The 57,671-nt window shown below is 62.9% G+C and carries 48 protein-coding genes (2 of these 48 running past the window's edge); 34 read left to right on the top strand and 14 right to left on the bottom strand.

Features of this window, described 5'->3' with window-relative positions; all coding sequences use genetic code 11:
- Positions 1-301, top strand: partial view of a hypothetical protein gene (locus MGMSRV2_RS21905; RefSeq protein ID WP_162472132.1) — the 3' portion only. 41 nt of this gene lie to the left of the window's left edge; 301 of the gene's 342 nt are visible here — the last part of the coding sequence; its start codon lies off the left edge, out of view; its stop codon occupies positions 299-301.
- Positions 302-581: 280 nt separating this feature from the next.
- Here the strand turns inward: MGMSRV2_RS21905 and MGMSRV2_RS11385 are convergent, their stop codons facing one another.
- From MGMSRV2_RS11385 to MGMSRV2_RS11375, 3 genes are all read right to left on the bottom strand, one after another.
- Complete coding sequence (locus MGMSRV2_RS11385) at positions 582-890, bottom strand: hypothetical protein (protein ID WP_024080512.1); 309 nt, start codon at positions 888-890, stop codon at positions 582-584.
- Complete coding sequence (locus MGMSRV2_RS22305) at positions 805-1,065, bottom strand: helix-turn-helix transcriptional regulator (protein WP_339325554.1); 261 nt, start codon at positions 1,063-1,065, stop codon at positions 805-807. Before MGMSRV2_RS22305 ends, MGMSRV2_RS11385 begins: the two co-directional genes overlap by 86 nt.
- 221 nt (positions 1,066-1,286) lie before the next feature.
- Positions 1,287-1,976, bottom strand: coding sequence for a hypothetical protein (locus MGMSRV2_RS11375; protein WP_041633579.1), 690 nt, complete (start codon positions 1,974-1,976; stop codon positions 1,287-1,289).
- Positions 1,977-2,081: 105 nt separating this feature from the next.
- Between MGMSRV2_RS11375 and MGMSRV2_RS11370 the strand changes: the two genes are divergently transcribed.
- From MGMSRV2_RS11370 to MGMSRV2_RS11360, 3 genes are all read left to right on the top strand, one after another.
- Entirely contained in the window at positions 2,082-2,750 is a 669-nt protein-coding gene (locus tag MGMSRV2_RS11370; protein WP_024080510.1) for an XRE family transcriptional regulator, read from the top strand.
- Between the two features lie 15 nt (positions 2,751-2,765).
- Positions 2,766-3,107, top strand: a complete 342-nt coding sequence (locus MGMSRV2_RS11365; protein ID WP_234016303.1) for an MbcA/ParS/Xre antitoxin family protein — start codon at positions 2,766-2,768, stop codon at positions 3,105-3,107.
- 219 nt (positions 3,108-3,326) lie between these two features.
- Positions 3,327-4,499, top strand: a complete 1,173-nt coding sequence (locus MGMSRV2_RS11360; protein ID WP_024080508.1) for an ATP-binding protein — start codon at positions 3,327-3,329, stop codon at positions 4,497-4,499.
- A 99-nt stretch (positions 4,500-4,598) separates the two neighbouring features.
- Here the strand turns inward: MGMSRV2_RS11360 and MGMSRV2_RS11355 are convergent.
- Positions 4,599-5,560 (bottom strand): IS630 family transposase gene (locus MGMSRV2_RS11355; protein ID WP_144084247.1). Its coding sequence is split into 2 segments (ribosomal slippage): positions 4,599-5,212 and positions 5,212-5,560, totalling 963 coding nucleotides; the frame shifts between segments, so codons are not numbered across the junction.
- Positions 5,561-5,663: 103 nt separating this feature from the next.
- Here MGMSRV2_RS11355 and MGMSRV2_RS11350 point away from each other — a divergent pair.
- The 5 genes from MGMSRV2_RS11350 to MGMSRV2_RS11330 all read left to right on the top strand — a co-directional run bounded on the left by MGMSRV2_RS11350 (position 5,664) and on the right by MGMSRV2_RS11330 (position 23,483).
- Entirely contained in the window at positions 5,664-6,551 is an 888-nt protein-coding gene (locus MGMSRV2_RS11350) for a methyl-accepting chemotaxis protein (protein ID WP_024080507.1), read from the top strand.
- A 689-nt stretch (positions 6,552-7,240) separates the two neighbouring features.
- Positions 7,241-8,893 (top strand): peptidase domain-containing ABC transporter, encoded by a 1,653-nt coding sequence (locus MGMSRV2_RS11345; protein WP_024080505.1) that lies wholly within the window; start codon positions 7,241-7,243, stop codon positions 8,891-8,893.
- Positions 8,890-11,085, top strand: coding sequence for a peptidase domain-containing ABC transporter (locus MGMSRV2_RS11340; protein ID WP_024080504.1), 2,196 nt, complete (start codon positions 8,890-8,892; stop codon positions 11,083-11,085). Before MGMSRV2_RS11345 ends, MGMSRV2_RS11340 begins: the two co-directional genes overlap by 4 nt.
- A gap of 21 nt (positions 11,086-11,106) precedes the next feature.
- Positions 11,107-12,480: an HlyD family type I secretion periplasmic adaptor subunit gene (locus MGMSRV2_RS11335; protein ID WP_024080503.1), complete on the top strand. Its 1,374-nt coding sequence runs from the start codon at positions 11,107-11,109 to the stop codon at positions 12,478-12,480.
- A 50-nt stretch (positions 12,481-12,530) separates the two neighbouring features.
- On the top strand, positions 12,531-23,483 hold the full coding sequence (locus MGMSRV2_RS11330) for an ICP22 family protein (RefSeq protein ID WP_024080502.1): 10,953 nt from the start codon (positions 12,531-12,533) through the stop codon (positions 23,481-23,483).
- Positions 23,484-23,535: 52 nt separating this feature from the next.
- Here the strand turns inward: MGMSRV2_RS11330 and MGMSRV2_RS11325 are convergent, their stop codons facing one another.
- Positions 23,536-23,733 carry a hypothetical protein gene (locus MGMSRV2_RS11325; protein WP_024080501.1) on the bottom strand — a complete coding sequence of 66 codons (198 nt, stop codon included), beginning with the start codon at positions 23,731-23,733 and terminating at the stop codon, positions 23,536-23,538.
- A 54-nt stretch (positions 23,734-23,787) separates the two neighbouring features.
- Here MGMSRV2_RS11325 and MGMSRV2_RS11320 point away from each other — a divergent pair, with 54 nt between their 5' ends.
- Complete coding sequence (locus MGMSRV2_RS11320; protein WP_024080500.1) at positions 23,788-25,374, top strand: peptide chain release factor 3; 1,587 nt, start codon at positions 23,788-23,790, stop codon at positions 25,372-25,374.
- Between the two features lie 58 nt (positions 25,375-25,432).
- On the opposite strand, the gene MGMSRV2_RS11315 is transcribed toward MGMSRV2_RS11320, so the two are convergent.
- Together MGMSRV2_RS11315 and mutY are read right to left on the bottom strand one after the other, a co-directional pair.
- The gene (locus MGMSRV2_RS11315) at positions 25,433-26,005 is read right to left on the bottom strand and encodes a hypothetical protein (RefSeq protein ID WP_024080499.1); all 573 of its coding nucleotides are present in this window, start codon (positions 26,003-26,005) and stop codon (positions 25,433-25,435) included.
- A gap of 20 nt (positions 26,006-26,025) precedes the next feature.
- Positions 26,026-27,090, bottom strand: coding sequence for an A/G-specific adenine glycosylase (mutY, locus tag MGMSRV2_RS11310; protein WP_024080498.1), 1,065 nt, complete (start codon positions 27,088-27,090; stop codon positions 26,026-26,028).
- A gap of 34 nt (positions 27,091-27,124) precedes the next feature.
- Here mutY and MGMSRV2_RS11305 point away from each other — a divergent pair, with 34 nt between their 5' ends.
- From MGMSRV2_RS11305 to MGMSRV2_RS11265, 9 genes are all read left to right on the top strand, one after another.
- The gene (locus tag MGMSRV2_RS11305; protein WP_024080497.1) at positions 27,125-27,607 is read left to right on the top strand and encodes a DUF721 domain-containing protein; all 483 of its coding nucleotides are present in this window, start codon (positions 27,125-27,127) and stop codon (positions 27,605-27,607) included.
- Between the two features lie 52 nt (positions 27,608-27,659).
- Positions 27,660-28,262 (top strand): DsbA family protein, encoded by a 603-nt coding sequence (locus MGMSRV2_RS11300; protein WP_024080496.1) that lies wholly within the window; start codon positions 27,660-27,662, stop codon positions 28,260-28,262.
- 27 nt (positions 28,263-28,289) lie between these two features.
- Complete coding sequence (gene smc / locus MGMSRV2_RS11295) at positions 28,290-31,757, top strand: chromosome segregation protein SMC (protein WP_024080495.1); 3,468 nt, start codon at positions 28,290-28,292, stop codon at positions 31,755-31,757.
- Between the two features lie 219 nt (positions 31,758-31,976).
- Positions 31,977-32,333 carry an AtpZ/AtpI family protein gene (locus tag MGMSRV2_RS11290; protein ID WP_024080494.1) on the top strand — a complete coding sequence of 119 codons (357 nt, stop codon included), beginning with the start codon at positions 31,977-31,979 and terminating at the stop codon, positions 32,331-32,333.
- Between the two features lie 9 nt (positions 32,334-32,342).
- Positions 32,343-33,077: a F0F1 ATP synthase subunit A gene (locus tag MGMSRV2_RS11285; protein WP_024080493.1), complete on the top strand. Its 735-nt coding sequence runs from the start codon at positions 32,343-32,345 to the stop codon at positions 33,075-33,077.
- 75 nt (positions 33,078-33,152) lie between these two features.
- The gene (locus MGMSRV2_RS11280) at positions 33,153-33,377 is read left to right on the top strand and encodes a F0F1 ATP synthase subunit C (protein ID WP_024080492.1); all 225 of its coding nucleotides are present in this window, start codon (positions 33,153-33,155) and stop codon (positions 33,375-33,377) included.
- A gap of 115 nt (positions 33,378-33,492) precedes the next feature.
- Positions 33,493-33,987, top strand: a complete 495-nt coding sequence (locus tag MGMSRV2_RS11275; RefSeq protein ID WP_024080491.1) for a F0F1 ATP synthase subunit B family protein — start codon at positions 33,493-33,495, stop codon at positions 33,985-33,987.
- The gene (locus MGMSRV2_RS11270) at positions 33,984-34,514 is read left to right on the top strand and encodes a F0F1 ATP synthase subunit B family protein (RefSeq protein WP_024080490.1); all 531 of its coding nucleotides are present in this window, start codon (positions 33,984-33,986) and stop codon (positions 34,512-34,514) included. The genes MGMSRV2_RS11275 and MGMSRV2_RS11270 overlap by 4 nt, the downstream gene beginning before the upstream one ends.
- A gap of 71 nt (positions 34,515-34,585) precedes the next feature.
- A complete protein-coding gene (locus MGMSRV2_RS11265) occupies positions 34,586-34,924 on the top strand; it encodes a hypothetical protein (RefSeq protein ID WP_024080489.1) in 339 nt (112 codons plus the stop codon).
- Positions 34,925-34,934: 10 nt separating this feature from the next.
- On the opposite strand, the gene MGMSRV2_RS11260 is transcribed toward MGMSRV2_RS11265, so the two are convergent.
- Entirely contained in the window at positions 34,935-36,818 is a 1,884-nt protein-coding gene (locus MGMSRV2_RS11260) for a potassium transporter Kup (protein ID WP_024080488.1), read from the bottom strand.
- A gap of 56 nt (positions 36,819-36,874) precedes the next feature.
- On the bottom strand, positions 36,875-37,654 hold the full coding sequence (cobB, locus tag MGMSRV2_RS11255) for a Sir2 family NAD+-dependent deacetylase (RefSeq protein ID WP_084028056.1): 780 nt from the start codon (positions 37,652-37,654) through the stop codon (positions 36,875-36,877).
- 3 nt (positions 37,655-37,657) lie between these two features.
- Here cobB and MGMSRV2_RS11250 point away from each other — a divergent pair, with 3 nt between their 5' ends.
- Together MGMSRV2_RS11250 and MGMSRV2_RS11245 are read left to right on the top strand one after the other, a co-directional pair.
- Positions 37,658-38,131: a low molecular weight protein-tyrosine-phosphatase gene (locus tag MGMSRV2_RS11250; RefSeq protein WP_024080486.1), complete on the top strand. Its 474-nt coding sequence runs from the start codon at positions 37,658-37,660 to the stop codon at positions 38,129-38,131.
- Positions 38,128-38,970, top strand: a complete 843-nt coding sequence (locus MGMSRV2_RS11245) for a fructosamine kinase family protein (protein WP_024080485.1) — start codon at positions 38,128-38,130, stop codon at positions 38,968-38,970. Before MGMSRV2_RS11250 ends, MGMSRV2_RS11245 begins: the two co-directional genes overlap by 4 nt.
- A gap of 39 nt (positions 38,971-39,009) precedes the next feature.
- Here the strand turns inward: MGMSRV2_RS11245 and MGMSRV2_RS11240 are convergent, their stop codons facing one another.
- A complete protein-coding gene (locus MGMSRV2_RS11240) occupies positions 39,010-40,668 on the bottom strand; it encodes a cation acetate symporter (protein ID WP_024080484.1) in 1,659 nt (552 codons plus the stop codon).
- Positions 40,665-40,976 carry a DUF485 domain-containing protein gene (locus MGMSRV2_RS11235; protein WP_024080483.1) on the bottom strand — a complete coding sequence of 104 codons (312 nt, stop codon included), beginning with the start codon at positions 40,974-40,976 and terminating at the stop codon, positions 40,665-40,667. Before MGMSRV2_RS11235 ends, MGMSRV2_RS11240 begins: the two co-directional genes overlap by 4 nt.
- Before the next feature lie 446 nt (positions 40,977-41,422).
- Here MGMSRV2_RS11235 and MGMSRV2_RS11230 point away from each other — a divergent pair, with 446 nt between their 5' ends.
- Positions 41,423-41,878, top strand: a complete 456-nt coding sequence (locus tag MGMSRV2_RS11230) for a hypothetical protein (RefSeq protein WP_024080482.1) — start codon at positions 41,423-41,425, stop codon at positions 41,876-41,878.
- Positions 41,879-41,884: 6 nt separating this feature from the next.
- Here the strand turns inward: MGMSRV2_RS11230 and MGMSRV2_RS11225 are convergent, their stop codons facing one another.
- On the bottom strand, positions 41,885-43,369 hold the full coding sequence (locus tag MGMSRV2_RS11225) for a diguanylate cyclase (RefSeq protein ID WP_024080481.1): 1,485 nt from the start codon (positions 43,367-43,369) through the stop codon (positions 41,885-41,887).
- A 158-nt stretch (positions 43,370-43,527) separates the two neighbouring features.
- Between MGMSRV2_RS11225 and MGMSRV2_RS11220 the strand changes: the two genes are divergently transcribed.
- Positions 43,528-43,914 carry a CBS domain-containing protein gene (locus MGMSRV2_RS11220; RefSeq protein ID WP_024080480.1) on the top strand — a complete coding sequence of 129 codons (387 nt, stop codon included), beginning with the start codon at positions 43,528-43,530 and terminating at the stop codon, positions 43,912-43,914.
- A 22-nt stretch (positions 43,915-43,936) separates the two neighbouring features.
- Here the strand turns inward: MGMSRV2_RS11220 and MGMSRV2_RS21435 are convergent, their stop codons facing one another.
- Positions 43,937-44,173, bottom strand: coding sequence for a DUF2934 domain-containing protein (locus MGMSRV2_RS21435; protein WP_024080479.1), 237 nt, complete (start codon positions 44,171-44,173; stop codon positions 43,937-43,939).
- Positions 44,174-44,420: 247 nt separating this feature from the next.
- Positions 44,421-45,116: a methyl-accepting chemotaxis domain-containing protein gene (locus tag MGMSRV2_RS11210; protein ID WP_024080478.1), complete on the bottom strand. Its 696-nt coding sequence runs from the start codon at positions 45,114-45,116 to the stop codon at positions 44,421-44,423.
- A gap of 347 nt (positions 45,117-45,463) precedes the next feature.
- Between MGMSRV2_RS11210 and MGMSRV2_RS11205 the strand changes: the two genes are divergently transcribed.
- The 11 genes from MGMSRV2_RS11205 to terL all read left to right on the top strand — a co-directional run.
- Positions 45,464-46,282 (top strand): phage capsid protein, encoded by an 819-nt coding sequence (locus MGMSRV2_RS11205; RefSeq protein WP_024080477.1) that lies wholly within the window; start codon positions 45,464-45,466, stop codon positions 46,280-46,282.
- Between the two features lie 13 nt (positions 46,283-46,295).
- Positions 46,296-46,565, top strand: coding sequence for a hypothetical protein (locus tag MGMSRV2_RS11200; RefSeq protein ID WP_024080476.1), 270 nt, complete (start codon positions 46,296-46,298; stop codon positions 46,563-46,565).
- 69 nt (positions 46,566-46,634) lie between these two features.
- Positions 46,635-47,204 carry a phage connector family protein gene (locus tag MGMSRV2_RS11195; RefSeq protein ID WP_024080475.1) on the top strand — a complete coding sequence of 190 codons (570 nt, stop codon included), beginning with the start codon at positions 46,635-46,637 and terminating at the stop codon, positions 47,202-47,204.
- Complete coding sequence (locus tag MGMSRV2_RS11190; RefSeq protein ID WP_024080474.1) at positions 47,201-49,108, top strand: phage tail protein; 1,908 nt, start codon at positions 47,201-47,203, stop codon at positions 49,106-49,108. The genes MGMSRV2_RS11195 and MGMSRV2_RS11190 overlap by 4 nt, the downstream gene beginning before the upstream one ends.
- 54 nt (positions 49,109-49,162) lie before the next feature.
- Positions 49,163-50,569: a hypothetical protein gene (locus MGMSRV2_RS11185; protein WP_024080473.1), complete on the top strand. Its 1,407-nt coding sequence runs from the start codon at positions 49,163-49,165 to the stop codon at positions 50,567-50,569.
- Positions 50,570-50,581: 12 nt separating this feature from the next.
- Positions 50,582-50,890, top strand: a complete 309-nt coding sequence (locus tag MGMSRV2_RS11180) for a hypothetical protein (protein ID WP_024080472.1) — start codon at positions 50,582-50,584, stop codon at positions 50,888-50,890.
- Positions 50,891-50,947: 57 nt separating this feature from the next.
- On the top strand, positions 50,948-52,279 hold the full coding sequence (locus MGMSRV2_RS11175) for a phage tail protein (RefSeq protein ID WP_242410669.1): 1,332 nt from the start codon (positions 50,948-50,950) through the stop codon (positions 52,277-52,279).
- A 148-nt stretch (positions 52,280-52,427) separates the two neighbouring features.
- Positions 52,428-53,528: a hypothetical protein gene (locus MGMSRV2_RS11170; RefSeq protein ID WP_144084297.1), complete on the top strand. Its 1,101-nt coding sequence runs from the start codon at positions 52,428-52,430 to the stop codon at positions 53,526-53,528.
- Between the two features lie 81 nt (positions 53,529-53,609).
- On the top strand, positions 53,610-56,816 hold the full coding sequence (locus tag MGMSRV2_RS11165) for a DUF7483 domain-containing protein (protein ID WP_158497755.1): 3,207 nt from the start codon (positions 53,610-53,612) through the stop codon (positions 56,814-56,816).
- Between the two features lie 84 nt (positions 56,817-56,900).
- Complete coding sequence (locus tag MGMSRV2_RS11160) at positions 56,901-57,200, top strand: hypothetical protein (RefSeq protein WP_024080468.1); 300 nt, start codon at positions 56,901-56,903, stop codon at positions 57,198-57,200.
- A protein-coding gene (terL, locus tag MGMSRV2_RS11155) for a phage terminase large subunit (protein ID WP_024080467.1) crosses the window boundary here: on the top strand, positions 57,197-57,671 show its 5' portion. The gene runs 1,013 nt beyond the window's last position; 475 of the gene's 1,488 nt are visible here — the first part of the coding sequence; it begins with the start codon at positions 57,197-57,199; its stop codon lies beyond the right edge, outside the window. Before MGMSRV2_RS11160 ends, terL begins: the two co-directional genes overlap by 4 nt.

Here is a 57,671-nt window from a genome sequence, read left to right as displayed (position 1 = left end):
CGGCTTCGCTGGCGCCGGTCGCGCTAGCGAGGCATTGGCCGCCGATGCCGAGGCTGCCGCATCGATCGCTGCCTGCGTGGTGACGGCTTTCGCCGCCACCGTGGCTGTCCGGGCCTGTTCCGCCTGGGCGGCAGCGTTTTCCGAGGCTTGCCGGGATGCCTGCGCCGCGACCGCGCTGGCATTGGCCGCAGCGGCATTGCCGGACGGGGCTGAAGCACTGGCGGCGGCATGGGTTTCCGACGATCTGGCTGCCTGGGCATTTGCCGCGATACGCTCCACCAGGGCTGCAAGACGGGACTGATCCCACTCCACCCGCTTCGGCAGATCGGCGACGATGGTGACCGGTCCGTCGGCGAAGCGGACGGTGCCAGTGTCCTTGCCGGCGACGGCGCGGTCCTGATCGGCCAGGGAGCCGTATTTCAGCGCCAGCGTACCATCCAGCCAATCCTTGACAGTCTTGGCGGCACGCAGGGCTTCGTCGGCTTCCTCCTGGAGCAGCGCCAGGGTTTCGGCGGGCAGAGCGGTCACCGCGCCGACCGGCATGGTGACGAGATCGGCCAGACGGGGACGATTGGGGATGGTCATTGCCGGCCTCCCTTCACCGTCCGCCGGGTGGCCATGATGGCGAAATAGGCCACCCGGTCCTCGGCGACGCGGCCCTGGGCCAGCAGCAGGTGGCCGTTATCGGCCAGGGTCATGGCCAGACCGGCGACCCGGTCCAACTCGCACCGCGCCGGTTCCGCGAACGGCGAAATCCGGGGGGCACGGTCACAGACGAGATGGCCTTCGTGATAGGCGACGCGCTCACCGGGCGCGGCCCGGTCGATCCAGGCGAGGAAGCCCCGCTCGTCCAGCACCAGCGTGCGGATCGGAGTCTCGGCGGCGATCATCGCGCACCGTCGTGCTGTCGCGCGACCGCTCCACCTCGAACGCTTCGATATCTTCCAGCCGGTACACCACCCGGCCGCCCATCTTGAGGAATTTCGGGCCTTCGCCCGTCCACCGCCACCTCTCAAGGGTGCGGTGCGAAATGTTCCAGCGAGCGGCAAGCTCGATCTGGTTCATATGCCTGACTGCCATCTAGTTCTCCTTCGGTTTCATTCGAAAACCGAGGAGAAGGATGACGTCCGATCAGAAATCCGTCGTCGGGACCGCCGATGGACCATCAGGGGACGAATTAGGATGAATCAGGGGAGCTTAAGGGGATGATCTGGGGGATGGCTGGGGGACGAAGACCGTTCCAGACATGCAAAAAGCCCGGCAAGCCGGGCTTTCGCAGGGGGGACCTAGGAAAACTTGATGTTAATGCGGTATTTGCCGCGCTGGTCCGATTGAATCAACTTGCGCCATTCCGGCTGTGTCTTGAACAGATCCGCCATCCGCGTACAGGACGAGCCAGCCTCCGCCAAGACCAACTTTCCATAACGCCAGGGGGATGCGGTGGTGGCGGCGTCATGGAGGATCCGCACCACCTTTGCCTGGATAGTACAGAGGGTGTAGGTCCGATCCCCCAGGGTCACCTCGCTGAAGTCATTGCGATGGGAAAACACACTCTCGGTCGACCGTGGCGTTCCTCCAAGACCATGCTTCGATTCGGCTCGATCCCTCTCTTCCCTGCGAATTACAAGTTCTTCCTTCTTGATCACAATGCCGTCTTCTGGATGGAGAACGTCGCAATACTGCTCGGGCGGCGCATCGAAGTGCTGCACATGAACTTCACCTTCATGGAACAGTTTGTAGACATCGTGCGGGCGTAAATCCCGCAGCCCCTGAAACCATACATACTCTTCAGGAATGCTAAAGCACTGACCATCATCAGTGTGTTCGTATGATCCCAGTTCGACCCGAACGCCGTAGAGCCGAACAGAGACCTTCAACAAGCCATTTTCAGCCAGATAGGCGAGATCGCGCTGGGGCACAGCCCAGCGTTCTTCGACCTCCTCCAAGGCATAATAGTCTTTTTCGATCCCGACCATCGGCGACCACCCACGCAAGCCAACGTTCCTCCTTTACTTTATTCTCTTGACCGCGACAAATCAATCCTTTTTAATCCACGCTATCCACAGGCATGGGATAACTTTATGCGATACACCATGGCCGATAGGCTTAGAGCGCGATCCCGGCAACTCGGCATGACAGCCGGCCGCGTCGCCGAACTTGCGGGTGTCAACAGGTCGTTCGTCTACGACATCATGCGCGGAAGATCGGAAAACCCGAGTCTGGAGAAACTCGACCTGATCTCCGAGGCGCTCAATGTCGAACGGAACTGGCTGCTCCATGGCATTGGTGGTGTCGATGGCGAGTCCCCCATCATGGAAGACCCCATGGGGGTGTTCGTCAGCATTTCTTCCGTCCAAGTCAGTGCATCGATGGGCGGCGGGAATCTCGTTTCTGACGAGGTCGAGAATGGAGAACCCTACCACTTTCAGCGATCCTGGATTCTCCACGACCTGAAAGCCGACCCTAACAACCTTCGGATCATGCACGTCGAGGGCGACAGCATGATGCCGACACTGCATTCCGGTGACGTGGTGCTGGTAGATCTATCGAAGCGCTTGCCAACCCCTCCAGGAATCTTTGTATTGTTTGATGGAATAGGACTAGTTGCCAAGCGGCTGGAACACATCCCAAACCACGACCCTCCGAAGGTTCGCGTGATATCGGACAACACCTTCTACACACCCTACGAACGGACGGCGGATGAAGTGAACATCATTGGGCGGATTCGCTGGTTTGCTCGAGAGATCTGATGGGCGATGATGGTCATGGCGGATAGCGAAGCCGACCGAGAAGCGAAACTTGCGGAGATCGTTGCCAAGATCCGCTACATCCTTGTAGGAGATGCGCCACAGGAATTCGTCAAGGCTGTAGCGCCCGAGCCACCACAACAGGTATTGACCGGAATCGGTGTCGGTCGAGCCCATCGCTTAACCTTATTGGCAAACCATGTATTCGGCGATGAAGAGAAGGCCTGCATTTGGCTGACGGAGCCGCAAGAAGAATTTGGGGGCAAATCCGTCATGCAATTAGCCGTGAATCCTGCCGTTGCTGATCATATCGAAGAGGCGTTACGGCGGATCCATGAGGAACGGATTTTCAGAGATTAGGCAGCGGAAATCACAAAGAACAGTTGCTGGAAAAGGGGGCTATCAGCCATGAAATGCACCCTCCCTCATGACTTGAAAATTTTTGCTATCACTCTGGCGTAATCCACAGATCAATGCCATCCGGCGCATCCCAATCGTCCACGTCGCTCATCTCCTTGGCTGGCACCAAGGTCTCGCTTTATCCTTGCAAATCTGACATCAGATATCATAATTGCAAGGATGATTGAGCGCCGTCACCGTCCCGCCATCGAGAACCTGCTCCAGCGCCATCCGGCGGTAGCATTGCTCGGACCTCGCCAGAGTGGCAAGACAACGCTTGCGCTGGAAATCGGCGAGAGCCGCCAATCCATCTATCTCGATCTCGAGTCACCTTCCGATCTGGCCAAGCTGGCGGAACCCGAACTGTACCTGGCCGCCCACGAAGACAAGCTGGTCATTCTCGACGAAGTCCAGCGCGCGCCTGATTTGTTCAAAGTCCTGCGCGGATTGATCGACGCCGGTCGGCGGCGAGGCCGTCGGTCTGACCGCTTCCTCTTGCTCGGATCTGCCTCGATCGAACTCCTGAAGCAATCATCGGAGACGCTGGCCGGGCGCATCGCCATGTTCGAGTTGACCCCGTTCGACGCCCAGGAAGTGGTAAAGGGCATCGGCGATATGGATCGCCACTGGCTGCGCGGCGGCTTCCCGGACAGCTTCCTGGCACCTGATGACCGCGACAGCGCCGAGTGGCGGCAGGCCTTCATCCGCACCTATCTGGAACGCGACATCCCTCAGTTGGGGCCACGGGTGCCGGCGGAAACCCTTCGCCGATTCTGGACCATGCTCGCCCACGAACAAGGGGGGCTGCTCAACGCCGCCCGCATCGGCCAGGGCCTAGGTGTTGCCGGCGTCACCGTCGCCCGCTATCTTGACCTGTTGGTCGACCTGCTACTTGTGCGGCGGTTGACGCCGTGGATGTCCAATACCGGCAAGCGCATGGTCAAGTCGCCTCGCATTTTCGTCCGCGACAGCGGCATCGTGCATACCCTGCTTGGGCTGGAAACAATGGAAGACCTTCTCGGGCACCCGGTCGCCGGAAGCAGTTGGGAAGGCTATGTCATCGAGAACCTGCTGGTGGCGGCACCAGACAATGCCCAGGCCGGATTCTACCGGACGTCGGCGGGCGCCGAGGTGGATCTGATCCTGTCCACCGGACCTGGCCGGCTATGGGCCATCGAGATCAAGCGCAGCCTATCACCGCAGCCATCGAAGGGATTCTGGCTGGCCTGCGACGACATCAAGCCCGATGCCCGTTTCGTGGTCTATCCCGGCACCGAGCGATATCCTCTGAAGGATGGCCTGGAGGCCATTGGGCTCACCGAGATGATGGCCTTGCTGGGGCCGAGGCCATGACCCTCCTGCGCAGGATTTCGATTCCTGATGAGTCCATGGTGAGTCCATGGCGATTGTCCAAACGCAAAAAAGCCGCCCCGATCGGCGGCTAGAGCATTTTCACATCGAGCGTCCATATCCGTCGTGGGCGAAGAAATTGGCGCATTCCTCGGGCGGAAACAGGTCGATGAGTTTTCCGATCACGTCCCATAAGGTGTTGATGGTGCGGGCTTGCGCCTTTCGCAGCAGGCTCTTGAGCTTGGCGAAGGCGAGCTCGATGGGATTGAGGTCTGGGGAGTAGGGCGGCAGATACCGCAGGGTGGCCCCTCGGGCTTCGATGAGTTGCTTGACCCCTGCCACCTTGTGGGCGGGCAGATTGTCCATTACGACGATGTCGCCGGGCCGCAAGGTCGGAGCCAGGACCTGCTCGACATAGGCCAGGAAGATCGCGCCATTCATCGCCTTGTCGATGACGAAGGGGGCGGAGATTCCGTCATGCCGGAGCGCCCCGACGAAGGTGGTCATTTTCCAATGACCGTGCGGCACCGCAGCCAGCAGCCGCTGACCGCGCGGCGCCCGTCCGTAGCGCCGGGTCATGTTGGTCGATGCCCCGGTTTCATCAAGGAAGACCAAGCGGGTTGGGTCCAGCGCCGGCTGCTCGGCTCGCCAGGCGATGCGTCCTTCGGCTACGTCGGGACGTTCCTGCTCGGCAGCATGCGCACTCTTTTTTTCAGACTGAGGTCGAGCCGCTCAAGCGTGTTCCACAGGCCGCCGACGCTGATCGACACGCCCAATTCGGCCAGAACCCAGGCGCGCAACTCAGCCAGCGTGGCATCGGGCTCGACCTTGATCTGCGCCTGCAACGCCTCAAGGTGAGCCGCCAGCTTCTGTCCTGGCCGCCCAGGCCGTGGCTTCACCGTCGTCTCGCCGGTGGCCCGGCGGCGGCCTTGGGCCTTGTAGATGTACGAAACGCTCACCCGGAACAGCGGCGCCACCTCGTAGGCGCTCATGCCGCTGTCCACAGCCGCCAAAACTCTATCGCGCAAGTCCTGAGAATAGGACTGCCCTGAGCGCCACGTCATCGCATCATCCTCGGGAGCGTTGTTACCGAAGATGTTGAATCACAAAATGACCTCAGGGGGAATCCTCTACCGATTCCGCTCGGCGTGAAACCGCTCTAGACCCATGGCTCATTCGGGTCAGGGAGAGGATGACGGCAATCGTCTTGCCGCGGCGGCGGCGGCGGAAGAACTGCGCCAATTGGCGCAACTGATCGGCAGCAGCAGCACGGACCTGACGACCCGCTTCTTCGATCTCGCCCGCTCGACCCAGGGCCAGACCGCTTGCGTGCGCGAGGTTCTGGATATTGCCGGCATCGTCGATTCGCAAGCCGGCGGCACCGAATTTTCCGCCGTCATCAGCCATCTGGGCGGCACCTTGGGGGAATTCGTCCGCGAGGTGCTGCACATGTCCAAGCAAGCAGTCAGCATGGTTCGGGCCATCGACGCCGTCTTGGAGGATCTGTCGCGGTTGCGTCATTCGGTGGAAGGCATCGACCGTATCACCGCCAAGACCAACCTGCTGGCCCTCAATGCCCGCATCGAGGCGGAGCGGGCGGGGGAGGCCGGGCGATCATTCGGTGTTGTCGCCGGTGAGGTGCGCGACCTGTCACGGGCCACTTCGGACCTGGCCGCCAGTATCAAACAGGAAATCCATACCATCAGCGAGGCCTTGAAGAATGGCCACGCCACCTTGGCCGAAGTCGCGTCCATGGATATGACCCGGCAGATCGAAGCCAAGGAAGAGGTGGAGCAGACCTTGGTCATGCTGAAGGAGCGCGACCACAGATTGACCGCCGCGGCCCAAGCCAGCATGGAAAACGCCCAAGCCATCGAACAGGCGGTGTCGGCCATCGTCACCGACATGCAGTTCGAGGATCGCACCCATCAGCGGATCGACCGGGTCGCCCAGGCCTTGGATGCGTTTCACCAGGGCGGCGTGCTGACGTTGTCTCCCAGCACCCTGGCCATCGCCCCCAAGGCGGGGGCGGATGACGACGTCACCATGTTCTGATGCCGAACGGCGGGCTTCGGCCACTCGCATGGGGGAACGTCCGCCCGTCAGATAGGCGGCGATCCAGTGACGGTGCATGGGAAAACCCTCTTTCCCCAATGCGATGTCAATAAGGCAGCGTCGAGAAAACAAAAAGGCCGGCAAAGTGCCGGCCTTTTCTGATGGCGGGAACCGCCCCCATTCTAACGCTTCATCTTGGTCAGAACGAAATACAGCAGTCCGCCGGTGACGACCAAGATGCTGACCAGAAAGCCCAAAGCGATGATGGCTTCATTGTCCAAGACCATGACGGTTTCCCCCTTGCACGTTGCATAGGGGCGGACCTTAGCACCTGAAATCACTGTAGGCCTTGATCTGGATCAGAGAAGGGCGGGGGCTGGGTATGTCTGTGACGGTATTCTGCCGAGATGGCTATGTTAAAAGGCATGTGTGCGGACAGGGGTATGGTTGGAGAGATTCTTAATCTTTATTCAAGGTAGCGACTGTTTGTTCATGAGCTGTTTAAGAATCAATGCGTCGACCGGAAATTAGGCACAATACGTCACAATTTGTCTGTGGAGTCCGTCTTGTGCGTCGCCTATCCTGCTAAAGTCGCAGAATCAGAAGGTTTGCCGCGGATGGGCGCGAAACACGGGCATAAGGATTTTACTCCAGGGGTTTATGATGGACTTCGGCGCGGAGGCGGCTATGTGGTCGTGGCGTCGGTGTTTCTCAATATCCTTGCCCTAGCGCTGCCCTTGGCGTTGCTCCAGATCTATGACCGCATCATCCCCAATTCTTCCCTTGGTACGCTTTTACTGTTGCTGGCCGGCGTCGTCTCGGCGGTGGTGCTGGAGGGGGTGCTGCGGGTGGCCCGAGCCGAGATCGTCGGCTGGATCGGCATTCAGTTCGAGCACACGGCCAGTTGCAAGGCCTTTGCCCATGTCTTCGACACCCCCGCCGACGAACTGGAAAAGGTCGGTCCCGGCGAATTGATCGAGCGCTTGGGCGGTTTGCCCACCGTGCGCGAGGTGTTTTCGGAAAATTGGACCCTGGTGGTCTGCGATCTGCCCTTCGTCCTGCTGTTCCTGGGGGCCATCGGTTATCTGGCCGGCTGGCTGGTGCTGGCCCCCACCGCCGTGTTGATTGGGTTTGCCGCCTTCGCCCTGCTGGGCAGCAAGGCCTCCGAGCAGGCGATCCAGGATTTCAACACCGTCCGCGATCGTCGCCAGAATTTCAGCATCGAGGTCATCCACGGCGTCCATTCGGTCAAGTCCATGGCCATGGAAGCGCAGATGATCCAGCGTTACGCCCGCTTGCAGGAAGCGGTGGCCAAGAATTCGCACCGCGTGGTCCAGGTCAGCACCAATTCCCTGGGCGTGGCCGGTGTGTTCTCGCAATTGCTGACCTTGTCGGTGGTCATTTTCGGCAGCCTGATGGTGGTGGACAACGTCCTCACCGTCGGCGGCCTGTCGGCCTGCACCTTGCTGGCGGGCCGCGCGTTGCAGCCGGTACAGAAGGCGGTGGGGCTGTGGACCCGCTGGCAGACCGCCAAGCTGATGCGGGCGCGCTTCGAGACCATCTTTCAACTGCCGTTGGAGCCCCGGGCCGAGGCGCCGGTGGTGCAGCCGATCCGGGGGCAGGTGGATTTGAAAGGCGTGGTGTTCAAGCATGCTGCCGATGCCGAGCCTTTGTTCAACGGTCTCGACCTGCATATCCGTCCGGGCGAGCGCATCGCTATCGGCGGCGATAACGGCTGCGGCAAATCGACGCTGTTGCGCATGTTGCACGGCTCCATCGCTCCGACCGAGGGCGAGATTCTACTGGACGGCATTCCCATCCAGCAGCACGAACGCGATCACCTGATGCGGTCGGACGGCATCGCCTTCATTCCTCAACGTGGCGAGTTGCTGCGCGGCACCATCTTGGAAAACCTGACCATGTTCCGTCCCGACCGCCGCAAGGAAGCCTTGCGGTTGGCCGGTGTGATGGGGCTGGACGAGGTGGTTTATCGTCTGGCCCACGGGTATCACACCCGAGTCGGCGACGGCTCCACCGACATTCTGCCGCGTGGCGTGGTCCAGCGCGTCGCCGTCATCCGTGCTTTGGTCAGCCGGCCGCGGGTGCTTTTGTTCGATGAAGCCAACGCCGCCATGGACGGCCCCGGCGACGAACGTTTGCGTCAGTACTTCGAGTCCATGTCGCGTGACACCACCCTGATCATGGTCACCCTGCGCCCCAGCATGCAGCGTCTGGCCGACAAGGTGCTGCGCATCGAAGGCGGCAAGCTGGTCAAGGCGGCGCCGCCACAGGCGCCGGTGGCCAACACCGATGTTGGCCTTGCCGGAAAGGTGATCGCATGACCGCGCCGTCGCATCATGGTGCCGCCCCCAGTTGGGATGCGCCGCCGCCGCGCTTCGACCTGAACGAAGAGCGCGCCGCCGACGGTCATCTGGGTGGGTTCGAGGCGGTCACCGATGTGGCCGCCTGCATCCTGCCGCTGTTGTCGTCGCTGGGCTGGGAAGGCGATCTGGTGCATGTGGCCGAATCGCTGCCGCATTTCGCCGACACCTTGGACCTCACCGATCTTTTGAACATCCTGGCCAATCTGGGCTATGCCAGCCGGTCGCTGGAACTGGCGCCGTCGCGCATGGATCTGCGTCTGATGCCATGCCTGTACATGGCGCCGGGCAAGATGGCCATGGTGCTGGTGCGCGAGGACGAGGAAAATCCCGGCAAGATCGTCGCTTTCGATGCCGAGCAGCGCGCCTATGTCACCGTCGAGCCGCCGAAGGTGCGCGGTCGCATCTATCGCTTCGCCCAATTGGACGAGGATGAGCGGGCCAAGCTGGAAGACGCCCCCAAGAATTTCGTCTTCGCCGTCACCAACCGCTTCAAGCCCTTGTTCGTGCGCATGCTGGCGGCGTCCCTGGTGTCGAACCTGCTGGTGCTGGTGACGCCCTTGTTCATCATGGCCATCTACGACCAGTTCCTGCCCACCGGATCGGTGCCGCTTCTGGTATCGCTGCTGGCCGGGTCGATCATCGCCATCCTGGGCGATTACGCCATCCGCGGCGTGCGCTCGCGCATGATCGCCTATATGGGGGCGCGGCTGGATCACCTGCTGGGGCTGGCCATTTTCCGCCGCCTGCTGATGCTGGCGCCGCCTTATACCGAACAAGCCAACTCCAATTCCCAGATCGCGCGCTTACGCGATTTCGAGATGGTACGCGAGTTCTTCACCGGACCGCTGGCCACCACCTTGGCCGAGGCCCCGTTCATCATCGTCTTCCTGCTGGCCATGGCTTTGTTGGGCGGCCCCTTGGTGTTCGTGCCGCTGGGGGCCTTGGTGCTGTTCACCATGATCGCCTTCGCCACCCGTCCCGTGGTCGAGCGCAAGGTCAACGCCGCCACCCGCGCCGCCTCGCGCCGACAGGAATTCCTGGTCGAGGCTCTGTCCAAGCCCCGCGCCATCAAGGAAGCCGGGGCGGCGGGCATCTGGGGTGACCGCTTCCGCACGCTGTCGGCCGATGCCGCCTTGAAAAGCCATGAATCCACCCGTGCCAACGTGGTTGTGGCCACCGCCTCGCAAGGCCTGGTGATGCTGACCGGCATCATCACCCTGGGGTGGGGCGTGGAACGGGTTCTGCTGGGCAGCATGACCGTGGGCGGCCTGATGGCGTCGATGATCGTGGTGTGGTGGATCTTGCGCCCGTTGCAGACCGGTTTCACCTTGGCGGCGCAGATCGAGCGCGTCCAGGCCTCTATCGGTCAGATCAACCGGCTGATGCAGTTGAAGCCGGAGCGTCAACTGACCCCGTCCATCCAGACCTTGCCGCAATTCAAGGGCAAGGTGACGCTGACCAATGTGTCGTTGCGCTATGCCGCCGATTCCGATCCGGCGGTGTTGGGGCTGGCGCTTCAGGCCGAGCCGGGCGAGGTGGTGGCGCTGATCGGCCCCAATGGTTCGGGTAAGTCCACCGTGCTCAAGCTGTTGCTGGGGCTGTACCGCCCGCAGACCGGCGCGGTGATGATCGATGACATCGACATCCGTCAGCTTGATCCCATCGAACTTCGCCGTCTGATCGCCTATGTGCCGCAGCAGCCCGACATGTATTTCGGTACGGTGGGGCAAAATCTGCGTCTGGCCCGGCCCGAGGCGTCGGACGAGGAATTGCGCTGGGCCTGCCAGGAAGCCGGCCTTTTGGAAGATATCCTGGAATTGCCCCGGCAGTTCGAGACCAAGCTGGGCGACGGCGCCACCGACCGCTTGCCGGCCAGTTTCCGCCAGCGGCTGTCCTTGGCGCGGGCCTATCTGAAGCGTGCCCCCATCACTCTTTTCGACGAGCCGGCGTCCAGCCTGGACTTCATGTCCGATCGCCAATTCATGAAAACCCTGGAACGCATGAAGGGTCACAGCACCGTCTTCCTGGTCACCCATCGCCCCTCTCACCTGAAACTGGCCGACAAGATCGTCGTGCTGGTGCAAGGTCAGGTGCGCATGGTCGGTCCGGCCAAGCAGGTGTTGGATCGTCTGCCGCCCAATTTCTTCTGAGCCCCCGGGAAAAAAGTCATCATGTCCGAAGCTGCCGCCCTCACCCCGACCCCATCGCCCATGGGACCGCCCAAACTGGAAAAGGCCACCCGCCAGATCCGGCATCTGGCGCAGTTCGCCATCGTCGAGGAATCGGGGATTTCGGCGGTTTCCCGCGCGGCCGTCATCATTGTTTCGGCGGTGGTCGCCGCCTTCATCGTGTGGGCCAGCTTCATGCGCATCGACGAGGTGGCGGTGACCTTCGGCACTGCCGTGCCCTCGCGCTCGGTTCAGGTGGTTCAGCATCTGGAGGGCGGCATCGTCCGCGAGATTTTGGTCGAGGACCGGGCCATGGTCGAGGCCGGTCAGGTTCTGGTGCGGCTCGATCCCATCCAGGCCAGCGCCGAATTGGAGCAGGCGCAAAGCCGCCGCGCCGGTCTGGCCATCAAGTCCGAGCGCCTGCGCGCCTTCGTCGAGAATCGCCAGCCCGATTTCAGCGGCTTCGGCGTCAAGTACGCGCCCATGATTGTCGATCAATTGGACATTCTGCGCGCCAATACCGAGCGCTGGTCGTCGCAGCGCAAGGTGTTCGAGGAACAGATCATGCAAAAGCGCGAGGAAATCCGCGCCGCGCAGAATCAGCAGCGTTCCGCCGAGGAACAACTGAAATTGGTGTCGGAAGAGGTCGGCATGCGCGAGCAGCTGTATAATTCCGGCTATTCCAGCAAGGTGGATTTCTATGCGGTGCGCCGCCAGCGCGCTGCCGTCGAAGCCGAATTGTCGCGCCTGAAGGGCCAGGAAGCCACCGCCGCCAAGGCGTTGGAGGAATTGGCCAAGCGCATCGGCGATCTGGACAACAATATCCGCCAGGACACCCTGGGCGAATTGGGCACGGTGTCCACCGAGTTGGTCCAGGTCGAGGAATCCATGAGCCGCCTGCATGATCGCGTCAATCGCCTGGAAATCGTCTCGCCGGCCAAGGGGTTCGTCCAGAATCTCAAGGCCAAGACCGTGGGCGCCGTGGTGCCCGCCGGCGGCATGTTGATGGAAATCGTTCCGGTCGATGATGAATTGCTGGTGGAAACCCGTATCAGCACCCGCGATGTCGGGCATCTGCACAGCGGCCAGAAGGTCATCATCAAGGTGGCCAGCTATGACTTCGTCCGCTTCGGCAGTGTCGAAGGCACGTTGCGCGATATCTCGGCGACCACCTATGTGGATGAGAAGGACAACCAGCCCTATTACAAGGGGTGGGTCTTGTTGCAGCATCCGTATGTGGGGACGCACGAGGGACAGAACCGCATTTTGCCCGGCATGACCGTGCAGGCGGACATCATCACCGGCGACAAGACCTTGTTGCAGTACTTGCTGAAACCGTTGCAGGCCTCGTTCTCGCAGGCGTTCCGCGAACGCTGAGTGTCGGGTACGGATGGCTTTTATAATTTGTGGGGGATGTGGAGAAAATCATGGCTGAAGACAATCTGAACCAGCCCGAGGCGCCGACCAACGAAGGCGCCGATGTATCCACCCTGGATGCCCTGCATCTGGACGGCAAAGGCACCGACCGCCTGGATGACGCCGAAGAGCAGGGTATGCCCGAGGCCAGCGCCGGAGAGAAGGAGGACGTCAAGGGCTTCGCCAACGTCCAATCCGCCAACCGCGAGACCTTCGAGAAGATGCAGGCCGGTGCGCCGCCGGAAGAAGGCGCGGTGCCGGTCGGCGATCAGGTCATCCCTGAAGTCTATACGCCGAGCGAGCCCGACAATATTGTCGAGGCCCGGTTCGAGAACCCGCAGCCGAAATTCACCCCGGAAGCGGCGGATGAAGGCGACGAAAACGACGCCCCGCCCAACCGTGAAGGTTTGCGCCCGGAAGATGCCGAGGAAGCGCCGCGCCCCACCGCCAACGGCTTGGGCGAGGACGAGGAAGACGGCGGCGACGCCCCCGTGCCGGCTGCTGCTGCCGAGGAACTGCCGCCAGAGGCTTTGCCCCCCGTGGTGCCGCCGACAATCACCCCCGATCCCGACAATCCGCCGGTGGCCCAGGCCCCCAACCTCAGTGTGGTCGCCGCCACCGGTACTGAGGACATCCCCACCAAGCTGACCATTACCGTCTCCACCGCCGATAGCGATAATGGGCCGGAAACTCTGTCGTCCATCTCGATCAGCGGCGTCCCCGATTACTTCACCATCGTCGATGGTGCCGGCAATCCGGTGGGCAGCCTCAGCGGCGGCACCTGGACTCTGACCAATCCGACCCAGGCCCAGTTGGATGACATCTATCTGAAGAATGTGGACGATGATGATGATGCCGATTTCAGCGGCACGCTCAACCTGACCGTCACCGCCACCTCGTCCGATACCGGCACCACCGCGACCTCGTCCGCTCCGCTGAGCGTCACCATCGTCGCCGTCGCCGACGCCCCCGGTCTGTCGGCGGTGGATTCCGCCGGCATGGAAAATGCCTGGATCGGCCTGGATATCAGCGTCGTCGATAAGGATGTGGGCGTCGACAATTCGGAAACCCAGACCCTTTACATCAGCGATCTGCCCGATGGCGCCAGTCTGCGCTATACCGACGGCAATGGCGTGGTGCAGACGGTGTCGCCCACCACCGTGACCGGTGATGCCAACCTGCCCGACGGCACCTATTATGTGGTGCCGGCGGATTACCGCGACAGCATCGAGGTCAAATCGGCCAGCAACGACAGCGCTGATTTCACCCTGAGCGTACGAGCCACCAGCACCGAGGATTCCAACGGCGACGTGGCAATCAGCGGTCCGGTGACCATCAACGTTGATGTCGGCGTGGTCGATCCCACCGCCACCGGCGGCACCTACAATGTCAATGAAGATGAATGGGCTGCGTTGTCGCTGTCGGCGACCATCAACGCCGATATGGCGGGTACGGGCACCGATGGTGCCGAGACGCTGAAGGTCTATCTGGAAGATGTGCCCGCCGGCGTGGTCATCCGCGACACCAATACCGGCACGCCGCTTGCCACCACCACTTATACCGATGCCGATGGTGTCAGCCATACCGGTTATGACGTCACCAGCTACATGGACGGCAACGGCAATATCACCGGCCTGCAAACCCGCTGGTCCGACGCCAATAAATCCGACGCCATCGATTTCAACCTGCGCGCGGTGGTCAACGATGTCGATCACGCCGAGCAAGACAGCGACGACGACAACAGCGCCACCTTGAACGATACCGGCACGACCATCCATTCGCTGGCCCCCGATATCGCCGATGCCACCGCCGCCGTGCGGGTGACCTTCACCCCGGTCGCCGACGCCCCCAATCTGGCAGCGGCGGCCAGCGCCATCGGCGTCGAGGACAAGTGGTTCAATCTGGGCATCACCTCGTCGCTCAACGACACCGACGGCTCGGAAAGCCTGTCGATCACCGTTACCGGCCCGGCCAACACCTTCACCCTCAACCACGGCAGCGTGGTCGATAACGGCAACGGCACCGTCACCTATACGCTTACGCCGGCGCAGCTGACCGGGTTGCAGATCAAGGGCGGCCAGGATTATGACGGCAATTTCAACCTGACCGTCACCGCCACCTCCACCGAAGGCGTGGGCGGCGATACCGAATCGGTGTCGACCACCATCGCCGTCGACGTGTTGTCGGATGCCGACAAGCCGGTGGTCAGCGTCGTCGACGCCACCCAGATCATCAACGAAGACGATTTCTATAACCTGCGCGCCGCCGTGACCGCTGATACCAGCGGCAATGCCGCCGCCGTTCAGGGCAATCTGACCGAAGCCGGCAGCGCCGATGGCGATACCGATAGCGATGGCGACGGCAAGATCGAAAGCACCGACGGGTCGGAATCCCTGACCTTCAAGATCACCGCCCAGCAGGATTCCCGTCTGGTCATCGACAATGACGGCGTTGCCGGCATCAGCGCCGGCGACACCGTCATCGACCTGAACGCGGCCAATGGGCGCACCGTCGAGGTGTCGGCCAAGGATGTCTATGACGGCAAGATTTTCGTCGGCGGCAAGGAAGACTGGGCCAGCACCGACAATACCGACACCTTGAAGTTCGACGTGGTCACCAAGTCGACGGAAGCCAATGGCGTCGCCGACGATGCCATCGACAACGACACCGATCTGGCGCGTTCGGCCACCGCCCAAAGCGATGTCGATACCCTGACCCTGAAAGTGGTGGCCCAGCACGAGGCCGATACCGCCATCAGCGCTGCCAATAGCGGCTTTGAAGACGGCCTGACCGGTCTGAGCGACAATCGCGGCGACGATGCCGGCACCGCCATCACCCTGACGCCGACCATCGAATTCAAGGATCTGGATCATTCGGAAAAGCCCACCGGCCTGGTGACCATCACCACCGACGATGCCAATTTCCTGAACGGGACCGTCTATTTGAACGGGGTGGCTCTGACTGGCAGCGCCAATGGCGACGGCACCACCACCTTCACCATCAACAGCGCCACCTTCACCCAGACCGGCGACACCTATGTGGTTCAGGGGCTGTCGTTCATGCCCAAGGATGATTACGCCGGAACCATCAAGTACGACGTGGGCATCCAGGCCTATGACGACGACACCGGCATCACCAAGACCTGGGTCAAGGAAGACGCCACCATCTCCGTCACCGCCGTGGCCGACGTCCCCGTGGTCGCCACTGTCAATACCGGCACCATGGAAAGCGCTGCCGGCGGCTCGATTCCGTTGTCTATTTCGGTGTCCAATGCCGATAACGACGGCTCCGAGGCCCAGTACGTCTATATTTCGGGTGTGCCCGCCGCCGCTGGCGCCCTGACCGTGGGGGGCGTCGCCGTCACCCCCATCAGCGCCAGTTTCGCCGTGGACGGCACCAACATCACCGCCTCCGCCGGCAACCCGGTCTACAAGGTCAATGCCGGCGATCTGGCTGATCTGCGCCTGTCGGTCAGCGGCAATTATTCCAATGACCTGAACCTGACCGTGTGGGGGGTGTCGCAGGAATCCAGTAACGGTGACGTGGCCATCAGCAGCCCGGCCAGCCTGCGGGTGGATATCGGCGTGGTCGATCCGGTGATCAGCGGCAATGCCATCAGCGGCAACGAGGACACCTATGTGTCCCTGGCCGCAATCAAGGCCAATGTGGGCGCCGCCGATGGCAGCGAGACCCTGACGGTCTATGTCGAGGATCTGAACAGCGGTTTCGGGCTGTACCAGAATGTCGGCGGCACTTATGTGGCGCTGACTACTAGCACCTATACCGATCCGTCTGGGGCCACCCATACCGGCTACAAGATTCCCGCCGGTCTGGTCGCCGCCGATGGTAGCCTGTCGGGTGTCTATATGAAGTCGAAGACCGCCAATGACGATGGCGATACCAGCTTCACCATCCGCGCGGTGGCCAACGATACCGATTCCGATGCCACCCCCACCGCCACCAACACCGCCTATGGCCAGACCTGGGCGGATACGGCGCAGACCACCCAGACCGTCACCCTGACCGTCAATGCCGTGGTCGATACCGTCACCCCCACGGCCAGCGCCGTCGGCGTGGAAGACAAGTTCGTGGCGCTCAACATCGCGGCGCCGCTGGTCGACACCGACGGCAGCGAAACGGTGACCGTCACCGTTTCCGGCCTGCCCGCCGGTCTCAGCCTGTATCAGGGCACCACCTTGCTGACCCCGGACGGCAATGGCGCCTATAGCTTCAGCAGCAACGACACCAACACGCTGAAGGCGCAATTGGCCGATCTGCGGGTCACCGGTCTGGTGGAAGACAGCAATGTCGACAGCTATGGCCCCACCACCAGCACCAATACCGGCATCGACCTCACCGACTTCACCTTGAACCTCAGCACCACCACCACCGAAGCCGCCGGCGGCAGCCAGACGGTCAACCAAGTGGTCAACGTCAAGGTTTATGGCGACGCCGATACCCCCACCCTGGTGGTGACCGAGGGCGCCACCGAAGGGGCGGCGGTCCATGTCAACGAAGACGATTGGTACAATCTGAAGGATGCCCTGACCAGCATCTCGGGCGAGGACGGCACCACCCCCACCGGGTTGGCCACCACCAGCGCCGACGGCTCGGAAGTGCTGTACTTCAAGATCACCGCCACCAATTCCTATACCCGTATCTGGATCGACGCCGATGGCGACGGCCAGAAGGGCACGTTGGCCAGCCCCGATGCCGGCGATACCTTCAAGGAACTGACCAACGGCGAAAGCATCACCGTCAGCGCCGCCGATGTGGCCGCCGGCAAGGTGCGTATCGGCGGTGACGAAAACTGGGGCAATTCCACCCTTGAGGTGAAAATTACCCCCATCGCCAAGGAAACCGATGGCGATACCGCCGGGGAAGTCAGCAACGCCAACGCGGCGCTGACGGCGTCGAACAACTTCGACAACAACGCGGCTAACGACCTGAGCCGTGCCGGTGAGGCGACCGGCGCCCAGCAATCCCTGTGGCTGCGCATTGACCCGGTGGCGGATACCACCACCATCTCCGGCACCGCCAGCGGCAACGAGGATTCCGTCGGCATCACCTTTGCCCCCACCATCAAGTTGACGGACACCGACGGTTCGGAAAGTCTGACCGGCAATGTGGAGATCCTGGTCTCCGGTACCATGGACGGGGCGCTGAAGCTGTCGGGCGTTGCCCTGACCGCCGCCGGTACCACCGATGTGGGTGGCGTCACCTACACCATCTACAACGTGCCGGTGGGGACGCTGACCTATAACGCCGGAACCTCCACCTATACGGTGGCCAATCTGAAATATGTCCCCAACGCCAATTCCGATCTGGACGTCACCTATCGGGTGCGGACCACCACCGCGGATGCCGGCAGCCCGGACAGCTACACCACCACGTCGAGCATCGGCACCATCACCGTCAAGGCGGTGGCCGACGCCCCCAGCATCAGCATTGGCGGCATGGCGGCGACGGTGGTCAGCAACACCACCACCGCCCAGACCACCATCACCGGGTCGGAAGACGGCTATATCGCCCTGGACCTGACGGCGGCGCGCATCGATACCGATGGCTCGGAAACCCTGACCGCAGCGACGTTGACCAATGTGCCGGCGGGCTGGTCGGTGGTCTATCTGGACCCCGCCGACGGTCAGTACAAGGCCTATGGCAACAGCGGCACCACCTGGACGCTGGACCTGAATAAGCTGGGCAATGTTTTCGTCCACCCGCCGCAGGATTCCGACGCCGACGCCAGCAAGATCGTCTTCAACGTCACCACCACCGAGGCCGCCACCGGCGGTCAGGTGGCGACCAAGACCGCCACCACCTCGGTGGCCTTCAATGTCGTCGTCGACGCGGTGGCCGATCAGCCCAATCTGGTGGTCAGCGACGCCCGCGTGCTGGAAGACAGCCTGGTCAAGCTGGATATCCGCCCCAGTGAAACCGATATCGACGGCTCGGAAACCCTGAGCGTCACCATCGGCAACGCCAATGGCGGCAGCTTCTGGCTGAAGAATGCCAACGGCACCTACACCGAGTACGATGCCGGTCACAATAATGCTGGCACCTGGACCTTCAGTGAAGCCGAGTTGAAGAACCTGTATTTCAAGCCGGCGGCCAATTCCAACGTCGACGTGGCGCTTCAGGTCAACGCGGTGTCCACCGACGGCACCAGCACCGCCACCCGCACCGCCACCATCAACGTGGTGGTCACCGGCGTCGCCGATCCGTCCAACGTGACGTGGGTGGACGCGGAACAGAAATACATCGCCCAGGCCAACGGCACCGAGGGCAATGTCATCCATCCGCATCTGGAAACCTATGTCAGCGTCGATACCGACGGCTCGGAAAGCCTGAGCGTGGTCATCTCCGGCGTGCCCGCCGGCGTGACCGTGACCTTGGATGGCGTCAGCACCGATCAGCTCAAATATATCGGTAACGGCAAATGGTCGGTGGCGCCCGATTACGTGGACAATGTCCGTCTGATCGCGCCGACCAATTATTCCGGTACCTTCGACCTGTCGGTCAGCCTGATCACCACCGAAAACGACGGTGATTATGAAAAGGTCGACGCCACCTTGCGTGTCACCGTCGCCCCCGACGCCGACCTGCCCACCGGCAGCATCGGTGGTAGCGGCAATGAAGATGCCGGCGTCGTCAATATCAGCCTGACCGCCAATGTCGCCGACATGGGCGACGGCATCACCGGATACGGCAATGGCGGCATCGAAAGCATCGCCAGCATCACCAATGTGGTGGTCGATGTCGATCTGCTGGTCGACACCTTGCTGGCCAAGGCGGCGGCCGATGCCGGCACCAGCGTCGCCAATCTGCCGCCTGCCACGGTGGCCGGAATCCTCGACGACGTCACCGTCACCTATGGCGGCAACACCTATACGGCCCAGGCCGATGGCTCGGGCAATTATCAGATCACCGTGCCGTCCGTCACCGTCACCCCCGGCCAGACCAGCGTCACGGTCTCGGGGCTGGCCCTGCACGGCGTGCCCGCCAATTGGGCCAAGGATTTCAACATCAAGATGACGGTGACCGCTCAGGACGGCGCCGATACCCAGGCGCGCGATATCAGCGGCAAGGTGGTGGTCAAGGCGGTGGCCGATGAACCCAATCTGGTCATCGACGCCGATACCGACGCAACGCCGCTGGTGCATGATTACGTCAACGGCACCATGGTCGTGGGCGGCCACACCATCACCACGCACGAGGTAACCCTGACCGGCGATATCAGCGTCGCCGACACCGCCCTTTACAGCGGCGACAATTCGGAAAGTCTGTACCTGAAGATCAGCGGCGTGCCCAACGGCGTGTCGGTGGAAGGCGGCATCAACAACGGCGACGGGTCGTGGACCGTGCCGGGCGGCACCGAGATCGCCAGCATCAAGCTGGTGGCGACCTCGCTTTACAGCCGTACCGACGCCAATGGCGACAACATCGCCGACGACGTCACCTTGACCATCAAGGCGGTGGTTACCGACGTCGATCCCGATGGCGGTTCCGACACCGAGGACGGTTCGGTCAGCGTCGTCGTCAATTTCGGTGATTTCGGCGGGTCCGGCGGCAGCGAGAACTTGCCGCCCATCCCCACCGGCGACATCACCGGCACCATTACCGGCACCGAGGATGGTGCGGTCGCCCTGTCGCAGTTGAAGCCTTTGATCAGTGTCGTCGACGGCAACGGCGACCCGCTGACCGTGGGCGCCAACGGCGTGGCCAGTGATGGCTCCACCGTCAGCGTCGCCCTGGTGGTGCCCAAGGGCTGGAGCATTTCCGGCTCGGGCTATTACCAGATCGACGCGGTCGATACCGATGCCAATGGCAGCGCCGATACCTTCACCTATTCGGTGCCGTACAGCGCCCTGGGCAGTGTCACCCTGACCCCGCCCAAGGATTTCGCCGGCGATACCAATGCGCTTCAGGCCCGGGTGGTGGTGACCACCGCCGATGGCCGCTATGACACCGCCTCGGCGGCGTTGCAGGCGGTGCCGGTCAAGATCACCCCGGTGGTCGATGGCCCCTCGGTTCAGGGCAATATCGATCATGTGGCCGAGGATGGCGCCGATGCCGGCATCACGCTGACCATCACCGATATCGACATCGATAATTCGGAAAGCCTGAATTCCAACGTCATCAAGATTCGCATCGCCGACGAAGGCGGCAAGGTGACGGGGGAACTGACCGCCGACGGTAGCGGCGGCTTCACCATGAGCGCAGGGGTGCACGGCAGCGGCTATACCGAATATACCGTCACCGTGACCGATACCTCGTTGTTCAACAGCTCGGGCATCGTCTTGAGCGGTCTGCACTTCAACCCCGCCAACGACTATTCCGGCACGGTCGGCTTGCAAGTGCTGGTCGAGGTCAAGGATCAGGTCACCGTCGATGGCGGTGCCACCACCCTGACCGACGTCCAGACCAAGACCTCGCATTTCCAGATCGTGGTGGATGCGGTGGTGGACGACAGCGTCTTCACCCCCGGCGTCAATGCCGGCATCGAGGACCAGTCGGGCGGCATCGCGCTCAACATGGAAATCCAGCATTCCGACGTCATCGCCGCCGGCACCGACTGGAGCACCGAGACCATGTCGGTGATCATCAGCGGCGTGCCCACCGGCGCCTCGCTGACCGGCGCCTATAACAACGGCAACGGCACCTGGACGGTGAAGGACAGTTCGCTTTCCTTCAACACCAGCACCGGCAAGTGGGAATTGCAGGGCGTCAAGTTCGTTCCGGCCCAGGACAATTCCGCCGACGCCAACCTGACCGTGACCACCTTCGCCAAGGAAGCCGGCACCAACACCTGGGTCGAGGACAGCTCGGCACCGTTCACCGTCGTGGTGGCGGCCCGCGCCGACGGCGCCACCGTCAATCCGCAGAATGTCAGCGGTACCGAAGACGTGTTGCTGGCCCTGGATTTGGGCGTCCAGGTTCTCGACGCTTCGGAAACGGCGATCATCACCATCACCGGCGTGCCGTTGCAAAACGGCATCACCGATGCCGCCGGCAATGCGGTGGGCACCTGGACCCAGACCGGCTCCACCTGGACGGTGACGGTTTCCGCCACCGAAGTGCGCAGCCTGGACCTGCTGGGCAGCGGCAAGCTGTACTTCGACGGAGCCACCCATGTGGCCGGCACCTGGACCATGGGCGTGTCGGTGGTTTCGGTCGATGACGACGCCGATTCCTTCAATGCCGGTACCGGTACCTATGGCGACACGGTGCGCAACACCGATACCAGCGCCAGCTCGGGTTCGTTCGCCTTCACCGTCACCCTGGTCGCCGATGCCGATGCGCCGACCCTGAATGTGACGGCCAACACGGTGAGCGGCAACGAAGACACCGCCATCACCCTTAACATCGCCGATGCGCGTGTCGATACCGACGGCTCGGAAACCCTGTCGCTGACCATTGCCGGGGCACCGGCGGGGACCAAGTTCCTGGCCACCACCAACGGCACCACCTGGACCGAGCACACGGTCAACACCGAAGGCGGGTCGGTGACCATTTCCGGCACCTTGACCAATGTGAAGATGGTGCCGCCCGCCGATTACAATGGCACCGTCAATCTGAGCCTGACCGCCACCGCCACCGAAGCCAATGGCGACACGGCGTCCACCAGCCAGAACCTTGCGGTCACTGTGGTGGCGGTCAACGATGCCCCCACTCTGGCCCTGTCCGGTGTCGCCGGCCTGGGTATCGCGGCGGGGGCGCACAACGCCGCCATGCATCTGATGCACGATGCCAGCGTGCTGATCAGCGACGTGGACGGCACCGCCTTGCAATCGATGTCGCTGCATATCAGCGGCGCCAAGGCCGGCGATGCCTTGGGCCTGAGCGGGGTTAGCCCGGCTTTCGACGGCTCGGGCAACATGACGGTGAGCGTCAACGGCAAGACCTTCACCGTCACTTACAACGACAGTACCGACACCCTGACCTTCAGCAATCCGGCGGCGTCGTTCGCCGATTATCAGGCCATCGTCAACACCCACGTCATCTTCACCAGTTCGACCGGCACTTTGCTGGACGGAATGCGCAACGTCGACGTGACGGTGACCGACAGCACGGGCGGGGTTTCCGGCTCGCTGTCCATTCCGGTGACGGTGGACGAGGCGGGCAGCGCCACTCCGACCACGGTCAGCGGCGATGCCCTGGGCAGCGTCTATTTCGGCGATGACGGCGCCCATCTCAACGGTACCATCCCGGTCACCGCCGGGTTGGATATCGCCGATGGCGCCAGCATCAACCAGATGACGGTGACCTTGGATGGCCTGACCGGGGACTCGCTGGCGCTTAGCGGCATGACCGTCAGCGTCAACGAAGCCGGCTTGCTGGAAGTGTCGGGCAACGGCATCACCAGCGGCATCACCGTCAGCTTCGACAGCGGTAGCAACGCGCTGATCTTCTCGGGATCGGGCTCGGCGACGGATTACGAAACCATCGCCGACAGCATCATCCTGTCCAGTGAAGACGGTACCTTGGATGCGGGCAGCCGCGACATCACCGTCGCCCTGTCCGATGGCAGCACCAGCACCTTCACCACCAACCTCAGCAGTAATCTGGCGTTGGAAGGCGAGGCAGCGGGTGAAGTGCATTGGAACTCGGACGGCAGCGCCGTGGTTGATGACACCATGATCGTGCCGTGGGGCTATGATGGCAGCCTGGATGGCGGCAGCAACGGCATCGACGCGTTGATGGTGCAGTACAACAACGGCTCCGCCGACAGCTTCGACTGGACCTTCACCGTGGTGGACGGCGGCGACATCCTGGCCACCGCCGCCGACGATGCCAGCAAGTCGTTCATCGTCGACATCCAAAGCGGCACGGCCAATGTCAGCGAAGACCAGAACTCGGTGGTGTTCAGCACCGACGCCGACGGTCAGATCGTCTTCCAGGACGCGCTCAACAACACCTCGTCCACCATGCATTTCGACAATATCGAACGCTTGTTGGGGTAGGGCGTTGATTTAGAAATGGCCGCCTTCGGTACCGAAGGCGGCCATTTTCTTTTCAATCATAGAAGCCGTCGGGCGGGCGCATCATGGTTTCGCCGCCCGATAATTGGCGGGCCAGTTGGGCCGCCTCCTCGCAATCGGTCACGTAAGAGCGGATGGCGGCCAGCGCGCACTCTTCCGGGCTGCGGCCCTGCCTGCGGGCAACGATGGTCAGGCGGTTTTCCAGATCGCGGTCGAGCTTCAGGTCCAACATGGCGGGCTCCGTCAATTTCCTTGATTTATAGCGCCGTTCGGGACAAAAACCCGCATGACTTCACTTGCTCAAGAAACGGCCCTGCGCCGCACCTTCGCCATCATTTCCCACCCCGACGCCGGTAAGACGACGTTGACGGAAAAGCTTTTGATGTTCGGCGGCGCCATTCAGATGGCCGGGGCCGTGCGCGCGCGCGGCGAACAGCGGCGTACCCGCTCGGACTGGATGGCCATCGAGAAAGAGCGCGGCATCTCGGTGTCGGCCTCGGTGATGAGCTTCGAGCACGAGGGATTGTCCTATAATCTGCTGGACACGCCCGGCCACGAAGACTTTTCCGAGGATACTTACCGCACCCTGACCGCCGTCGATTCGGCGGTTATGGTGCTGGACGCGGCCAAGGGCATCGAAACCCAGACCTTGAAGCTGTTCGAAGTCTGCCGCATGCGCGACATGCCCATCGTCACCTTCATCAACAAGGTGGACCGCGAGGGGCGCGAGCCCATCGACCTGCTGGACGAGGTGGAAAAGACCCTGGCCCTCGACGTGGTGCCGGTGACCTGGCCCATCGGCATGGGCCGCGACTTGAAGGGCGTCTATGATCTGGTCAACGACCGCGTCATCATGTTCGACCCCGGTCGCGGCGATCACATCGCCGAGATGGCGGTGGACGCCCCCCTGGACAGCCCCAAGCTGGACGAAGCGGTGGGGGCCGCCGCCGCCGCCCGCCTGCGCGACGAGGTGGAACTGGTCCGGGGCGGCTATCCCGAATTCGATCTGGAAAGTTTCCGCGCCGGGCACATGACCCCGGTGTTCTTCGGCTCGGCCTTGAAGACCTTTGGCGTCGCCGAATTGCTGCGCGGCATCGGCCGGTTGGCGCCCAGCCCGCTGGCGCGCAAGACCGACAAGCGGCTGGTGGAGCCGACCGAGGACAAGGTGGCCGGCTTCGTCTTCAAGATCCAAGCCAACATGGACCCCAACCACCGCGACCGCATCGCCTTTTTCCGCATCTGTTCGGGCCGCTTCAAGCGCGGCATGAAGGTCAAGCATGTGCGTTCGGGCAAGTTGATGGCTTTGGTCAACCCAGTGTTCTTCCTGGCGCAAAGTCGTGAACTGGCGGAAGAGGCCTTCCCCGGCGACATCATGGGCATCCCCAACCACGGCCAGTTGCGCATCGGCGACACCCTGTCGGAAGCCGAGGACATGAACTTCCTGGGCATTCCCACCTTCGCCCCGGAAGTGCTGCGCCGCGTCCGCCTGGATGACCCGATGAAGGCCAAGCAATTGAAGAAGGCCCTGGACGATCTGGCGGAAGAGGGGGTTTCCCAGGTGTTCAAGCCCGTCGACGGCTCGACCTGGATCGTCGGCGTCGTCGGGCCGTTGCAGTTCGACGTGTTGACCACCCGCATCGAATCCGAATACGGCATCAAGGCCGGGTTCGAGGATGGCGGTTTCGTCACCGCCCGCTGGGTCAGTTGCGACGATGCCAAGGAAATGGACCGTTTCGCCCTGGCCCACAAGACCAACATGGCCGAGGACCGCGAAGGCGCCGCCGTCTATCTGGCCCGCAACACCTGGCAATTGGGTCGGGCGCAGCAGGATTTCCCCGCCATCCGCTTCACCGCCACGCGCGAGCAACATTGATGGATACTCGGGGAAAAGTCCTTCGGCTTCGCCTCAGTGTACTTTTCCCCGGGTACCATTATGGACAGGGATGACGGCTGTCGCGGGTGTCGCACAGGCTGACATTGTGGATGAAGGCGCTCCACTGCCGCAGCATGTCGGGCGGAAAGGCCGGCGTGTCGCGCGGGCCGAAGGGGGCGCCGCGCCATTGCCGCTGGACCGCGTAAAGCGCGTCCTTGCCCTGGATGGCGGTGACCAGGACGAAGCCGCCCTGGCCCGAGGCCTTGCCCTTGGAACAGGTGACCGAGACGCTGGCCATGGGATAGCCGTTGACCGGCTTTTCGTTGACGGCGCTGGGGCCGGCGGCTTCGCAGGCGTCGCGGGTGTACTGGACGATACTGTCGGCGAACTGCCGTGCCGTCTGCCCTGATTTGGGATAAATCTGCACGGTCAGGATTTCGGTCCACGATTTTTCGTCCTGGCCGGGCGGATACAGCCGGGTCACCACCATCTTGTCCGTACGCGACAATTGCACCGGCTGCCAACCGGTGGGCGGGGCCAGCAACAGCCGTTCGCCGGCGGGGGTATGATCGGCGGCCAGGGCCGGGGCGGCGGCGAGGCCAAGCAAGCAGACCAGAATGCAGGCGCGCATGGTTGGTTTCCTCCTTTTTCTCAATAGGCCTTGGCCAGGGCATGTTTGACCACTTTGACCATGACGCTGGGCAAGGCGTGGTCGGACAGCTTGTCCAAGGCCACCCACAGACCCAGCGGCGTGGCGTTGGCGCTGGCCTTGCCGGCGACGAGGCGCAATTCCAGATGAAAATGGGTGAAGGTGTGGCGCACCAGCCCCGGCAGCGGGCGCCATTGGGCGGCGACCGGCTGATGGGCGGCCAGTTCGGCCATGTCCCACGGGGTGTCGTCGCGCCACGGCGTCGACGGGATTTCCATCATGCCGCCCAGCAATCCTTGGGGCGGGCGGCGGCGGATCAGCACGGCGCCGTCCTTGCGCGCGGTCCAATAGGCGATGCCGTGACGGGTCGGGCGCTCCGGCTTGGCCAGTTTGGCCGGCAATTGCGCCTCGATGCCCTGACGGCGGCCCTGGCATTCGTTCATCCACGGGCAGATGCCGCAAGCCGGATTGCGCGGTGAACAGATGGTGGCGCCCAGATCCATCACCGCCTGGGCATAATCGCCCGGGCGCATGTCCGGGGTCAGGTGTGCCGCCAGCGCTTTCAATCGCCCCTTGGCCGCCGGCAACGGCTCGGTGACCGCGAACAGGCGGGCCATCACCCGTTCGACGTTGCCGTCCACCACCACGGCGCGCTTGCCGAAAGCGATGGCGGTGATGGCGGCGGCGGTGTAGTCGCCCACGCCGGGCAGCTTGCGCAACGCCTCTTCGTCATCGGGGAACTGGCCGCCGCGCCACTGGGCCACCATCTTGGCGCAGGCGTGCAGGTTGCGGGCGCGGGCATAATAGCCCAGGCCGGCCCAGGCATGCATGACATCGTCGGTGGGGGCGGTGGCCAGTTGGGCGATTGTCGGCCAGCGCTCAATGAAACGCAGGAAATAGGGGGTCACCGCCGCCACCGTGGTCTGCTGCAACATCACTTCCGACAGCCAGACATGGTAGGGATCGGGGCGTTCGTTGCCCTTTTTCCGCCACGGCAAGGCGCGTCCGGCCCGGTCGTACCAGGCAAGCAGGGAACGGGCCAGGGCGGATGGATCACACACGGACATGGCGGCACCTTAGCGGCTGGATTATCCTAGGTCCATGAGTGACGAGAAGACAAAGGACAATCGCCGTTACGGCATGGTGCAGGTGGGCATCCCGGTGGGATCGCTGACCAAGCCGATCTTTGGCCGTCACGGCTTTGCCGGCGGTGCCATGATCGTCGACTGGCCGGCCATCGTCGGTGCCGCGGTGGCCACCTATACCCTGCCCATCCGCGTGCGCTTCCCGCCCAACGAACGCACCGGCGGCACCTTGGAGATCAAGGTGGCCAATTCGGCTTTCGCCACCGAGTTGCAGCACCTGGAACCGCTGATCCTGGAACGGATCAACGGCTATTTCGGCTGGGCGGCGGTGGCCCGGCTGAAGTTCCGCCACGGCCCGCTGCCCAAGCGGCCAGCCGCGCCACCGCCGCCGGCGGCACAGGTTTCCGACCGTCACGTGCCGGCGCTCGATCGGGTGGAAGACCCGGATTTGCGGGCGGCGCTGGAGCGCCTGGGCCGTCATCTGGGCGGGAAGCCTTGAACGGCGGGAGATCGGCGCCTAATATCCGGCCATCTTTCCATGGAGGTAGGCCGTGAAGGTTCTTGCTTGGTTGTGCGCTGCCCTGGTCGCCCTGTCCGCCCCCGCCGTTTCGGCCGCCGGCAAGGACGACAGCTTCCCCATCGACCGGGTGCTGGGCAAGGCCGATGCCCCCATCACCATCATCGAATACGCCTCGACCACCTGCGGCCATTGCGCCACCTTCCACAAGGGGACGCTGCCCGAGGTGAAGAAGAACTGGATCGACACCGGCAAGGCCAAGCTGGTCTACCGCGATTTCCCCACCGGTCCCGCCGGCTTGTCCATCGGCGCCTCGATGATCGCCCATTGCGCCGGGCCCGAGCGTTATTTCGGCGTTCTCGGCCTGATCATGGATCAGCAGGACAAGTGGCTGGGCTCGAAAGACCCGCTGGATGCCTTGAAGAAGACCGTGCGTCTGGCCGGCCTGACCGGCGAGGACGTGGATGCCTGCCTGCAACGCCAGGATCTGTTCCAGGGCATTCAGACCCGGGCCGAACATGGGCACGAGCAGTTCAAGATCGATTCCACCCCGTCCTTCGTCGTCAACGGCAAGCTGGTGGTGGGCGCCAAGTCCTATGAGGATTTCAACAAGATTCTGACGGAAGCCGGCAAGTAAGCCGCGGCGCTTGGGGGCGCGCACCCGGTGATCCAGTTCACCAAGCTACGTCTGTCGGGGTTCAAGTCGTTCGTCGACGCCACCGAGCTGTTGATCGAACCCGGCATGACCGGGGTGGTCGGCCCCAACGGCTGCGGCAAGTCCAACCTGATCGAGGCCTTGCGCTGGGTCATGGGCGAAACCTCGGCCCGGCAGATGCGCGGCGGCGAGATGGACGACGTCATCTTCGGCGGCACCTCGGGCCGCCCGTCGCGCAACGTCGCCGAGGTGCTGGTGGCGCTGGACAATACGTCCCGCACCGCGCCGCCCCAGTATGATATGGACGAGGTCGAGGTCATCCGCCGCATCGAGCGCGGCCAGGGGTCCAGCTATCGTGTCAATGGCCGCGAAATCCGCGCTCGCGACGTCCAATTGCTGTTCGCCGACGCCGCCACCGGGGCGCGCTCGTCCGGGCTGGTCAGCCAGGGCCGGGTCGGCGCCCTGATCAATGCCAAACCGTCGGAACGGCGCGGGCTGCTGGAAGAGGCGGCGGGCATTTCCGGTCTCTATTCGCGCCGACACGAAGCGGAATTACGGCTGAAGAACGCCGAGACCAATCTGGCCCGCCTCGACGACGTGCTGGCCACCTTGGACGAACAGTTGAAGGGCTTGCAGCGTCAGGCCCGGCAGGCGGCCCGCTATCGCACGCTGTCCGAGCAAATCCGTTCCATCGAGGCGCAGGTGCTGTATCTGGCCTGGTTGGAAGCCCTGGCCACCATCGACGCCGCGCGCATGGCCATGAAAGAGGCCGATCTCAAGGTCGAGCAAGCCACCGAACTGGCCGCCATCGCTGCCACCGCCCAAGCGGAAGCGGCGGCGGACTTGCCGGAAATGCGCCGCGCCCACGCCGAGGTGGAAGCCGGTTGGCAGCGCCTGATCGTCGAACGTGAGCAGTTGGATTCGGAAGAAGGCCGTCTGGCCGAAACGCGCCGCGACCTGGAATCCCGTCTGGCTCAGGCGGCGTCGGATTTGGGGCGCGAGCACGCCCGTGCCGCCGATGCCCAAGGCGCCGTCGATCGCTTGGCCGGCGAGCAGGAAATGCTGGCCGAAGCTGCCCTGGGCGAGGAAGAAGGCCGGGCCGAGGCGGAAGCGGTCATGGAGGCGGCGGTGCAAGCGGTCGCCGCCGCCGAAAAGGAACTGGCCGGGCTGATGGACGAAGTGGCCGCCGCCGACGCCGAACGGGCGACGGCGCTGCGCCGTCTGGCCGATGCCGAAACCCGGCGCGACCGTCTGCGCGACCGCGTCACCCAAGTGCGGACCCAGCAGGAGCAGGCCCAGCAGGACGGCATCGACCGCACCGACTTGACCGCCGCCGAGATGGATCTGGAATCGGCGCTGGAATATCTGGAGGAAAGCCGGGCCGAGGCCGAGGATTGGGACCGCCGCCGGGTCCAGGCCCAGGCGGCGCGGGATTCCGCCCGTGATGCCTTCCAGGCGGCGCAGACGGCGCGCTCGCGCCTGAAGGCCGAGGCCGATGCGCTGAAGACCGTGCTGGCGCAAGGGAGCGGGGGCGAATATGCGCCGGTTCTCGATCAGGTCGCCGCCGCCGCCGGCTTCGAGCCCGCCTTGGCCGCCGCCCTGGGCGACGACCTCAACGCCTCGCTCGACGGCGCCGCGCCATTGCACTGGCAGGCCCTGCCACCCTTGGACCCGCCTTTGGCCTTGCCTGCCGGCATCGACCCGCTGGCTCGTCACGTCACCGCGCCCGCCGCCCTGGCCCGTGTGTTGGGACAGGTCGGCATTGTCGCCGATGCCGATGCTGGGGAAGCCCTGCGCGGGCAATTGGCCGCCGGCCAGATGCTGGTGACCCGCGCCGGCGATGTCATCCGTTGGGACGGTTTCACCGCGCGGGCCGGGGCGCCCAGCGCCATGGCCGTGCGGCTGGCCCAACGCAACCGTCTGCGGGAGTTGGAAGCGCGGCTCGACGACGCCGAGCTGGGGGTCGAGGATGCCGAGGCCAAGGCCCAGGAAGCGGCTGAGGCGGTGGAAGAAGCCACTGAAAACGAACGCGCCGCCAAGGACGCGGTGCGTCGGGCCGAGGCTGAGACCACCAAGGCCCGCGACCTCCATTCCAAGCTGGCCCAACGTTTCGCCGCCCATGAATCGCGCATGAACGCCCTGGCCGAACAGGCCGAGGCGGCGTCCGCCGATTTCGAGGAAGCCGAAGCCGAATTGATGATGGCCCGCGACGTGGTCGCCGGCTTCCCGCAGCAGGAGGCGGGTAAGGATCGCGTCAACGCCCTGCGGGCCGAGGTGGCGGAGCGACGCTCGACCCTGGTCGAGGCGCGTTCGGGCCTGGACCGCATCATTCGCGAGGTGGGCGAGCGCAAGCGTCGCCTGGACGCCATCGCCGGCGACATGGATCAATGGCGCCGCCGCGCCGATGCCGCCCGCCAGCATGTGGAAGAACTGGAAGAACGGCGCGAGACCCTGATGCTGGAAATCGAGCGTCTGGCCACCATGCCCGACAGCTTCGCCAAGCGCCGGACCCACTTGCTCGACCGCCTGGACCAGGCAGAGATGGGGCGCAAGGCCTCCGCCGATGCCCTGGCCGCCGCCGAGGCGGCGCAGGCGGAAACCGACCGCGCAATGCGCGCCGCCGAAGCGGCGCTGGCCAACGCCCGTGAAGACCGCATCCGGCGTGAGGCCGCGGTTTCCGCCGCCGATCAGAATTGCCGCATGGTGGCGGGCCGTATCAACGAGCGCCTGGACATGACGCCTGAGCAATTGCGCGACATCGCCGATTTCGTCGAGGGCAGCCGCCCCGACCGCGACGAATTGCAATCCAAGCTCGACCGCCTGTCGCGGGAGCGCGACAACATGGGGCCGGTCAATCTGCGGGCCGAACAGGAGGTGGCCGAGTTGGAGGAGCGCATGAACGCCATGCGGGCCGAATCCGACGATCTGGTCGCCGCCATCGCCAAGCTGCGCGGCGGCATCGCCGAGCTCAATAAGGAAGGGCGCGAGCGGCTGGTAGCCTCGTTCAATCAGGTGGACCAGCATTTCCGCGATCTGTTCATCAAGCTGTTCGGCGGTGGCCGCGCCCATCTGGCCCTGACCGAAAGCGCCGATCCGCTGGAAGCCGGCCTGGAAATCATGGCCTCGCCGCCGGGCAAGCGCATGCAGGTGCTGTCGCTGCTGTCGGGCGGCGAGCAGGCGCTGACCGCGCTGGCCCTGATCTTCGCCGTCTTCCTCATCAATCCCGCCCCCATCTGCGTGCTGGACGAAGTGGACGCGCCCTTGGACGACGCCAATGTGGACCGCTTCTGCTCGCTGGTGGAAGGCATCGCCCAGACCACCCGCACCCGCTTCCTTATCGTCACCCATCACCGCATGACCATGGCCCGCATGGACCGTCTTTATGGGGTGACCATGGCCGAACGCGGCGTCTCGCAATTGGTCTCGGTCGACCTGTCGGCGGCGGAAGCCATACGCGATTCGGTCGTCCCTGCCTGAACTGGTGGAGTGGCACCACCCCTTCGGGGAGGGGGTGAATCCCTCGCATTGCAGCATTGGCCTGCCCGGAGAGGGTAGGAAGGGGTAAAATTATCATTTAAAAACAGTGTGTTATAAAACGCGGTTTGAGGTCTTGACACCGGCTTATGCACCCCTTATGGTGCCCGCGCTTTTGGTACTTAAGGGACCAGAACGGGGAGTGCAGGGGGCTCGCACGACATGGATGAGCAACAGAAGCATTCTTCGTTCGATGAACTCGATGCCCGTATCCGCGCTGCGCGCGAACGGGAGACCGAGGAAGCGGGTCGAAACAATGAGCGGCGCAATCCGTCTCAGGGGATCGGTCTGGGGATGCGGTTGTCGGTCGAATTCGTCGCGGGTGTTGCTGTCGGGGTCGGTTTGGGCTATTTCCTGGACCGCCTGATTGGCACCGCGCCCTGGTTGATGGTGCTGTTTCTGCTTCTTGGTGGAGCCGCCGGCGTTGCAAACGCCTATCGCGCTGCCAAGGGTATGGATGCAAGCGTGGGATTGGGAGCTGCCCAGCGTCGGCTGGCGGAGCGACAGAAGGACAAGTAGGAGACTCTCGTGGCTAATCCGATCGAGCAGTTCAAGATCAAGCCCATCATCCCGCTGGAAATCGGCGGCGTGGACGTTTCGTTCACCAATTCCGCCGTGATGATGGTCATTTCGGTGGTGTTGATCACCGCGTTCCTGACGCTCTCGGTCCGCTCGCGGGCCCTGGTGCCCGGTCGCTGGCAGTCCATGGCCGAGGTGTTCTACGAATTCATCGCCGGCATGCTGCGCGACAACGTGGGCAGCGCCGGACGCAAGTACTTCCCCTTCATCTTCTCGCTGTTCATGTTCGTCATGTTCGGCAACCTGCTGGGCATGGTTCCCGGCGCCTTCACCTATACCAGCCACGTCATCGTCACCTTCGGCATGGCCATCGTGGTGTTCACCGGCGTCACCATCATCGGTTTCGCCCGCCATGGAACCCACTTCCTGCGCATGTTCTTCCCGGAAGGTGCGCCCATCGCCACCGCCGTGATCCTGGTGCCGATCGAGCTGATCTCGTATTTCTCCCGTCCCTTCAGCCTCGCCGTTCGTTTGTTCGCCAACATGACGGTCGGTCACATCATTCTGAAGGTTCTGGGCGGCTTCGTCGTTACCCTGGGCGGCTTCTACGTGCTGCCGGGTATCGTCCCCTTCGCCTTCCTGGGCGCGGTCACCGTTCTCGAGTTCGGTATCGCCCTGCTGCAGGCCTATGTGTTCACCATCCTGTCGTGCATCTACCTGCATGACGCCATCCATATGCACTGAGCCCACTGGGCTTGGTCATCGGGTGTGGATTTCAACCTAACGTTTTCGATTTTCAGTCCTGAAGGAGCTAAGTAAATGGAAGCGAGCGCTGCTAAGTTCATTGGTGCTGGTCTGGCTGCCATCGGCATGATCGGCTCGGGTATCGGCGTCGGCAACATCTGGTCGAGCCTGATCGCCACCGTCGGTCGCAACCCCGCCGCCAAGGCCAACGTGGAACTGTACGGCTGGATCGGCTTCGCCGTGACCGAAGCTATCGCGCTGTTCGCCCTGGTCGTGGCGCTGATGGTGCTCTTCGCCTAATTATTGGCGAAGGTTTCTCCTTCGGAACGGTTTGGCGCCGCGATTGCCTTAAGGTGATCGCGGCCCACCGGCCGCTCCGATATCCCGGTTATGAAACCCGTTCAGGAGCATCGGGATGCCCCAGTTCGATCCGGCGTTCTTCGCGCCCCAGCTCTTCTGGCTGGCCGTCACCTTTATCACCCTTTACGTCCTGATGGCGAAGGTGGCCCTGCCGAAGATCGGCGCCGTCCTGGACGAGCGTCAGCGCAAGATCGACGACAATCTCGACAAGGCTGCGCAGTTGAAGGCCGAGGCGGAAGCCGCCGTGGCCGCCTATGAAAAGGCGCTGTCCGAGTCGCGGGCTCATGCCCATTCCGTCATCAAGGAAGCCAGCGAGCGTCTGTCCAAGCAGGCCGAGGAACGCACCCGCGATCTTAGCGCCAAGCTGGCCCAACAGATCAAGGCTGGCGAGGCCCGTATCGCTGCCGCCAAGGATGCCGCGCTCACCAATGTGCGCGAGGTTGCTTTGGATGTGGCCGGTGCCACCGTCTCCCGTCTGGTGGGCGGCAATGCCGATCAGGCCAAGCTGGAAGCCGCCGTCGCTTCCGCTTTGAAGGAGCAAGGCCAATGATCTCCGTCGCTTATGCTGCCGACGCCGCGCATCATGCCGTGCCGTTCTATGCCGATGCCGCCTTCTGGGTTGGTGTTGCCTTCTTCCTGGTCGCCGGTCTGGCTTTCAAGCCGGTGATCCGCGCCCTGGGCGCTGGTCTGGATGCCCGCGCCGCCAAGATCAAGGCTCGCCTTGACGAGGCTGCCCGCTTGCGTGAGGAGGCCCAGGAAATGCTGGCCACCTATCAGCGCAAGCAGCGCGATGCCATGAAGGAAGCCGAGGAAATCATCGCCCACGCCAAGGCCGAGGCCGAGCGTCTGGCGCAACAGGCCGCCAAGGACCTGGATGCCAGCCTCAAGCGCCGCGAAGCCCAGGCCATGGACCGTATTGCCCAGGCGGAAGCCGCGGCATTGCGTGAAGTGCAGAACGTGGCGGTGGAAGTGGCCATCAGCGCCGCTCGTGACGTCCTGGCTTCGTCCATCAGTGCCGATCAGGCTGCCAAGCTGGTGGACAAGGCTATTGCCGAATTGCCGCAGAAGCTGCACTAAGCCGCTTCGCGTCGGTTTTGAAAACCCCTCCATGGGTGACCGTGGAGGGGTTTTTTTGTTAGGCTGATTCCATGCCCTATGTTCTGCGTGACGATGACGGTACCGTTGTCGCCTTGTCCGAATATCCCTTGGCCGATCAGGCCGAGGATCTGCCGCCCGATCACCCGGAAGTGTTGGACTTCGTCGGCCGGGTGGTGGCCCTGCGCGAGGACGGGGTGGGCGATCCGTTCCTGGAGGCCGATCTCGACTTCATCCGGGTGGCTGAGGATCTGATCGAGGCGTTGATCAGCAAGGGCGTTCTGGCGCTGGCCGATCTGCCGGCGGAAGCCCAGGAAAAGCTGATGGCGCGTCGCGCCCTGCGCCACAGCCTGGGCGGCACCGGTGGGCTGGTGGGCGCAGACAGCGATTAACGCCGTCTTCTTAAATCTCCACCTGCGCCCCTAATTCCACCACCCGGTTACTGGGCAGGTGGAAGAAGTCCATGGCGTTGGTGGCCGAGCGCGACATCCAGGCGAAGATTTCCTCGCGCCATGGCGCCATGCCGGGGGTGACAGAGGGGATGATGGTTTCCCGCGACAGGAAATAGGAAATGGACATGGGCTCGTAGAAAAAGCCCAATTGGTCGGTGCGGGCATGGGCCAGGGTCTTGGGGATGTTCAAATCCTCCATGAAACCAAAACGCAGGATCAGTCGCTGGATACCCGGCGAGATCACCATGGATTCCAAGCGACGGTCTTCCGCCACCACCGGCACCTCCTCGACGCTGACGGTCATCAGGATGACCCGTTCATGCAGCACCTTGTTGTGTTTCATGTTGTGCAGCAGGGCCAGCGGCACGCCTTCACGCGTGCCGGTCAGGAAGATGGCGGTGCCGGGCACGCGGACGACACGGTCGGATAGGGCGGCGACGAAATCCTCGACCGGCATGGCCTCGGTGGAGAGTTTGGCCATCAACAGGGTGCGCCCCTGCTTCCAGGTGGTCAGCAGGACGAAGATGACGATACCGATCGCCAGTGGGAACCAGCCGCCATCGGGAATTTTGGTGGAATTAGCCAGGAAAAAGGCCATTTCCAGTACCATGAACACCCCCATCAGGACCAGCACCCGGCGTATCCGCCAGCCCCAATTCAGCACCATGACGATGCCGGCCAGGGCGGTGGTGATGATCATGGTGCCGGTGACGGCGATGCCGTAAGCGGCGGCCAGATTGGACGAGGTCTTGAAGCCGATGACCAGACCGATGACCACCACCAGCAGCATCCAGTTCATCACCGGCAGATACACCTGACCGATTTCCTGGGCCGAGGTATGGATGATGGTCATGCGCGGCAGATAGCCGAGCTGAATGGCTTGGCGGGTCACCGAAAACGCCCCCGAGATCACCGCCTGACTGGCGATGACGGTGGCACAGGTGGCCAACAGCAGCAAAGGCAGGCCGGCCCAGCCGGGGGCCATGTTGAACAGCGGGTTTTCGATGGCTTCGGGGCGGGCCAGCAACAAGGCCCCTTGGCCGAAATATTGCAGCAGCAGGGCCGGCAAGGCGACCAGATACCAGGCCAGTCGAATGGGGATTTTGCCAAAATGGCCCATGTCGGCATAAAGCGCCTCGGCCCCGGTAACCGCCAGCACCACCGATCCCAGGGCGAGAAAGCCGGTCCAACCGTCATTGGCAATGAAGAGAATGGCCCAATGGGGGGACAAGGCTTTCAATACTTCCGGCGTCAGGCCGATATTGCGGATGCCGGTGACGGCCAGGACGGTGAACCACAACAGCATCACCGGACCGAACACCTTGCCGACCGCATCGGTGCCGTGGCGTTGGATCAGGAACAGGACGACGACGATGGCCAAGGTGGCGGGGATGATGTAGTGCTGCATGGCCGGGGCGACCACCTGCAAGCCTTCCACCGCCGATAGAATGGAAATGGCCGGGGTGATGACGGCGTCGCCATAGAACAGGGCGGCGGCGAAGATTCCCAGGGTGACCACCAACAGGCCCAGGCCGGTACGCCCGTGGGTGGCGCGGCTGGCCAGGGCCAGCAAGGCGAGCGAGCCGCCCTCGCCGCGATTGTCGGCGCGCATGATGAAGGCGACGTATTTGGCCGACACCACCAGCATGATCGACCAGAACATCAGGGACAGCACCCCCAGCACATGCAACCGATCCAAGGGCAGCGGATGGTGACCGGCGAAGGTTTCCTTCATGGCGTAAAGCGGAGAGGTGCCGATATCGCCGAAGACGACACCGATGGCGCCGAACATCAGGGCAAAAACATTGCGCCGGGGCGCGTGTTCCGTGGTCATGGGCGCTCATCCGCCGTTTCGCAGACGCACATAAGGCAACCACCTGAGTTTCCGAGTCAATCCTTGAGCAATTGATCAATGAATTCAGGCACCAACCGGGTTGCCGGGCCGTGGCGGCTTTCGGCGAACAGGTTGGCGCCTTCGCTGGGGTCCAGATTCAACTCCAACGTATGGGCACGACCCAGGCGGCGCACCTGGGCGACGAAGCCGGCGGCCGGATAGACATTGCCCGACGTTCCCACCGATACGAACAGATCGCAACTCATCAGCGCCGCCATGATCTGTTCCATCTGCAGCGGGATTTCGCCGAACCACACCACATGGGGCCGCAGCGTACCGGTGCGGCGGCAATCGGGGCAGGTATGGTCGACGCTCAGATCCTGATGCCAGGGCAGCGGCAGGGCGCAATGGGTGCAGCGTACTTTCAGCAATTCGCCATGCATGTGGATCAGGTTGCGGCTGCCGGCCCGTTCGTGCAGGTCGTCGATATTTTGGGTGACGATCAACACCTTGCCCGGCCAGCGCCGTTCCAACTCGGCCAGGGCCTGATGGGCGGCGTTGGGAGCAAGGGATGGGTCCAGCAGCGACCGTCGCCGGGCATTGTAGAAATCATGCACCAAGTCGGGATCGGCCTGAAACCCCTCGGGGGTGGCGACGTCCTCCAGGCGCACCTTGGACCAGATGCCGTCCTCGCAGCGAAAGGTATCAAGGCCGGATTCCTTGGAAATACCGGCGCCGGTCAGGACGACGATGGAACCGGTTGCTGGGATTGGCCGCATGTTGACCTCGATGTGGTGAAGACCCTTGCGATGGCGCCTGGAAGGCGATATGCCCATCTGATGATTAAAGTTCTGTTCGTCTGTACCGGCAATATCTGTCGTTCCCCCACCGCCGAGGGCGTGTTCCGCGCCCTGGTGGAAACCCACGGCCTATCAGACCATATCATGGTTGATTCCGCCGGTACCCATGCCTATCACGTGGGTGAACCGCCGGATAGCCGTTCCGCCGCCGCCGCCCGCAAGCGCGGGATCGACTTGTCGAGCCAGCGGGCGCGCAAGGTGAAGGCGTCGGATTTCGACGATTTCGATCTGGTTCTGGCCATGGACCGGTCGCATCAGCAAAGCCTGATTCAGCTGTGCCCCAAGGCGCAGGAAGACAAGGTGCGGCTGTTCTTGTCCTTTGCCCCGGAACTGGGCCTGCGCGACGTTCCCGACCCTTATTATGGCGCCGGTGACGGTTTCGAGCGGGTACTGGACATGATCGAGGCCGGATCACGCGGCCTGCTGGACCATGTCAGGACGCGGCTCGCGTGACGCCGGAACTGGTGCGGCAGGTCGAGCGTTATACCGGACGCAAGGTGGCCGGGGCGCGGGCCATGGCCCGCGGCACGAGCGCAGCGGTCTGGCAGGTGGATTTGACCAATGGCGGCAAGGTGGTGGCCAAGACCGGCCCCGCCGTCGCGGTGGAGGGCTGGATGCTGCGCCTGCTGGCCGCCCAGACCCGCATGCCGGTTCCCCATGTGATCCATGATGGCGATGATTTGTTGTTGATGGATTATGTCCCCGCCGGCGATCCCCTGGATGATGCGGCCCAGCGCCATGCCGCCCAGATTCTGGCCGATTTGCACCGTCACACCTGGCATTCCTTCGGCCTCGACCGCGATACGGTGATCGGCGGTTTGACGCAAAGCAATGTTCCCGCCGTTCGCTGGCTGGAGTTCTTCCGCGATCAGCGGCTGCTGGCCATGGCCCGGAAAGCCCTGGATTGCGGGCACCTGCCCATGGTGATGATGGATGGCATCGAGCGTCTGGCCGCGCGTTTGGGCAATTGGATCATGGAACCGGAGCGCCCGGCCCTGGTTCACGGTGATTGCTGGGGCGGCAATATCCTGGTCAAGGGCGGTCGGGTGGCGGCGTTCATCGACCCGGCCTTGTATTACGGTCATGGCGAGATGGATTTGGCCTTCTCCACCATGTTCGGTACCTTCGGCGATGATTTTTTCGCCGTCTATGGCGAGTTGAACCCCATCGAACCCGGCTTCTTCGAAGAACGCCGGGATCTTTATCTGCTTTACCCGCTGCTGGTGCATGTGCGGCTGTTCGGCGGCCCCTATGTGGGCGGGGTCGAGCGGTTGCTGGACCGCTTTCTCTGAAAGAAAAACCCCGCCGGGCGAACCCGGCGGGGTTTGTTGTCAGTGGGCCACCGCCGCTTCGGCGCCTAGGCCGGTTTCCGACCGCACCCGCTGGAAGCGGAAGGCGGCGCGGTCGATTGCCGCCCGTTCCGAGTTGTCGAACATCGAGAACAGCCAGATACCGACGAAGGCGATGGTCATGGAGAACAGGGCGTAGTGTTCATAAGGGAACAGCGGCGCCTTGTTCCCCAAGACATTGACCCACACCGCCGGACCCAGCACGACGAAGGTCACCGCCGAGATCAGCCCGAGGAAGCCGCCGATGAAGGCGCCCCGGGTGGTCAGGCCGCTCCAGAAGATGGACAAGAGCAGCACCGGGAAGTTGACCGACGCCGCCAAGCCGAAGGCCAGGGACACCATGAAGGCGATGTTCTGGTTCTCGAACAACAATCCGAGAATGATGGCGAGGACACCCAGGACCAGCACCGCCACGCGGCCCACCAACATTTCCTCGCGCTCGGTGGCGCTGCCTTTCTTGATGACGCGGGCGTAAAGATCGTGGCTGACCGCCGAGGCGCCGGCCAGGGCCAGACCCGAGACCACCGCCAGGATGGTGGCGAAGGCCACCGCCGAGATGAAGCCGAGGAAGACGTCGCCGCCCACCGCCTTGGACAGGTGGATGGCGGCCATGTTGCCGCCGCCGATGATCTTGCCGGCCTGATCCAGGTAAGCCGGGTTGGTGCCGACGATGGTGATGGCCGAGAAGCCGATCATCACCGCCAGAATGAAGAAATAGCCGATGAAGCCGGTGGCGTAGAACACGCTTTTACGCGCCGCCTTGGCATCGGGCACGGTGAAGAAACGCATCAGGATATGTGGCAGGCCCGCCGGGCCGCACATCAACGCCAGCGACAGCGAAATGGCGGTGATGGGGTCCGAGATGGACGAGGACGGGGCCAGGATGGTGGCGCCGGCCTTGTGATTGCTGACCGCGCTTTGCATCAGCACTTCCGGGTTGAAGCCGAAATAGACCAAGGACAGCACGACCAGCACGGTGCAGCCGCCCAGCAGCAGGCAGGCCTTGATGATCTGCACCCAGGTGGTGGCGAGCATGCCGCCGAAGGTGACATAGGCCATCATCAGCACACCGACCAGGACGACGGCATAGGAATATTCCAGGCCGAACAGCAACTGGATCAGCTTGCCGGCCCCGACCATCTGGGCGATCAGGTAGAACACCACCACCGCCAGGGCACCGGTGGCGGCGAGCGAGCGGATCGGGGTTTGGCTCAGGCGATAGCTGGCCACGTCGGCGAAGGTGAACTTGCCCAGATTGCGCAGACGTTCGGCGATCATGAACAGGATCAGCGGCCAGCCGACGGTCCAGCCGACGGTATAGAACACGCCGTCCACACCCTTGCCGAAGACCATGCCGGAAACACCGAGGAAAGCGGCCGCCGACATATAATCGCCAGCAATGGCCAAGCCGTTCTGAAAGCCGGTGATGCCGCCGCCGGCGGTATAGAAGTCGCTGGCCGAACGGGTCCGCTTGGACGCCCAATAGGTGATGCCCAAGGTGCCGGCGACGAAGGCCAGGAACATGGCGATAGCCATGACGTTGACCGATTGCTTTTGCACGGCGCCGTCGATGGCGCCACCAGCGGCCAGGGCGGCGGTGGGGGCGGCCAGCGCAGCCAAGATGACGAGTGCGCGGATCATCGGCCCGCCTCCTCGATCAGGATGCGGTTCAGCGCGTCGAACTCGCCATTGGCGCGGTACACGTAAACACCGGTCATGACGAAGGCGAAAGCCTGGATGGCGAAGCCGGCGACCAGACCGACGCACCAGGTCAGCCCTTCGGACAGCGGCGCTGCGAACAAGGCCGGCTTCAGGGTGGCGACGGCGACGAAGCTGTAGAACACCACCAGCACGATGGCCGAAAGCAACAGGGCGAAGCGATTGCGCTTGCTCATCAACTCGGCATATTTGGGGTGGGCTACCACCCGTTCATAAATGTGATCGTCCATTCGGGTTTCCCTCTGCACTTGTCTGCGTATGCAAATTTTGCAAACGCACATACAGCAAATGCGGGAGTGGCAACAGGGATATAAAATTTCTCGAAGATGTCCGGTTTTGAAGTTGTTTGACGTTATGATTTCATTGTGCGTGAATTTGTGTGGAAATAGTATTCCATGTTTTGTGCCTTCATTGTATTGAGTGTGTTGTATAATGTATTGTTGTGCGGTTGTTTTAATTATTTCTCTTTTATGGTTTTGTGTTTTTACGCAATATTGTATTGATTATAGTGTTTTATTCTTCTCGCAATCGAAGTGGTTTTTGCCGTTTCGGTTTTCCACAGCAACCCGTTCGGGTGGGGTTGCATTTGCCGCATGGAGCGGTCAATGCCAGCGCATGACAAAATACGTGGAAATGTTAATCTGCTGTGCGCATGTCCGGTGGGACGGAGGCGGTTTTGCGTGTGATCGGATGGATGGTGCTGGTCTGTATGCTGGTTGGCGGTACCCAAGCGGTGGCCGCCGAGCGACCGTCGGCGCGAACGCAAGCCGAAGAAACCCGCATGGGGCAGCACCCCAACCTGACCCGCTTGGTTCTGGATGTCAGCGAGTTGACCCGCTTTTACACCCATGTGGCCGATGATGGGCGGCGTATCCTGGTGGGTATTCCGTCTGTGGATTGGGAGGCCAACCGCCACCATCTGAAGCCTTTCGGCCTGATTGCCCGCTTCGACTTCATGCGTCGCGGGCTGAAGCGGGGGCTCCTGGTCGTCCACGCCAAGATTCCGGCCCGCATCGAACATCAATTCACTTTGGGGCCGGACCCGGCGGGGCACCGGGGTAATCGACTGGTGTTGGATTTGGCCCCGCGCGACCTGCCGGGAAAAGCCGCCATGCCCAAGCGCAAGGGGTAGGAATGTTTATTCCGCCGCCATGACCCGGTTGCGACCGGATCCCTTGGCTTGGTACAGCCCTTTGTCCGCCCGGTTCAGCAGGCTGTCGAAGGTGGATTCCTGCGCGCCCAGGCTGGCGGTGCCGATGCTGACGGTAAAGTGGATGACGGTGCCGTCATCCGCTTGGGTCGTCGTTGCCGTTTCGATGCTCTGACGCAGGCGTTCGGCCATGATCGCGGCTCCCGCCGCGTCGGTTTCGGGCAGGATGATGGCGAATTCCTCGCCACCCAGGCGACCGGCGGTATCCTGATCCCGCACCAGACGGGCCATCGCCTTGGCGACATTTTGGATGGCACGGTCGCCGGTGGGGTGTCCCCAGGTGTCGTTGATGACCTTGAAGTGGTCGATGTCCAGAATCAGGACGGACAGGGCATGACCATAGCGGTGGGCGCGGGCGACCTCGTGTTCGCCGGTTTCGATCAATTGGCGGCGGTTGGCGATACCGGTCAGGGTGTCGGTGGTGGCCAGCTTGCGCAATGCCTCGCGCTGAGCCAGGGCGCGTAGATGCGAGCGGCGGACCACCAGCGACAAAGCCAGCAGGATGACGAAGCCCGCCGACAACTGCCAGGTCCGTCTTTCCCACTCGTGCAGGGTGCCGTTCTTGTCGTAACCGACGATCAGCAGCACCGGGATGTTCTCGATCTTGCTGATGCCGAAGATGCGTTCGCGTCCATCCAGCGGGGAGATTGCGGTGAAGTTGGCGCTGGATCGGGTCTCGCCAAAAGTGGGCTGGCCGGGCGGCGATGGGCTGCGAGTGCCGATGGCCTGGGGCAGCGGCGGGTTGCGAGCCAGCAAGGTGCCGTCGGAATCCACCAGGGCCAGGACGTCGTTGGGGCCGACGGTGAAGCTGGAAATCCAGTCTTGGGCCAGGGCCAGATCAATGGCGGCCAGGGCGCCGCCCTGCAAGTGTCCGTCGGTGGAGACCAGATTGCGGGACACCAGAATCATGGGGCGGCGGGTCGCCGATTTGTCCATGGGGATGTATTGGATGCGGGCTTCTGGGCCGATCAGTTCGCTTTTGTCGGTACAAAATTTTTGATTGCTACGGAATCCAAGCAATTTCGGGTTCGCCGAAGCGGTGAACACGCAATCCTTGCTGTAAAGGGTGATGCCCTCGACACCGGGAAGGGTGGCCAGTTTGTCGCGGATCAGGGCCTGCATGCGCTGGAAATGCTGCGGATCGGGATCGGGGTAGACCAGATCGTCGGGGCGGACCTTGCCGATGATGTCGCGCAGAACATAATCCGTCGCCACAATGGTGGTGCCGAACCATTGGCTCATGAACTGGCTTTTCTGCAAGGCCATGTCGGCCCTCTCCGCCAATATCCGGTTGCGGCCGTCGAATAGATCGACGACCAGCAGGATAGCGGCGAACGTCAACGCAAGAAGCAAGGCGCCGGTGACGCCCATGGACGAGACGGAACAGCGCTTTCCTGGTCCGGTGTCGCGCACGGGGGGCTCCTGATCAGGTTGGGCGGGGATGATAGCGTGGCATGATCGCATTGGTTAGTCTTTGTTTACAGGCCGGACGATCCAGGTTCTTCTCCGACGAAAATCCTGTTTGCAAAGATAGGGTAAGACGCCACCATGAAATACCTTGGGGTTTTGTCATGACCGTTGAAGATGTCCTGCGCGACAAGGGCCACGAAGTTCACACCATCGGTTCGGGTGCCAGTCTGCACGAAGCGGCCGGGCTGATGTTGGATCGCAATATCGGCGCCTTGCTGTGTGTCGATGGCAGCGGCGGCATCATCGGTATTCTGTCGGAGCGCGACCTGACCCGCAGCATGGCCATGCATGGCCATGAAGCCATCGATCGTACGGTCAGCCAATGCATGAATCGGGACGTCATCGCCTGCCGTGCCGACGACGAGGTCGGCAACCTGCTGTCGATCATGACCGAGACCCGCTGCCGCCATCTGCCGGTGGTGCACGAAGGCCGGGTCATCGGCTTGGTTTCCATCGGCGACCTGATCAAGGCCGAACATCGGCTTTGATCAGGTCGCCGTGACGGTGGGCTCAGGCCTTGGGCTTGGCCGGACTTTTCTTGGCCTTGGGTTCCGCCGTTTTCGCCTTGGCGGCGGCGGGCTTTGCCGCGCTGGTCTTAGCCTTAGGTGCCGCTTTGGGTTTGGCCGGGATGGCGGTCAAGGCGGCCTCCGCCTGCAGCCAGTAATCCATGGCCCGTCCTTCCGGCGCGCCGTCCTCTTGCCATAGACGATAAGCCAATTCCCGAACCTGTTCGTGCATGGCGCTCATTGTCTCGGTCCCCTTGTGTGACTCATCCTGAGGTAAGGTAACCCAGGCAACCAAGGCCCGACAATCGTTCAGGTCGGTTTTTGCGCTGCGGACATCCACTGATGATAAAGCCGCTTGACAGGCGGGCCTCTTTGTTCTACAAACGTTCCCATCACCGCTACACTTGCGCCCGCAGCTCAGGCGGCAAAGAAAAACGGCCCCGGATTGCTCTGGGGCCGTTTTTCTTTGCCGGATGGCGGGGCTGGGATCAGCCGCGCAGGCCTTGCAGGTTCTCGATACCGAGACGGCGCAGCGAATCGACCTTCTCGAGGGCGCGGCGAACGGCGTCGGAGGCGTCATCGATCATGGTGCGCAGGTTGTCGACGTAGCGGCGCATGGTGTCGGACACCGTGCGGAATTCCTTTTCGTGGACACCGGCGGCGGCGGCTTCGATGGCGATGTTGGTGGCGATGGAATCGGACTGGCTGACCACTTCCTCGACGCCATGGGCCCGCCGCGACAGGTCTTCGACGTTGGACGACAGATCGTCCAGCTTGTCGACCAGGGCGCGCATCATCTCGGCGAACTGGGTGCTGTCGGCGCCGTCAGCCGAGGATTCCTCGATGCTGCGCAACTGCTTGAGTTCGTCTTCGATCTTCTGCGACAGGGTTTCGGTGCGGGTGCGCAGCTGGTTCATCTCGCCCCGGATCTGGGCCAGACGGTTGACCAGTTCGCGGGTGTACTGGGTCAGGGCGCGAACGGCGCGGCCCTTGTCGCCGGCGCGACCGGCGGCCAATTCGGCGTTCAGCGACAAGATGCGCAGGTTTTCCGCCAGCTCGTCCAGTTCGCCAAAAGCATGGAAGGCGCGGCGGCAATCGCTGAGCAGCGCATTGGCGCGCGCCTCGATGCGATCGGTGCGCTGAGTGCCGGAGGCGCCGCGCGCCGTGTTTTCGACTTGAGTCATGACGTTTCAGCAATCCTCTAAAAGGCCAGGAAAACCCTATCCGCGTAGCGGCTTGATCATAACCATTTTCACGCCCCGCAACAGCGGGATTTTTTTCTTTCAAACAGTTTGGTCCGGCAGCTGCGGCGCGCCCTTCGTGGTGCGAGCCGTCACGCGCTGACCTCCCCCTCTTCCGCGCCTGTCCTCTCGGCGCGGAAGAGGGGTCGAAACGCCGTGCCGGAGAACCGACAGCCCCACCGGGCAGCGGCCCGGCGGCAGCGGCAACGGCACGGCGGTCCTTGGGGCCAGAACCGGTGCCGGAACCCGCACCCACACGCCAAGACCCAGACTTTCAAAGGAAAATCATCATGTCGACTTCGGTCATCAACGGTTACTCGAAGGATTACGGCGCCCAGGTCCATGCCGCCTATCAGCGCCAGGGCACCAAGCTCAGGAACACCGTGCGCACCCGCAACAACGTCACCGGCGCCATCGCCGTATTCCAGAAGGTGGGCAAAGGCAGCGCCAGCACCAAGGCCCGGCACGGCAAGGTGCCGGTCATGAACGTCGATCACCAGACGGTGGAATGCCAGCTTTACGACTATTACGCCGGCGACTGGCTGGACAAGCTGGACGAATTGAAGATCGAGCACGACGAACGCGCCGTCCTCGTCAATGCCGGCGCCTATGCCCTGGGCCGCAAGACCGACGAACTGATCATCGCTGAGTTGGACAAGTCCACCAATTACGCCCTCGACGGCACCACCGCCCTGACCAAGGACAAGGTGTTGGCGGCGTTTGAAATGCTGGGCGAGGCCGATGTGCCCGACGACGGCGAGCGTTACGCCGTGGTCGGCTGGAAGCAATGGTCCGATCTGTTGCAGATCGCCGAGTTTTCCGACGCCGATTATGTCGGCGACGACGATTTGCCGTGGAAGGGCACCCAGGCCAAGAACTGGCTGGGCACCTTGTGGATGCCCCATTCCGGTCTGACCAAGTCCGGCAGTGTCCGCCATTGCTATTGGTACCACAAGACCGCCATCGGCCACGCCGTCGGCTCGGAAGTGAAGTCGGAAATCACCTATCACGGCGATCGCGCCGCTTGGTTCTGCAACAACATGATGTCGCAGGGCTCAGCCCTGATCGACCCGGCCGGCGTGGTGTCGCTGCGCTGCCTGGAAGCGTAAGGAGACCCTGAATATGGCTTATCTGTCCAAGGATCTGTCCGTCCTGGCCTATGCCAACGGCTTCACCCTGTGGCATTACGCCACCCCCGATGCCGGCGCCGTCGTCGATACGTCGGGGTATTTCAATCCCGCCGCCGACATGCTGCGCGCCGGCGACATGATCATCGCCAACCTGGAAACCGCGGGCACGCAAAAGGCCGGACTGTTCTTCGTCCGCCAAGCCGCCGCCGGCGTGGTCGATGTCGCCGACATGACCCAGGTGGGGACGGCCAACACCGACTGAGCCTGAACACCGGGGCCGTCCCAGGCTTGGGCGGCCCCCTTTTTCCGTTTTTTCATCAGGAGACCCGCCATGGCATTGTCGGCCATCGCCCTATGTTCGCGCGCGCTGCTGAAGCTGGGCGCCACCACCATCGCCAGTTTCGACGAAGGCACCGCCGAATCGGAAGTGGCCGCCAATCTCTATCCGTCGGTGCGCGACGCCACGCTTTCGTCCTATCCGTGGAAGTTCGCCACCGGTCAGGTCACCTTGCCGCGTCTGGTGGCGCAGCCGGTGGCCGATTATTCCATGGCCTATCAATTGCCCGCCGATTTCCTGCGGGCCATGTCGGCGGGCGTCGCCGGCCAAGGTTACGGCCTGTCATATCGCATCGCCGAAAGCCGGCTGCATTGCGACGCCGACGAAGTCACCCTGACCTATATCTTCCGCCCCGACGAGATGGCCTTTCCGCCGTTTTTCGATCAGGTGCTGATCGCCCGGCTGGCCGCCGAGTTCTGCATTCCGCTGACCGAAAGCACCAGCCGGGCCGAGTTCCTCTATCGTCTGTCCGAGGATGAATACCGCCGGGCCAAGCTGATCGACGCCCAGCAGGACGTGCCCTCGGCCATCACCAGTTTCCCGCTGGTCGAGGTGCGGTCATGAGCGGCGGCAACATCACCCTGGCCAAGACCAACTTCACCGCCGGCGAATTGTCGCTGGACATGCTGGGGCGCGGCGATCTGGCGGCGTATGGCAATGGCGCCAAGCGTCTGCGCAACGTCTTCATCGCCCCCATCGGCGGGGTATCGCGGCGCCCTGGTCTGCGCCATGTGGACATTGCCCGGGGCAAGGGCCGGCTGATCGCCTTCGAGTTCAACACCGAACAGACCTATCTGCTGGTGCTGACCCATCTGCACCTGGACATCTACGCCGATGGCGTGGCGGTGGCCCATGTGGACACGCCGTGGACCGAGGCACAGTTGCAGCAGATCAACTGGACCCAGACCGCCGACACCTTGCTGATCGTCCATCCCGAGGTGGCGCCGCGCAAGCTGACCCGGACCGCGCACAGCGCCTGGACCATCAGCAACTGGACGTTTCATGAAGCCGATGGGGTTTTGTTCCAGCCCTATCATAAATTCGCCGCCGACGAGGTGACGCTGCAGCCGTCAGCCACTTCGGGGTCCATCACCCTGACCGCCTCGGCGGCGGTGTTTGTCGCTGCGCATGTGGGTACCCGCCTGCGTTTGCAGCAAAAGGAAGTGGAAATCACCGCAATCGCCTCGGCCACTCAGGCCAGCGCCACGGTGAAGCAGAATCTGGTCAACACCTCGGCTCATAAGGATTGGGAGGAGCAGGCGTTGTCGGCGGTGCGCGGCTGGCCGGTTTCCGTCTGCTTCCACCAGGACCGGCTGGTCATCGGCGGCAGCCGCGACCAGCCCAACCGGTTGTGGCTGTCCAAATCGTCGGATTTGTTCAACTTCGACCTGGGCGAGGCCCTGGATGACGAGGCCATCGAATTCGCCCTGTTGTCCGATCAGGTCAACGCCATCCGCCATGTTTTTTCCGGTCGCCACCTCCAGGTTTTCACCTCGGGGGCGGAATGGATGGTGTCGGGCCAGCCGCTGACGCCGAGTTCGATCCAGCTGACCCGGCAGACCCGGGTGGGCTCGCCCATTGATCGCACGGTGCCGCCCCGCGACGTGGACGGCGCCACCTTGTTCGTGTCGCGCAACGGCAAGGATCTGCGCGAATTCCTGTTCGCCGACGTCGAGCAGGCCTATCAGTCGGGTGATCTGGCCATGCTGGCCAAGCACGTCATGCTGGCGCCGGTGGACCAGGATTATGATGCCGGGCGCCGTCTGTTCCACGTGGTCATGAGCGATGGCGGTTTGGCCACCGTCACCGTCTATCGCAGCGAGAAGGTTACCGCCTGGACCGCCCATACCACAGCCGGTCGCTTTCTGGCGGTGGCGGTGGTCGAAGGCGAGGTCTATGTCCTGGTCGAACGCGAGGGGATCGTGTCGGTCGAATGCTTCGACGAATCTCTGTCCCTGGATGCGGCGCTGACCGGCAGTGCTGACACCGCCAAGATCCTCTGGTCCGGTCTGGATCATCTGGAAGGGCAGGTGGTGCGAGTGCTGGCCGATGGCGCCGCCATCGAAACCCTGGAGGTGCAAGACGGCGCCGTCACCTTGTCGGAACCGGCTAAAAATGTGCAGGTCGGTCTGCCCTATACCCACGAGATCGAGCCCCTGCCGCCGGTGGTGCAAAGCGCTGGCGGCGCCGGTCCGGGGGCGGTGGTGCGGCTGATCCGGGCGCATTTCCGTCTGCTCGATACCCAAGCCTTACACCTGGATACCGGCAAGGGCCCCACTCCGGTGCCGTTCCGCCGCTTTGGCCGCCACAGCTTCGACGCCGGGCCGCCGCTGTTTTCCGGCGACGTGCAGATCAGGGCCATCGGCTGGAAGCGCGACGCCTTCGCCCCCTTATGGCGAATCGCCCAAGACGCGCCCTTGCCGTGCACGGTGCTGGCGGTGGCCACCGAGATGAAAATATCCTCTTAACGGCAGGAACAAAACATGATCTAGCATATCCAGATCAACGATGTCGCGCCCCGGGTGCAGTACCTGGCCGACGGCATCCAAAGCGCCTTCACCTTTCCCTTTGCCATCTTCAAATTGGCCGATCTCGAGGTCTGGCTGGACGATAGCCTGCAGGCCAGCGGCTATACGGTATCGGGGGTGGGAGTATCCACCGGCGGCGTTGCCCTGTTCGCGGTGCCGCCGCCTGCCGATACCCGCGTCACCTTGCGTCGCCGCCTGACCATCGCCCGGACCACCGATTATCAATCCGATGGCCTGATCCGGGCCAAGACCCTGAACGACGAACTGGATTATCAGGTGGCAGCGTTGCAGCAGGTGGCCGAGGACGTGGACCGGGCCGTGCGCCGCGCCCCCACCGCCCTGGCGGCGATCGATTTGACCTTGCCGGAACCGGCGGCAGGCCGTGGGCTCAAGTGGAATGCCGGCGGCACCGCCCTGGTCAATTCCACTCACGATCCCGACGCGGTGGGCGATGCCACCCAAGCCGCCAGTCGGGCGATGGCTGCCGCCGCGACGGCGAGTCTGGCCCGCGATCAGGCAGTCGCCGCCGCCGCCAGCCTGGACAATCCATTGTCGGCGACGGCCAATCTGGCCGATGTGGACGATGCGGCCTTGGCCCGGGTCAATCTGGGCGTGCCCGCCGCCGCTGACTTGGCCGTGAGCACCCGCGACGAGGAAACGGCGGTGGCGCTTGACGATCAGGTGCTGTTGCACGACCAATCCGCCGGTACCGACCGTAGGATGCAGGTCGCCAATCTGCTCAAGGCCGTTGATCTGCTCGATACCGATACCAGTCCCGATGCATCCGCCGATTATGTGATGACCTGGGACAGTTCGGTCGGGGCGGCCCGGAAGGTGCGGCTTGATGCCTTGGGCGGTGGATGGGAAGTGGCCGGAATCACCAGCCTGACCACCAGTTCCGCTGCCGTGGTGATTTCCGGCCTCGACACCTCGCTCTATGAATACAAAGTGTATTTCGAGGAAGTCAGCCACAGCAGCACCTATCCCAGCAGCAACACGCTGCATGTGGTGTTGGGCTATGGCGCCGTCCCGACTTATGGCGCCAGTTACAACGTTGCCGGCATCAAGCAGGCCGAGGGATATGGCGCGCAAACCCTGTTTGGCGGCACGACCCAAGCCAACATCATGATCGCCGATGCGTCTGATCGGGCCTATCGCGCCATCCGTCTGGGGTGCCTGCACCTCCACCATACCGCCAATGTTTCGACCGGATGGTACCCGGCCTTCGTCGAATATTCCGGCGCCTATCACGCCTATAGTTCCGGCCACGCCAGTTTCATCACCGCCAAGGCCCACTTCACCCCGCCGGCACCGATTAGCGCGGTCAAATTGTTCGCCGGTTCCGGCGATATCCATCCCTATGGCCGCATCCGGGTGATGCGCTGCCGCATCACCGCCTGAGGAGAGGGCACAATGGACGAAATCAAGACCGTGTTCGACCTGGCCTGTGGTTCGGTGTCGCAACTGCCGCTCACGCCGGAAGACCGCGTCATCCGCAGGCAGGCGCAGGATGAACTGGCCGCCATGGCCCGGGCCGAGCAATTGGCGGCCATCGATATCCGTCTGGCCGTCCTTGACCGCCAGGCCATCCGCCCGTTGCGGGCGCTCGCCACCGGCACTCCCAGTGCCGAGGATACCGCCACTCTGGCGGCATTGGAGGCGGAAGCGCAAACCCTGCGCGACGAACGAGGCGGCCTGTTGGCCGCGTCGGCACCGGATTGAAGACCCATATCCGGATTTTTCTTCCCAGCCCCGCCGATCCCCGGCGGGGCTTTTTTCATGGAGCCTATGATGACCTTGCAGCACACTTACGGCGCCAACGGCGCCGCCACGCTGTTTCCGTTTTCCTTCGCCGTCGATGCCGCCAGCGATGTCGAGGTGCTGATCGACGCCATCGAGCAGACTTCCGGCTTCGTCGTGCGCGGCGCCGGCGGCAATGACGGTGGCTCGGTCCTGTTCGACGCCGCCCCGGCCTTGGGCGCGGTGGTCACCCTGCGCCATCGTGGTCGCGTCAGCGTCAGCGCGCTGGACACCGCCAGCGGCCATCTGGCCGACAAGTTGGTGGCGGGGGGCGGCGTCAGCCTGAGCCTTGCCGCCGATGCCGATGGTCGCCAGACTTTGACCATTGCCGCCTCGGCGGTGGATGGGGCCTTGCAGGCCGCGCAGAATTTGGCCGATTTGACCGATAAGGCGGCGGCGCGCGGCAATCTTGAGGTCTATTCGACCGACGATGTTGATGACGCCATCACTGCCAGCTCCGATCTGGCGCTGAAGAAGGGCGCCAATCTGGGCGACGTCGTCGATAAGGTGGCGGCGCGCGGCAATCTTGACGTGTATTCGACCGGTGAGGTAAATGCCGTGGTTACCACCAGTTCCAATCTGGCGCTGAAGAAGGGCGCCAATCTGGGCGACGTCGTCGATAAGGCGGCGGCACGCGGTAATCTTGAGGTTTATTCGACCGGTGAGGTCTACACCAGGGACCAAGCCGCCACTGCCTTTGCCGACAAAACTTTATCCACCGTCGACGCCGCGCTGGTGCGTGCCAATCTGGGCCTGGGGGATGCGGCTTTGTTGAATGTCGGCAGTAGTGCCGGCAACGTCGTCGTTCTCGACGGTTCCGGTCTGGTGCCGGCGGCCTTGTTGCCGGCTGCCGGCCCGTCGGGCAGCAGCCCGACCGGGTCGTTGATCCAGTTCGCCGGCAGTGCCGCCCCCGAAGGCTGGCTATTGTGTGATGGCAATGCGGTGTCGCGCAGCACCTATGCCGCCTTGTTCGCGGTGGTCGGTACGGTCTATGGCGTCGGCGACGGCGCCACCACCTTCGCCTTGCCCGATCTGCGCGGTCGCGCCGCCATCGGTGCCGGTCAGGGGACGTCGCTGACCAACCGGACGTTGGGCGACAAGGTGGGGGCAGAGACGCACGTGCTGAGCGTGGCGGAAATGCCCAGTCACAGCCATAATTACGAATCACATCGCCCCTCGAGTGGTGCGGGCGGACCTGTTCTCGGTAGCAGCGATGGGGTCTTGGTCCAGACGACTAATAGCGTTGGTAGTAACGCCCCCCACAACAACATGCCGCCGTCGCTGGCCCTGAACTTCATCATCAAGACCTGACATCTCCGCGAAAACCGTCACTCCCGCGAAGGCGGGAGTCCAGAGGGTGCTCCTCCGTCTTTTCCGCCACTCCTGGATACCCGCCTGCGCGGGTATGACGGCCCCTTCCCCAATTCCAGCCCCGCCGATCCCCGGCGGGGCTTTTTTCATGGAGCATACGATGACCTTGCAGCATTCCTACGGCACCAACGGCATCAGCGATGCCTTCGCCTTTTCCTTTCCCATCGACCAGGAAGCCGACATCCAGGTTCTGATCGACAATGTCGAGCAGACGTCCGGCTTCACCGTGCACGGCGCCGCCAGCCCGGGCGGCGGCGTGGTGGTGTTCCTGGCGGCGCCGTCCGCCGGCAAGACCCTGCTGATCCGCCATCGCGGCCGCACCGCCGTTTCGTCGGAAGACGCGTCGTCGGGCTATCTGTCGGACAAGCTGGTGGCCGGCGCCGGCATCAGCCTGACCGCCCAGGAAGACGGCGAAGGCCGTCAGGTCCTGGTGGTGGCGAACACCGAGGAAACCAGTGACCTGTATCTGAAGAAGGATGCCACCGACGCCGAAATCGTCGCCTTCGTGGAGGAATATGGCGTCGCCACCGACACTTTGGACAACGTTGATCGAGAGGTTGGCCGGGCTCGTCTGCAAGTCCTGTCGGAAGTGGCGAGCGACCTGCGTTATTTGAAGAAAACTCCGGTCGGCACCGAAGCGCAGGATTTTCGGGGAGCCTATGACGTGGCGAAGGCGAGCGATGTTTACCTTCAGGACGACGCCGACGCGAAATTCGTCACCAAGGTTGCCCCCGATGACGTCGCCAAGACGAACCTGCGCGACAACTACGCTCTCGCTGAACGCAACCTGCTCAACCTGACCGACGCGTCCGGGGCTCGCACCCGGCTGGGCTTGGATAACGTCGCCTATCTGAACGTGGCCCAGGACTGGAGCGCACCGCAGCGCAACCGCGCGCTGTTCGCCGCCAGCGTCGGCGGTTCGGTCACCCTGGATATGAGCACCTACCAGAACTTCGATCTGACCCTGTCGGCTGACATCACCTTCGCCAATCCCAGCGCCGCCGCGATCGGTCAGCGCGGCACCATCGGCATCATCCCCAATGGCTTCGCCATTGCCGGCATGGGTGACCAGTGGAAGCGGGTGGGCGACACCGGCGCGCCGTCCGAGATCACCGGTCAGGGCCGCATCGACTACCACATCCGCGCCACCGACCGCATCGAGTACGCCTATAACGACGTGGAGGCATAAACCATGTTCAGTGACAGCATGATGCTGGGGGGCGGCCGCAAGGCCGCCTTTTCCATCGCCAATTCCGTTCGCTTGGACGGGGTGGCGGATTATTTCACCCGCACGCCCAGCACGGTCGGCAACCGCAAGACCTGGACGTTTTCGGCCTGGGTCAAGCGCTGTGCTATCGGGACGCAACAATTCCTGCTGATCACCGGCATCAACTCGAACGAAAGCGAGTCGGTGTTCTTCGATGCCAACGACAAGCTGAATCTGTGGGTCTGCGTGAGCAACACATGGGTCGGGCGGGTCCAGACCAACGCCGTGTTCCGAGACACGGCGTCCTGGGGACATCTGGTGATATCAAAGGATGTGACGACGGCGACGCCCAAGATTTACTGGAACGGAATCGAACAGCCGACCACCGTGCTGACCGAATTCGCGAATATCGAAGGCTACGTCAACACCACCTATGAGCATCGCATCGGCGAAGGCAATGCCGCCATTGCCAACGGAACCTTCAACGGCTACATCACCCAGCCGACCCTGATCGACGGCGCCGCCCTTGATCCGTCCGCTTTCGGCGAAACCGATCTGATCACCGGTTCGTGGCGGCCCAAGCGGGTCGCTTCTTTGCCGGCCAATGTCATCCGCAGGGATGGCGGCACTGCCTTTGGCGATATGACCGGACGGGATGGTCTGGCCGGTGCCTTTGATGGAACCGACGCCACTCAGGCCAGCACCTATCCAGCCAATGCGAATAGCGGTTATGTGGGCATGGCCTTTGTCTCTCCGGTCGCGTTGACTCGGGTCGTTGCCGTCGCCCCGGTTGGCTCCGGCTTCCAGGACAACGTCGACGGTAACATCAGCATTACCATCTATGGCAAAAACGGTCTGCCGTCCTCGGCCACCGACGGTACAATCATGGGGAGCAGTGGTCCGTTCACCGACGTGGGACGGCTGGAAAAAACCATCGCAGTCAGCGGTTCCTTTACCCATGTCTGGGCGCACATCGTCTCGGACACGGTTGGCGGCACCATCAACTGCGCGGATTTGAAGCTGCTTGCTCTCGATACGAGCGGCTATGGCACCAACGGTTTCCATCTGGATTTCGCCGATGCCGGTGGTGCCGGCGGAACCGCCAACACGGCCTTTGCGGGTGGTTTCGGCACGTATCAGGTGGTCATCAATCCAGATCGGCCCTTGCCGAACAAGGCGTGGATCACTCAGATCGGCGTCACCCAGAGCAGTGCCGAAACCGGCAAGTCCGTCTACATCCTGCGAGACGATGGCGGTAACGGCTATACGGTGATGTGGGTATCGGCGCCCTTCAATCATGCCGGCAGCGGTCTCGAACAGGTGGCGGTCAATTATCTGGTGCCGGAAACCGGGACCTATGTCATGGCGGTCGCCTGCCCCGCCTCAGCTTTGGCATGGGGGCACGATGCCGATCTGATCGGTACGCCCTATCTCTATTCGCCGAGCGCCCGCTTGTTGGGCGAAAGCTTCATTGCCAGCATTGCCGCCGGTGTTTCCGTGTCTGAAGCTCCGCCGGCCTTGACCTGGACCGATGGTAGCCTGGGTCGGTCGGCTTCCGGTGCCAACCACTGGCTTCCGGTCAGCCTGGGGGCGGCGGATGTGGTGACGGATGCGCCGACCAACAACTACGCGACCATCAATCGACTGAACATGCAAAGCGGATTGGTCCTGTCCAACGGCAATACTTCGGCCAATGGCAGCGCTGCCGTGCGGTGGTGGCGGTCGTCGTTGGCGATGTCCGGTGGCAAGTGGTACTTTGAAATGAAGACCAATTCCGCCAATAATAGTTATTGCGGCATCGGGATTGAGCCCGGCGCGGTTACGCGTAACGACGGCCTCAATCAGTATCCCGGCGGCAGCGAAGGCGGAGCGGACGGCTATGGCCTGTACACCTTGGCTTCGCCGCCCAACCAGGGAATCCGCTATGCCCATAATGGGGTGTATACCGACATCGTCGATGCGGGTTTCAACACCGCCTCGGTGATGAAGGTCGCTGTCGATCTGGACGCCAAGATGCTGTGGCTTGGTTATGACAATACCTGGATCGGCGGTGGCGATCCCGCACAGGGAACGTCACCCACCTACACTCTCTCTGCCCAGGTTTCCGACTGGGTGATGATGGGCTGTGCCTACAATGAAGTGACCTGTTATTTCGGCGCCTCGGGCTTCAATCTGACGGTCCCGGCTGGTTTCAAAGCCCTGTGCACCGCCAACATGCCCAAGCCGGTGATCCAAGCGCCGAGCAAGCATATGGACGTGGTGACCTATACCGGCACCGGTACATCCCAGGTTGTCACCGGGCTGGGTTTCCAGCCCGATCTGGTTTGGTGCAAGCGCCGGGACAATATCGAAAGCCACGGTCTGTACGACAGCGTTCGCGGCCCAACCAAGATGCTGTATTCGGATCTGAGCAATGGTGAAGCCACCGATACCAATGGGATCGTGTCGTTCAATGCCAATGGCTTCGCTGCCAACGGCGCGATGGCGACCAATGGCAGTGGCGGTAATTATGTCGCTTGGTGCTGGAAAGCCGGTGGTGCTCCGGTGGCCAATACCGTCGGCTCCATCCCGTCCACCGTCAGTGCCAATCCGACGGCGGGGTTCAGTATCGCCAAGTATGCGGGCACCGGCACTGCCGGTACCAGTTTCGGGCATGGCCTGTCGGCTGCGCCAAAATTCATCCTAGTGAAAAATGTCTCGTCTGGTAATCGCAATGCCAACACCATGGATTGGATGGTTTTCCATGCGGCCTTGGGAAATTCCGGGGTGATGCGCCTGAACACCACCGAAGGAAATCTTGGCCCCGATGCCGGCATGTGGAACAGCACCGCGCCATCGACCGCCGTGGTTACGCTTGGCAATCATGAACGGGTTAATTATGGCGGCGATAATTACATCGCCTATTGTTGGGCGGAAGTGCCGGGCTTCTCCAAGTTCGGCGCTTATACCGGCAACGGTTCCAGCGATGGGCCGTTCGTCCATTGCGGGTTCCGTCCGCGCTTCGTGTTGATTAAGCGGACTGACAGCGCCGAGAATTGGCGCATGTTTGATGCCGCTCGCAGTCCCTACAATGTCGTGGACAATATGCTCGAAACGAACAACAGCACCCCCGAAGCTCTGGGTAATGCGAACAAGCTCGACTTTACGGCCAATGGTTTCAAAGTGCGCAGCATCGACGCTGGGACGAATTCCAACGGCACCTACATCTACGCCGCCTTCGCCGAAGCCCCCTTGGGCGGGACCAAGACGGTTCCGGCCAAGGCACGCTAAGGCCTTTGCTCTCTTTATCCCCCCGCTCCGGCCTGTCCGGGGCGGGGTTTTCTTTTGCCATGACAACAACATCAGGAGGACGCGATGTCCGAAGACCTGGGCTCCATCCGGGCGGCGTGCCGTGCGGATTTGCCGTCCCGCATCCGTGCCGCCTTGGAGGATTACCTGCGTTTCGTCGCCGACGATCCGCCCGCCGATGCCAAGGGTTTCGCCGCTTGGCAGGCGGCGGCCAAGGCGGCGTTGGCGCATATCGAGATGCTGGTCAAACTGGCCCGTTGGGCCGAAACCGGCATCGACACCGCCGACGATGAAGCGTCCAGCCTGGATCGTCTGCTGGCCCAGGCCCGCGACGCGCTTGAGGGCCTGGATGGGGACGAGCCATGAGCCAAGGGATCGGCTTCCCCGAATTCGTCTGGGTGTGGAACGCCAAGCTGGGGCAATCGACGCCGCCCCATCATCTGCGCATGGCCCGCTGGCTGGCCCGCAAGTACAAAAGCCATCATCGCGAATTGCTGCTGATGGCCTTTCGCAATTCCGGCAAATCCACCATCGTCGGCCTGTTCTGCGCCTGGGCGCTGTTGTGCGACCCCAATCTGCGTATCATCATCCTGGCCGCCGATTTCGCCCTGGCGAAAAAGATGGTCAGGAACGTCAAGCGCATCATCGAACGTCACCCGCTGACCCAGGGGCTGAAGCCCAAGCGGCGCGACCATTGGGCCTCGGATCAGTTCACCGTCAACCGTCCGGGCGAATTGCGCGACCCTTCCATGGTGGCCAAGGGCATCGGCGCCAACATCACCGGCTCGCGTGCCGAAATCGTCATCTGCGATGACGTCGAGGTGCCCAATACCTGCG

The organism is Magnetospirillum gryphiswaldense MSR-1 v2 (assembly GCF_000513295.1).
GTDB lineage: Bacteria > Pseudomonadota > Alphaproteobacteria > Rhodospirillales > Magnetospirillaceae > Magnetospirillum > Magnetospirillum gryphiswaldense.
Note: the sequence above shows the minus strand (reverse complement) of the source record. Positions and strands in the feature narration are given on the sequence as shown.

Coding starts and splice junctions, on each gene's coding strand:
- MGMSRV2_RS11275 (WP_024080491.1), top strand. CDS start 33,493: ATGCCCCAGTTCGATCCGGCGTTCTTCGCGCCCCAGCTCTTCTGGCTG.
- MGMSRV2_RS22305 (WP_339325554.1), bottom strand. CDS start 1,065: ATGAACCAGATCGAGCTTGCCGCTCGCTGGAACATTTCGCACCGCACC.
- MGMSRV2_RS11205 (WP_024080477.1), top strand. CDS start 45,464: ATGTCGACTTCGGTCATCAACGGTTACTCGAAGGATTACGGCGCCCAG.
- MGMSRV2_RS11195 (WP_024080475.1), top strand. CDS start 46,635: ATGGCATTGTCGGCCATCGCCCTATGTTCGCGCGCGCTGCTGAAGCTG.
- MGMSRV2_RS11370 (WP_024080510.1), top strand. CDS start 2,082: ATGCGATACACCATGGCCGATAGGCTTAGAGCGCGATCCCGGCAACTC.
- MGMSRV2_RS11170 (WP_144084297.1), top strand. CDS start 52,428: ATGGAGCATACGATGACCTTGCAGCATTCCTACGGCACCAACGGCATC.
- cobB (WP_084028056.1), bottom strand. CDS start 37,654: ATGGGCATATCGCCTTCCAGGCGCCATCGCAAGGGTCTTCACCACATC.
- MGMSRV2_RS11340 (WP_024080504.1), top strand. CDS start 8,890: ATGACCGCGCCGTCGCATCATGGTGCCGCCCCCAGTTGGGATGCGCCG.
- MGMSRV2_RS11305 (WP_024080497.1), top strand. CDS start 27,125: ATGAGTGACGAGAAGACAAAGGACAATCGCCGTTACGGCATGGTGCAG.
- MGMSRV2_RS11190 (WP_024080474.1), top strand. CDS start 47,201: ATGAGCGGCGGCAACATCACCCTGGCCAAGACCAACTTCACCGCCGGC.
- MGMSRV2_RS11180 (WP_024080472.1), top strand. CDS start 50,582: ATGGACGAAATCAAGACCGTGTTCGACCTGGCCTGTGGTTCGGTGTCG.
- MGMSRV2_RS21435 (WP_024080479.1), bottom strand. CDS start 44,173: ATGAGCGCCATGCACGAACAGGTTCGGGAATTGGCTTATCGTCTATGG.
- MGMSRV2_RS11360 (WP_024080508.1), top strand. CDS start 3,327: ATGATTGAGCGCCGTCACCGTCCCGCCATCGAGAACCTGCTCCAGCGC.
- MGMSRV2_RS11335 (WP_024080503.1), top strand. CDS start 11,107: ATGTCCGAAGCTGCCGCCCTCACCCCGACCCCATCGCCCATGGGACCG.
- MGMSRV2_RS11315 (WP_024080499.1), bottom strand. CDS start 26,005: ATGCGCGCCTGCATTCTGGTCTGCTTGCTTGGCCTCGCCGCCGCCCCG.
- MGMSRV2_RS11385 (WP_024080512.1), bottom strand. CDS start 890: ATGATCGCCGCCGAGACTCCGATCCGCACGCTGGTGCTGGACGAGCGG.
- MGMSRV2_RS11200 (WP_024080476.1), top strand. CDS start 46,296: ATGGCTTATCTGTCCAAGGATCTGTCCGTCCTGGCCTATGCCAACGGC.
- mutY (WP_024080498.1), bottom strand. CDS start 27,090: ATGTCCGTGTGTGATCCATCCGCCCTGGCCCGTTCCCTGCTTGCCTGG.
- MGMSRV2_RS11270 (WP_024080490.1), top strand. CDS start 33,984: ATGATCTCCGTCGCTTATGCTGCCGACGCCGCGCATCATGCCGTGCCG.
- MGMSRV2_RS11280 (WP_024080492.1), top strand. CDS start 33,153: ATGGAAGCGAGCGCTGCTAAGTTCATTGGTGCTGGTCTGGCTGCCATC.
- MGMSRV2_RS11235 (WP_024080483.1), bottom strand. CDS start 40,976: ATGGACGATCACATTTATGAACGGGTGGTAGCCCACCCCAAATATGCC.
- MGMSRV2_RS11260 (WP_024080488.1), bottom strand. CDS start 36,818: ATGACCACGGAACACGCGCCCCGGCGCAATGTTTTTGCCCTGATGTTC.
- MGMSRV2_RS11325 (WP_024080501.1), bottom strand. CDS start 23,733: ATGTTGGACCTGAAGCTCGACCGCGATCTGGAAAACCGCCTGACCATC.
- MGMSRV2_RS11220 (WP_024080480.1), top strand. CDS start 43,528: ATGACCGTTGAAGATGTCCTGCGCGACAAGGGCCACGAAGTTCACACC.
- MGMSRV2_RS11210 (WP_024080478.1), bottom strand. CDS start 45,116: ATGACTCAAGTCGAAAACACGGCGCGCGGCGCCTCCGGCACTCAGCGC.
- MGMSRV2_RS11265 (WP_024080489.1), top strand. CDS start 34,586: ATGCCCTATGTTCTGCGTGACGATGACGGTACCGTTGTCGCCTTGTCC.
- MGMSRV2_RS11175 (WP_242410669.1), top strand. CDS start 50,948: ATGGAGCCTATGATGACCTTGCAGCACACTTACGGCGCCAACGGCGCC.
- MGMSRV2_RS11250 (WP_024080486.1), top strand. CDS start 37,658: ATGATTAAAGTTCTGTTCGTCTGTACCGGCAATATCTGTCGTTCCCCC.
- MGMSRV2_RS11350 (WP_024080507.1), top strand. CDS start 5,664: ATGGCTCATTCGGGTCAGGGAGAGGATGACGGCAATCGTCTTGCCGCG.
- MGMSRV2_RS11320 (WP_024080500.1), top strand. CDS start 23,788: ATGACTTCACTTGCTCAAGAAACGGCCCTGCGCCGCACCTTCGCCATC.
- MGMSRV2_RS11330 (WP_024080502.1), top strand. CDS start 12,531: ATGGCTGAAGACAATCTGAACCAGCCCGAGGCGCCGACCAACGAAGGC.
- MGMSRV2_RS11160 (WP_024080468.1), top strand. CDS start 56,901: ATGTCCGAAGACCTGGGCTCCATCCGGGCGGCGTGCCGTGCGGATTTG.
- MGMSRV2_RS11375 (WP_041633579.1), bottom strand. CDS start 1,976: ATGGTCGGGATCGAAAAAGACTATTATGCCTTGGAGGAGGTCGAAGAA.
- MGMSRV2_RS11240 (WP_024080484.1), bottom strand. CDS start 40,668: ATGATCCGCGCACTCGTCATCTTGGCTGCGCTGGCCGCCCCCACCGCC.
- MGMSRV2_RS11365 (WP_234016303.1), top strand. CDS start 2,766: ATGGCGGATAGCGAAGCCGACCGAGAAGCGAAACTTGCGGAGATCGTT.
- MGMSRV2_RS11290 (WP_024080494.1), top strand. CDS start 31,977: ATGGATGAGCAACAGAAGCATTCTTCGTTCGATGAACTCGATGCCCGT.